The sequence below is a fragment of the Pseudomonas sp. 1 genome, assembly GCF_056626735.1.
In genome coordinates this window covers 110,658-167,345 of record NZ_JBWXMQ010000003.1, presented here as the reverse complement: position 1 = coordinate 167,345, position 56,688 = coordinate 110,658, and the positions used below count along the sequence as shown (strand labels likewise).

General features: G+C 61.3%; 52 protein-coding genes (2 of these 52 running past the window's edge). 23 read left to right on the top strand and 29 right to left on the bottom strand.

Annotated features, from left to right (window positions below; all coding sequences use genetic code 11):
• The 3 genes in view from AC1MDC_RS06270 to AC1MDC_RS06260 are tightly spaced (at most 28 nt apart) and all read right to left on the bottom strand, a layout consistent with a single transcriptional unit that may run on beyond the window.
• Positions 1 to 201 carry the 5' end (the start) of a TPM domain-containing protein gene (locus tag AC1MDC_RS06270; protein WP_085700545.1) on the bottom strand. Its footprint begins 417 nt before the window's first position, so 201 of the gene's 618 nt are visible here — the first part of the coding sequence; its start codon is at positions 199 to 201; its stop codon lies off the left edge, out of view.
• A 28-nt stretch (positions 202 to 229) separates the two neighbouring features.
• On the bottom strand, positions 230 to 982 hold the full coding sequence (locus tag AC1MDC_RS06265) for a TPM domain-containing protein (protein ID WP_480392679.1): 753 nt from the start codon (positions 980 to 982) through the stop codon (positions 230 to 232).
• A 13-nt stretch (positions 983 to 995) separates the two neighbouring features.
• Positions 996 to 1,604, bottom strand: a complete 609-nt coding sequence (locus AC1MDC_RS06260; RefSeq protein ID WP_085702668.1) for a LemA family protein — start codon at positions 1,602 to 1,604, stop codon at positions 996 to 998.
• Between the two features lie 260 nt (positions 1,605 to 1,864).
• On the opposite strand from AC1MDC_RS06260, the gene bglX reads away from it, so the two are divergent.
• The gene (gene bglX / locus AC1MDC_RS06255) at positions 1,865 to 4,156 is read left to right on the top strand and encodes a beta-glucosidase BglX (protein WP_480392678.1); all 2,292 of its coding nucleotides are present in this window, start codon (positions 1,865 to 1,867) and stop codon (positions 4,154 to 4,156) included.
• A 134-nt stretch (positions 4,157 to 4,290) separates the two neighbouring features.
• Here bglX and AC1MDC_RS06250 read toward each other — a convergent pair whose 3' ends face one another.
• From AC1MDC_RS06250 to AC1MDC_RS06230, 5 genes are all read right to left on the bottom strand, one after another.
• Positions 4,291 to 5,448 (bottom strand): phospholipase D-like domain-containing protein, encoded by a 1,158-nt coding sequence (locus tag AC1MDC_RS06250; RefSeq protein WP_085697470.1) that lies wholly within the window; start codon positions 5,446 to 5,448, stop codon positions 4,291 to 4,293.
• Between the two features lies 1 nt (position 5,449).
• Positions 5,450 to 6,040, bottom strand: a complete 591-nt coding sequence (locus AC1MDC_RS06245; RefSeq protein ID WP_085697469.1) for a YceI family protein — start codon at positions 6,038 to 6,040, stop codon at positions 5,450 to 5,452.
• 81 nt (positions 6,041 to 6,121) lie between these two features.
• A complete protein-coding gene (locus AC1MDC_RS06240; protein ID WP_085702667.1) occupies positions 6,122 to 6,424 on the bottom strand; it encodes an amidase in 303 nt (100 codons plus the stop codon).
• Positions 6,421 to 7,500 carry a serine hydrolase domain-containing protein gene (locus AC1MDC_RS06235; protein WP_480392677.1) on the bottom strand — a complete coding sequence of 360 codons (1,080 nt, stop codon included), beginning with the start codon at positions 7,498 to 7,500 and terminating at the stop codon, positions 6,421 to 6,423. Before AC1MDC_RS06235 ends, AC1MDC_RS06240 begins: the two co-directional genes overlap by 4 nt.
• A 180-nt stretch (positions 7,501 to 7,680) precedes the next feature.
• Entirely contained in the window at positions 7,681 to 8,559 is an 879-nt protein-coding gene (locus tag AC1MDC_RS06230; protein WP_480392676.1) for an acyl-CoA dehydrogenase middle domain-containing protein, read from the bottom strand.
• Positions 8,560 to 8,712: 153 nt separating this feature from the next.
• Between AC1MDC_RS06230 and olsB the strand changes: the two genes are divergently transcribed.
• Complete coding sequence (olsB, locus tag AC1MDC_RS06225) at positions 8,713 to 9,468, top strand: L-ornithine N(alpha)-acyltransferase (protein ID WP_227234687.1); 756 nt, start codon at positions 8,713 to 8,715, stop codon at positions 9,466 to 9,468.
• Positions 9,468 to 10,262, top strand: a complete 795-nt coding sequence (locus AC1MDC_RS06220) for a lysophospholipid acyltransferase family protein (RefSeq protein WP_227234685.1) — start codon at positions 9,468 to 9,470, stop codon at positions 10,260 to 10,262. The genes olsB and AC1MDC_RS06220 overlap by 1 nt, the downstream gene beginning before the upstream one ends.
• Before the next feature lie 14 nt (positions 10,263 to 10,276).
• Here the strand turns inward: AC1MDC_RS06220 and AC1MDC_RS06215 are convergent, their stop codons facing one another.
• A complete protein-coding gene (locus AC1MDC_RS06215) occupies positions 10,277 to 10,849 on the bottom strand; it encodes an acyl carrier protein phosphodiesterase (RefSeq protein ID WP_085702663.1) in 573 nt (190 codons plus the stop codon).
• A 171-nt stretch (positions 10,850 to 11,020) separates the two neighbouring features.
• On the opposite strand from AC1MDC_RS06215, the gene AC1MDC_RS06210 reads away from it, so the two are divergent.
• Genes AC1MDC_RS06210 through AC1MDC_RS06200 form a run of 3 tightly spaced genes read left to right on the top strand, consistent with a single transcriptional unit; the run spans position 11,021 to position 13,602 of the window.
• The gene (locus tag AC1MDC_RS06210; protein WP_065257584.1) at positions 11,021 to 11,323 is read left to right on the top strand and encodes an ArsR/SmtB family transcription factor; all 303 of its coding nucleotides are present in this window, start codon (positions 11,021 to 11,023) and stop codon (positions 11,321 to 11,323) included.
• Positions 11,324 to 11,356: 33 nt separating this feature from the next.
• On the top strand, positions 11,357 to 12,520 hold the full coding sequence (locus AC1MDC_RS06205) for an MFS transporter (protein ID WP_085697462.1): 1,164 nt from the start codon (positions 11,357 to 11,359) through the stop codon (positions 12,518 to 12,520).
• Between the two features lie 32 nt (positions 12,521 to 12,552).
• Positions 12,553 to 13,602 carry an alkene reductase gene (locus AC1MDC_RS06200; RefSeq protein WP_480392675.1) on the top strand — a complete coding sequence of 350 codons (1,050 nt, stop codon included), beginning with the start codon at positions 12,553 to 12,555 and terminating at the stop codon, positions 13,600 to 13,602.
• A gap of 248 nt (positions 13,603 to 13,850) precedes the next feature.
• Here the strand turns inward: AC1MDC_RS06200 and emhR are convergent, their stop codons facing one another.
• Positions 13,851 to 14,483: an efflux system transcriptional repressor EmhR gene (gene emhR, locus AC1MDC_RS06195; RefSeq protein WP_085697460.1), complete on the bottom strand. Its 633-nt coding sequence runs from the start codon at positions 14,481 to 14,483 to the stop codon at positions 13,851 to 13,853.
• Positions 14,484 to 14,749: 266 nt separating this feature from the next.
• On the opposite strand from emhR, the gene emhA reads away from it, so the two are divergent.
• From emhA to emhC, 3 genes are read left to right on the top strand one after another with little or no spacing between them, the layout of a single operon-like run.
• On the top strand, positions 14,750 to 15,907 hold the full coding sequence (gene emhA / locus AC1MDC_RS06190) for an efflux RND transporter periplasmic adaptor subunit EmhA (protein ID WP_039771445.1): 1,158 nt from the start codon (positions 14,750 to 14,752) through the stop codon (positions 15,905 to 15,907).
• Between the two features lie 3 nt (positions 15,908 to 15,910).
• Positions 15,911 to 19,075: an efflux RND transporter permease subunit EmhB gene (emhB, locus tag AC1MDC_RS06185; protein WP_480392674.1), complete on the top strand. Its 3,165-nt coding sequence runs from the start codon at positions 15,911 to 15,913 to the stop codon at positions 19,073 to 19,075.
• A complete protein-coding gene (emhC, locus tag AC1MDC_RS06180) occupies positions 19,072 to 20,532 on the top strand; it encodes an efflux RND transporter outer membrane subunit EmhC (RefSeq protein WP_085702660.1) in 1,461 nt (486 codons plus the stop codon). The genes emhB and emhC overlap by 4 nt, the downstream gene beginning before the upstream one ends.
• A gap of 57 nt (positions 20,533 to 20,589) precedes the next feature.
• Here emhC and AC1MDC_RS06175 read toward each other — a convergent pair whose 3' ends face one another.
• Positions 20,590 to 21,018 carry a hypothetical protein gene (locus tag AC1MDC_RS06175; protein ID WP_139832571.1) on the bottom strand — a complete coding sequence of 143 codons (429 nt, stop codon included), beginning with the start codon at positions 21,016 to 21,018 and terminating at the stop codon, positions 20,590 to 20,592.
• Positions 21,019 to 21,411: 393 nt separating this feature from the next.
• Between AC1MDC_RS06175 and AC1MDC_RS06170 the strand changes: the two genes are divergently transcribed.
• On the top strand, positions 21,412 to 22,671 hold the full coding sequence (locus AC1MDC_RS06170) for an OprD family porin (protein ID WP_480392673.1): 1,260 nt from the start codon (positions 21,412 to 21,414) through the stop codon (positions 22,669 to 22,671).
• A gap of 167 nt (positions 22,672 to 22,838) precedes the next feature.
• Positions 22,839 to 23,654 (top strand): methyltransferase domain-containing protein, encoded by an 816-nt coding sequence (locus AC1MDC_RS06165; protein ID WP_480392672.1) that lies wholly within the window; start codon positions 22,839 to 22,841, stop codon positions 23,652 to 23,654.
• 51 nt (positions 23,655 to 23,705) lie between these two features.
• Here the strand turns inward: AC1MDC_RS06165 and pcaC are convergent, their stop codons facing one another.
• The 12 genes from pcaC to AC1MDC_RS06105 all read right to left on the bottom strand — a co-directional run bounded on the left by pcaC (position 23,706) and on the right by AC1MDC_RS06105 (position 35,349).
• Positions 23,706 to 24,098: a 4-carboxymuconolactone decarboxylase gene (gene pcaC, locus AC1MDC_RS06160; protein ID WP_011332825.1), complete on the bottom strand. Its 393-nt coding sequence runs from the start codon at positions 24,096 to 24,098 to the stop codon at positions 23,706 to 23,708.
• 10 nt (positions 24,099 to 24,108) lie between these two features.
• Positions 24,109 to 24,900 carry a 3-oxoadipate enol-lactonase gene (gene pcaD, locus AC1MDC_RS06155; RefSeq protein ID WP_085697455.1) on the bottom strand — a complete coding sequence of 264 codons (792 nt, stop codon included), beginning with the start codon at positions 24,898 to 24,900 and terminating at the stop codon, positions 24,109 to 24,111.
• 12 nt (positions 24,901 to 24,912) lie between these two features.
• Positions 24,913 to 26,277, bottom strand: coding sequence for a 3-carboxy-cis,cis-muconate cycloisomerase (locus tag AC1MDC_RS06150; RefSeq protein WP_480392671.1), 1,365 nt, complete (start codon positions 26,275 to 26,277; stop codon positions 24,913 to 24,915).
• Between the two features lie 47 nt (positions 26,278 to 26,324).
• Positions 26,325 to 27,620 carry an MFS family transporter gene (locus AC1MDC_RS06145; protein ID WP_085697454.1) on the bottom strand — a complete coding sequence of 432 codons (1,296 nt, stop codon included), beginning with the start codon at positions 27,618 to 27,620 and terminating at the stop codon, positions 26,325 to 26,327.
• Between the two features lie 220 nt (positions 27,621 to 27,840).
• Complete coding sequence (gene pcaG, locus AC1MDC_RS06140; protein WP_085697453.1) at positions 27,841 to 28,407, bottom strand: protocatechuate 3,4-dioxygenase subunit alpha; 567 nt, start codon at positions 28,405 to 28,407, stop codon at positions 27,841 to 27,843.
• Between the two features lies 1 nt (position 28,408).
• Positions 28,409 to 29,113: a protocatechuate 3,4-dioxygenase subunit beta gene (gene pcaH, locus AC1MDC_RS06135; protein ID WP_227234670.1), complete on the bottom strand. Its 705-nt coding sequence runs from the start codon at positions 29,111 to 29,113 to the stop codon at positions 28,409 to 28,411.
• Positions 29,114 to 29,149: 36 nt separating this feature from the next.
• Positions 29,150 to 30,355, bottom strand: coding sequence for a 3-oxoadipyl-CoA thiolase (gene pcaF / locus AC1MDC_RS06130; protein ID WP_480392670.1), 1,206 nt, complete (start codon positions 30,353 to 30,355; stop codon positions 29,150 to 29,152).
• On the bottom strand, positions 30,352 to 31,131 hold the full coding sequence (locus AC1MDC_RS06125) for a CoA-transferase subunit beta (protein ID WP_480392669.1): 780 nt from the start codon (positions 31,129 to 31,131) through the stop codon (positions 30,352 to 30,354). The genes pcaF and AC1MDC_RS06125 overlap by 4 nt, the downstream gene beginning before the upstream one ends.
• A complete protein-coding gene (locus AC1MDC_RS06120; RefSeq protein ID WP_003222404.1) occupies positions 31,131 to 31,988 on the bottom strand; it encodes a CoA transferase subunit A in 858 nt (285 codons plus the stop codon). The genes AC1MDC_RS06125 and AC1MDC_RS06120 overlap by 1 nt, the downstream gene beginning before the upstream one ends.
• 282 nt (positions 31,989 to 32,270) lie before the next feature.
• Positions 32,271 to 33,617: a 4-hydroxybenzoate transporter PcaK gene (pcaK, locus tag AC1MDC_RS06115; RefSeq protein WP_085697449.1), complete on the bottom strand. Its 1,347-nt coding sequence runs from the start codon at positions 33,615 to 33,617 to the stop codon at positions 32,271 to 32,273.
• A gap of 294 nt (positions 33,618 to 33,911) precedes the next feature.
• Positions 33,912 to 34,754, bottom strand: coding sequence for a pca regulon transcriptional regulator PcaR (gene pcaR / locus AC1MDC_RS06110; RefSeq protein ID WP_007917109.1), 843 nt, complete (start codon positions 34,752 to 34,754; stop codon positions 33,912 to 33,914).
• Between the two features lie 427 nt (positions 34,755 to 35,181).
• Complete coding sequence (locus tag AC1MDC_RS06105; RefSeq protein WP_170929711.1) at positions 35,182 to 35,349, bottom strand: hypothetical protein; 168 nt, start codon at positions 35,347 to 35,349, stop codon at positions 35,182 to 35,184.
• A gap of 46 nt (positions 35,350 to 35,395) precedes the next feature.
• Here AC1MDC_RS06105 and AC1MDC_RS06100 point away from each other — a divergent pair, with 46 nt between their 5' ends.
• Both AC1MDC_RS06100 and AC1MDC_RS06095 read left to right on the top strand, forming a co-directional pair.
• Entirely contained in the window at positions 35,396 to 35,596 is a 201-nt protein-coding gene (locus AC1MDC_RS06100) for a hypothetical protein (protein ID WP_007957826.1), read from the top strand.
• Between the two features lie 376 nt (positions 35,597 to 35,972).
• Positions 35,973 to 37,448: an inorganic phosphate transporter gene (locus AC1MDC_RS06095; RefSeq protein WP_085697448.1), complete on the top strand. Its 1,476-nt coding sequence runs from the start codon at positions 35,973 to 35,975 to the stop codon at positions 37,446 to 37,448.
• 271 nt (positions 37,449 to 37,719) lie between these two features.
• On the opposite strand, the gene ccoM is transcribed toward AC1MDC_RS06095, so the two are convergent.
• Together ccoM and AC1MDC_RS06085 are read right to left on the bottom strand one after the other, a co-directional pair.
• Complete coding sequence (gene ccoM / locus AC1MDC_RS06090; RefSeq protein WP_305880187.1) at positions 37,720 to 37,836, bottom strand: cytochrome c oxidase subunit CcoM; 117 nt, start codon at positions 37,834 to 37,836, stop codon at positions 37,720 to 37,722.
• A gap of 145 nt (positions 37,837 to 37,981) precedes the next feature.
• Positions 37,982 to 38,143: a hypothetical protein gene (locus tag AC1MDC_RS06085; protein WP_170929710.1), complete on the bottom strand. Its 162-nt coding sequence runs from the start codon at positions 38,141 to 38,143 to the stop codon at positions 37,982 to 37,984.
• Positions 38,144 to 38,328: 185 nt separating this feature from the next.
• On the opposite strand from AC1MDC_RS06085, the gene AC1MDC_RS06080 reads away from it, so the two are divergent.
• From AC1MDC_RS06080 to AC1MDC_RS06070, 3 genes are all read left to right on the top strand, one after another.
• A complete protein-coding gene (locus AC1MDC_RS06080) occupies positions 38,329 to 39,195 on the top strand; it encodes a LysR substrate-binding domain-containing protein (protein WP_085697447.1) in 867 nt (288 codons plus the stop codon).
• Between the two features lie 88 nt (positions 39,196 to 39,283).
• Positions 39,284 to 39,754, top strand: coding sequence for a RidA family protein (locus AC1MDC_RS06075; RefSeq protein WP_266202206.1), 471 nt, complete (start codon positions 39,284 to 39,286; stop codon positions 39,752 to 39,754).
• Positions 39,751 to 40,962 (top strand): aminotransferase class V-fold PLP-dependent enzyme, encoded by a 1,212-nt coding sequence (locus tag AC1MDC_RS06070; RefSeq protein ID WP_480392668.1) that lies wholly within the window; start codon positions 39,751 to 39,753, stop codon positions 40,960 to 40,962. The genes AC1MDC_RS06075 and AC1MDC_RS06070 overlap by 4 nt, the downstream gene beginning before the upstream one ends.
• Here AC1MDC_RS06070 and AC1MDC_RS06065 read toward each other — a convergent pair.
• Positions 40,932 to 41,273, bottom strand: a complete 342-nt coding sequence (locus AC1MDC_RS06065) for a hypothetical protein (protein ID WP_007959194.1) — start codon at positions 41,271 to 41,273, stop codon at positions 40,932 to 40,934. The two genes, AC1MDC_RS06070 and AC1MDC_RS06065, sit on opposite strands and share 31 nt — an antisense overlap.
• A 243-nt stretch (positions 41,274 to 41,516) precedes the next feature.
• Between AC1MDC_RS06065 and rapA the strand changes: the two genes are divergently transcribed.
• Entirely contained in the window at positions 41,517 to 44,363 is a 2,847-nt protein-coding gene (gene rapA, locus AC1MDC_RS06060; RefSeq protein ID WP_085697444.1) for an RNA polymerase-associated protein RapA, read from the top strand.
• A 194-nt stretch (positions 44,364 to 44,557) separates the two neighbouring features.
• Here rapA and AC1MDC_RS06055 read toward each other — a convergent pair whose 3' ends face one another.
• Positions 44,558 to 45,907, bottom strand: a complete 1,350-nt coding sequence (locus tag AC1MDC_RS06055) for a spinster family MFS transporter (RefSeq protein WP_085697443.1) — start codon at positions 45,905 to 45,907, stop codon at positions 44,558 to 44,560.
• Between the two features lie 303 nt (positions 45,908 to 46,210).
• On the opposite strand from AC1MDC_RS06055, the gene AC1MDC_RS06050 reads away from it, so the two are divergent.
• On the top strand, positions 46,211 to 46,564 hold the full coding sequence (locus tag AC1MDC_RS06050) for a YkgJ family cysteine cluster protein (RefSeq protein WP_085697442.1): 354 nt from the start codon (positions 46,211 to 46,213) through the stop codon (positions 46,562 to 46,564).
• Positions 46,565 to 46,727: 163 nt separating this feature from the next.
• The gene (locus AC1MDC_RS06045; protein ID WP_480392667.1) at positions 46,728 to 49,010 is read left to right on the top strand and encodes a putative bifunctional diguanylate cyclase/phosphodiesterase; all 2,283 of its coding nucleotides are present in this window, start codon (positions 46,728 to 46,730) and stop codon (positions 49,008 to 49,010) included.
• Here AC1MDC_RS06045 and AC1MDC_RS06040 read toward each other — a convergent pair.
• Positions 48,901 to 49,797 (bottom strand): NAD(P)-dependent oxidoreductase, encoded by an 897-nt coding sequence (locus AC1MDC_RS06040; protein WP_480392666.1) that lies wholly within the window; start codon positions 49,795 to 49,797, stop codon positions 48,901 to 48,903. The genes AC1MDC_RS06045 and AC1MDC_RS06040 overlap by 110 nt on opposite strands.
• A gap of 197 nt (positions 49,798 to 49,994) precedes the next feature.
• On the opposite strand from AC1MDC_RS06040, the gene AC1MDC_RS06035 reads away from it, so the two are divergent.
• Positions 49,995 to 52,196 (top strand): hypothetical protein, encoded by a 2,202-nt coding sequence (locus AC1MDC_RS06035; RefSeq protein ID WP_085697440.1) that lies wholly within the window; start codon positions 49,995 to 49,997, stop codon positions 52,194 to 52,196.
• A 332-nt stretch (positions 52,197 to 52,528) separates the two neighbouring features.
• Here the strand turns inward: AC1MDC_RS06035 and AC1MDC_RS06030 are convergent, their stop codons facing one another.
• Positions 52,529 to 52,834: a DUF2288 domain-containing protein gene (locus tag AC1MDC_RS06030; RefSeq protein ID WP_085697439.1), complete on the bottom strand. Its 306-nt coding sequence runs from the start codon at positions 52,832 to 52,834 to the stop codon at positions 52,529 to 52,531.
• Positions 52,835 to 53,184: 350 nt separating this feature from the next.
• Here AC1MDC_RS06030 and AC1MDC_RS06025 point away from each other — a divergent pair, with 350 nt between their 5' ends.
• The 3 genes from AC1MDC_RS06025 to AC1MDC_RS06015 form a co-directional block, all read left to right on the top strand.
• Positions 53,185 to 54,312 carry a branched-chain amino acid ABC transporter substrate-binding protein gene (locus AC1MDC_RS06025; protein ID WP_064382946.1) on the top strand — a complete coding sequence of 376 codons (1,128 nt, stop codon included), beginning with the start codon at positions 53,185 to 53,187 and terminating at the stop codon, positions 54,310 to 54,312.
• A gap of 231 nt (positions 54,313 to 54,543) precedes the next feature.
• The gene (livH, locus tag AC1MDC_RS06020; protein ID WP_480392665.1) at positions 54,544 to 55,467 is read left to right on the top strand and encodes a high-affinity branched-chain amino acid ABC transporter permease LivH; all 924 of its coding nucleotides are present in this window, start codon (positions 54,544 to 54,546) and stop codon (positions 55,465 to 55,467) included.
• A protein-coding gene (locus AC1MDC_RS06015) for a high-affinity branched-chain amino acid ABC transporter permease LivM (RefSeq protein WP_085697438.1) crosses the window boundary here: on the top strand, positions 55,464 to 56,688 show its 5' portion. It continues 32 nt past the right edge of the window; the window shows 1,225 of its 1,257 coding nt (coding positions 1-1,225); its start codon is at positions 55,464 to 55,466; its stop codon lies off the right edge, out of view. Before livH ends, AC1MDC_RS06015 begins: the two co-directional genes overlap by 4 nt.

Sequence of the window (56,688 nt, the reverse complement as noted above, 5' to 3'; positions counted from 1 at the left end):
GTGCATCGTCAGCCAGCCGGTCAGGTAATGCACGATCCCCGGCACAATCAGCGCCAGCAGGCTGGCCCAGAGCAGCGGGATGTACGCGTAGTCGTCGGCACGGGCCGCGAGCACCGTCACCAGTTCGGCGTCGGTGTCGCGCTCGACCCGGGCGATGGCCTCGGCGACCTTGCGTTGTTCGTGTTCAGTCAGTAATGCCATGTCGTGAAGTGCCTGCTCATTATTGTTGTCACCAGCCGCCGGAGGACCCGCCCCCGCCGAAACTGCCACCGCCGCCGCTGAAGCCCCCGCCCCCACCGCCGCCGCCAAAACCTCCGCCACCAAAGCCGCCCCCTCCTCCGGAGCCGCCGCGGCCGGCGGGAAGGATACCGAGCATCTGGCAGACAAAAACAGTCAGGATGAACAACATCACCAGAAATACGAACAACGCCGGGTGCCGCGAGACGAAATCATCCGCAGGATCGCCGGCCGACTCATACACCGTGGAAGGTTCGTCCAGTGGATTGCCGCCCAGCACCACCAGCATCGCCGCCACGCCGTCACTGATGCCTTTACTGAAGTTACCGGCCTTGAACGACGGCGTGATCACCTGATGAATGATCACCGAGCTCTGGGCATCGGTCAGCCGGTCCTCCAGCCCGTAGCCGACTTCGATGCGCAACTTGCGCTCGTCCCGGGCGACGATCAACAGCGCGCCGTTGTTCTTGTCCTTCTGGCCGATGCCCCAGTGCCGGCCGAGTTCGACGCCGTAGTTCTCGATGGTCGCGCCTTGCAGGTTCGGCAAGGTCACCACCACCAGTTGCTCGCCGGTCACCTGTTCGTGGGCCTGCAACTGCTGGCTCAGTTGCGCGCGCACCGACGGTTCGATCATCTGCGCGTCGTCCACCACCCGCCCGGTCAGTGCCGGAAAGGTCAACTCGGCCCGGGCGCTGACGGCGAACAGCCACAGCATCAGCACCAGGCCCATCTTCAACACACGCATGGGCATCCCCGGCTCAGAACTTCACTTCCGGGGCCTTGTCCGCGCCGGGGCTGGTGGCTTCGAAGGTCTCGCGGATCGGCAGGTTGCTGTACATCACGCTGTGCCAAAGGCGACCCGGGAAGGTGCGGATTTCGGTGTTGTACTTCTGCACTGCCAGAATGAAATCCCGGCGCGCAACGGCGATACGGTTTTCCGTGCCTTCAAGTTGCGATTGCAGGGCGAGGAAGTTCTGGTTGGCTTTCAGGTCCGGATAACGCTCGGACACCACCATCAACCGGCTCAAGGCGCCAGTCAGTTGATTCTGGGCCTGATCGAACTGCTTGAGCTTTTCCGGGTTGTCGAGCGTGCTGGCATCGACCTGGATCGACGTCGCCTTGGCCCGCGCCTCGATGACTGCCGTCAACGTTTCCTCTTCGTGCTTGGCGTACCCCTTCACGGTTTCCACCAGATTGGGGATCAGGTCGGCACGGCGCTGATACTGGTTCTGCACCTGGCCCCAGGCGGCCTTGGCCTGCTCATCGAGGGTCGGGATGTTGTTGATGCCGCAGGCGGTCAACAATGTGGCCAGCACCAGCAGGGTGGCGACCTTCAATCGCGAGCGGTAGACAGGACTGACATTCATCGTACGGGTGCTCCCTTGCACAGTTCATGAATAATGAATCGCGAAACATTCTCAGCCGACGGTTGCGGCATAATCGCCCGCGCCACTGGATTGCAGCGGGCCGATGGGCTAAAAAGAGGCCCTGCGCGATCACGTCGCCGACACTTTCGACGTACATTCGGCTGTCGTTTTCTGAATCAGCACCCGAACAACAATAGTCGCTCCCTAAATTTTGGCTGGCCGGCATTGCAACGCCGTTTAGGCCCTTGAGAAAACTATTCATGAAGAAGCTGTGTTTGCTGGGCCTGTTCGTCAGCCTGGCCAGTCATCAAGTACTGGCCGCCACGACCCCGGTACCCCTGGAAAACAAGGACGCGTTCATCAGCAACCTGATGAAGCAAATGACCCTCGACGAGAAGATCGGCCAGTTGCGCCTGATCAGCATCGGCCCGGAAATGCCCCGCGAGCTGATCCGCAAAGAGATCGCGGCGGGCAACATCGGCGGTACGTTCAACTCGATCACCCGCCCGGAAAACCGTCCGATGCAGGACGCTGCCATGCGCAGCCGCCTGAAGATTCCGATGTTTTTCGCGTACGACGTGATCCACGGTCACCGTACGATATTCCCGATTCCGCTGGCCCTGGCATCGAGCTGGGACATGGACGCCATCGGCCAGTCCGGGCGCGTTGCCGCCAAAGAGGCCGCCGCCGACAGCCTCGACATCACCTTCGCGCCGATGGTCGACATCTCCCGCGACCCGCGCTGGGGCCGCAGCTCCGAAGGTTTCGGTGAAGACACCTACCTGACTTCGCGTATCGCCAAAGTCATGGTCAAGGCCTATCAGGGCGAGGCCCCGAGCGCGGCCGACAGCATCATGGCCAGCGTCAAGCACTTCGCCCTGTACGGCGCGGTCGAGGGCGGTCGCGACTACAACACCGTCGACATGAGCCCGGTGAAGATGTACCAGGACTATCTGCCACCGTACCGCGCCGCGATTGATGCCGGCGCCGGCGGCGTGATGGTGGCGTTGAACTCGATCAACGGCATCCCGGCCACCGCCAATACCTGGCTGATGAATGACCTGCTGCGCAAGGAGTGGGGCTTCAAGGGCCTGGCGGTCAGCGACCACGGCGCGATCTTCGAACTGATCAAGCACGGCGTGGCCCGCGACGGGCGTGAAGCGGCGAAGCTGGCAATCAAGGCCGGCATCGACATGAGCATGAATGACACCCTGTACGGCAAAGAGCTGCCGGGACTGCTCAAGTCCGGCGAGATCGAACAGAAAGACATCGACAACGCGGTGCGTGAAGTCCTCGCCGCCAAGTACGACATGGGCCTGTTCAAGGACCCGTACCTGCGTATCGGCAAGGCTGAAGACGACCCGGCCGACACCTACGCCGAAAGCCGCCTGCACCGCGCCGACGCCCGCGAAGTGGCGCGTCGCAGCCTGGTGCTGCTGAAGAACCAGAACGAAACCCTGCCGCTGAAGAAAACCGCCAAAATCGCCCTGGTCGGCCCGCTGGCCAAGGCCCCGATCGACATGATGGGCAGCTGGGCCGCCGCCGGTCGTCCGGCGCAGTCGGTGACCCTGTTCGACGGCATGAGCAATGTGATCGGCGACAAGTCGAACCTGATCTACGCCCGCGGTGCCAACATCACCAGTGACAAGAAGATCGTCGACTACCTGAACTTCCTCAACTTCGATGCCCCGGAAGTGGTCGATGACCCGCGTCCGGCCAACGTGCTGATCGACGAAGCGGTGAAAGCTGCCAGGGACGCCGACATTGTGGTTGCCGCCGTGGGTGAGTCCCGTGGCATGTCCCACGAATCGTCGAGCCGTACCGACCTGAACATCCCGGAAAACCAGCGCGAGCTGATCCGAGCCCTGAAAGCGACCGGCAAGCCGTTGGTGCTGGTGCTGATGAACGGCCGTCCGCTGACGATTCTTGAAGAGAAAGAACAGGCCGACGCGATTCTGGAAACCTGGTTCAGCGGCACCGAGGGGGGCAACGCCATCGCTGACGTGCTGTTCGGCGACTACAACCCGTCGGGCAAGCTGCCGGTGACCTTCCCGCGTTCCGTGGGCCAGATCCCGACCTACTACAACCACCTGAGCATTGGCCGGCCGTTCACGCCGGGCAAACCGGGCAACTACACCTCGCAGTATTTCGATGACACCACCGGGCCCCTCTTTCCGTTCGGTTACGGCCTGAGCTACACCAGCTTCAGCCTGAGTGACATGGCGCTGTCCTCGACCACCCTGAACGCTACCGGCAAGCTCGACGCCAGTGTCATGGTCAAGAACACCGGCAAGCGCGATGGCGAAACCGTGGTGCAGCTGTACATCCAGGACGTCACCGGTTCGATGATCCGTCCGGTCAAGGAGCTGAAGAACTTTCAGAAGATCATGCTCAAGGCCGGCGAGCAGAAGGTCGTGCACTTCACCATCACCGAAGATGACCTGAAGTTCTACAACGCCCAGCTCAAGTACGCAGCCGAGCCTGGCAAGTTCAACGTGCAGATCGGTCTGGATTCACAGGACGTGACGCAACAGAGCTTTGAGTTGCTGTAATCCCGCGCCCCGATCGTTCCCACGCTCCGCGTGGGAATGCAGCCCGGGACGCTCCGCGTCCCAAAGCGGACGCAGAGCGTCCATTGAGGCATTCCCACGCGGAGCGTGGGAACGATCAAATCTGAAAACTGCACTTAGCCGCGTCTATCGAGCAGATTGACCACCACCCGATCCACCCAGCCCCAGATCCGCTGCTTCACCCGCCGCCACAACGGCCGGCGCTGCCATTCCTCCAGGCTCACCTGCTGACTCAGGCCGAAGTCCTTCTCGAAACTCGCCACCACCGCTGCCGTCAATGACGGATCCAGCGCTTCCAGGTTCGCTTCAAGGTTGAAGCGCAGATTCCAGTGATCGAAATTGCACGAACCGATGCTCACCCAATCGTCCACCAGCACCATTTTCAAATGCAGGAAACACGGCTGGTATTCGTAGATTTTCACCCCGGCCTTGAGCAGGCGCGGATAGTAGCGATGCCCCGCGTAGCGCACCGACGGGTGATCGGTGCGCGGCCCGGTCAGCAGCAGGCGCACGTCGAGGCCACGGGCGGCGGCCTTGCGCAGGGAACGGCGGATTTTCCAGGTCGGCAGAAAATACGGCGTGGCCAGCCAGATCCGCTGCTGGCCGCTGTTCAGCGCGCGGAACAGCGATTGCAGAATGTCCCGATGCTGACGGGCGTCGGCGTAGGCCACACGGCCCATGCCCTCGCCCGTGTCCGGCACGCGGGGCAGTCGTGGCAGGCCGAAATGCGCGTTGGGCCTCCACGCGCGGCGGTGGCGGTTGGCAATCCATTGGCGGTCGAACAGCAATTGCCAGTCGAGCACCAGCGGGCCGGTGATTTCCACCATGACCTCGTGCCACTCGCTGGTGTCGTGGCCCGGCGTCCAGAACTCATCGGTGACCCCGGTGCCACCGACCACCGCCAGACGCTGGTCGACCAGCAACAGCTTGCGATGGTCGCGATAGAAATTGCCGACCCAGCGCCGCCAGTTCAGCCGATTGTAAAAACGCAGTTCGACCCCGGCACCGGTCAGCCGCCGACGCAACGTGAGGGTGAACGCGAGGCTGCCGTAATCGTCGAACAGGCAACGCACCCGCACGCCCCGCTCTGCCGCCAGCACCAGCGCCTGCACGATGGTTTCGGCACAGGCGCCGGCCTCCACCAGATACAGCTCCAGTTCGATCTGCTCGCGGGCGCGGGCGATCTCGTCGAGCATGCGCGGGAAGAATTGCGGGCCGTCGATCAACAGCTCGAAGCGGTTGCCATCACGCCATGGAAATACCGCGCCGCGCATGTCAGCGCGCCGTGAAGATCAGCACCGCACCCACCGGCACCGACAGACTGATGGCCGACAGGCCGGCCATGTTGCGCAGGCTTTCCAGGCCCGGCAGCAGATCGAAATCCTCGGCGCTGATCACCAGCGGTTCCAGGGTCACCACTTGAAAGCGTCGGTCATCGAGGCGCGTGGCAAGCAATTCGGCAGGATATTCGCGCTGTTTGCCATGCAGATTGACGGTCAGCGGCAGGCGCAATTCAAGCTGCGCGCCAGGGGCCAGATCGTTGATCGGGCGCAGGTCGATCCGGGTGCTGATGGTCGCTTCGGGGAATTGCTCGATCTGGAACAGTTCCTTGCGCATGCGCTCGTCGCGCAGCGGGATGCCGCTGTTGATCGAATCCAGTTCGACTTCGACCACGGCGCGGCCATCGGGATCGACCTTGCCGTGCAGCACCAGAAAGCGCTGCACTTCAGAAATATTGGCGTTTTTCGTGCTGACGAACGACAGCCGCGACGACTCGCCGTCCAGATACCAGTTGGCCTGGGCCGGCAGCGCAGCAGCGCCCAGCAGCAGGCCGGCGAAGGCGTTGCGCAGAGAACGGTTGAACATTGAAGACTCGTGGGGCCGATAAACCTGCACGAACCTTAACTGCCTGGAGCCGGGTTGCAAACCGGCAGTTCATTTTGCTGATCAGGGATTGAGACGACAGCCCTGACGCTCGCCCTGCCATTGGGCGCTGTTGCTACGGCCCATGCCGCTGGCACTGATGAGTTTTTGTGCAGCGTTATCGGTCAGCTCAGCGGGCAACCACTGCTTGACGTAACCCCGGCAATATTCGGCGTCGTTGTTCATCACGTAGCGGCACGAACAATATTCCTTGGCGGTATAGGCGCTGATGATGTCCGGGAAGGCCCACAGGTTTTCCCGTTCGTGCCAGCCCCAGCCCAGCAGCACGACAAACAGCACCAAAAGAATGCGACTGAACAGTTTCATGGCCGCACCGCCGCGAGCACGCGCTTGAGCAATTCGTTGTGGCGATAGCTGCCGTCGCGGTCATCGCCGTAGCGCACGATCACCAGTTTTTCGCTCGGGATCACGTACAGCGCCTGGCCCCAATGGCCGAGGGCGGCAAAGGTGTCGGGCGGTGCGTCGGGCCACGGAGAAGGCGCGCCATCCGCCGGGCGATTGAGCCACCATTGGCCGCCGGGCACGGCTTCGTCCTGATGAGCCTTGTAGCCGGCGAAGGGTTGGCGGTTGAAGGCGACCCAATCCCTGGGCAGCAACTGCCGGTCGTTCCAGCGTCCGTCACGCTCCATCAACAGGCCGATTCGCGCCAGATCCCGGGCCGTCATATAAGCGTAGGAAGAGGCGACGAAGGTGCCTGTGGCGTCGGTTTCCCAGGTGGCGTGGCGGATGCCCAGGGGATCGAAAAGTGCTGTCCACGGATAGTCCGGATAACGCTGTGGGCCGACGATGGTTTTCAGTGCGGCGGCCAACAGATTGCTGTCACCGCTGGAATAACGGAACGCCTGACCCGGTGGAGCGTAGCGGTCGTGATCGGCGGTGAAGGCGGCCATGTCGCGGTGGCCACGGGTGTAGAGCATCGCCACCACCGAGGATTTCAGCGGGGCGTATTCGTAGTCTTCCTGCCAGTCGATGCCCGAGGCCCAGTGCAGCAGATCCTTGAGGGTGATGGCCGGGTGTTTTTCCAGCGCCGGGTAGAACGTTGCGGCCGAGTCCTCGAGCTTGAACAGGCCTTCGCCGTACGCCACGCCGAACACCGTGGCCATCAGGCTTTTGCTGATCGACCAGGTCAGGTGCGGTGTGTCGGCGGTGGTCGCGGCGGCGTAGCGTTCGTAGATGATCTGGCCGTCACGGATCACCAGCAAGGCGTCGGTGCGGATGCCTTTTCGGGTGTTGTCATCGCGGGCGGCAAAGGCGTACGCCTCCAATGCCTCGACGGCCTGGCCGGTGAGTTTCGGGCCGTTCGGCCACTGCTCGCCCGGCCATTGTTCGGCCTGAACCGTGAAGCTGATCAACAGCAGAAACAGGGACAGGCCTTTGAACATGGTGAGGGCTCTTGGGGAGAACCTGCTGAGGGTAGTCAGGGTTGATGACAGATTTGAGAATTTGGCCGCCCATGAAACCGCCATCGCTGGCAAGCCAGCTCCCACAGGGGTAGAGGATTGCCATTGATAGCCTGTACACCAGCGACTGTGTGGGAGCTGGCTCGCCAGCGATGAGGCCGGTCAGTCCACCGCCAACGCCTTGGCCAGACGCTTGGCCCTCGCTCCTGCTGCCAACTGCATGACCGATTGATCGCGCTGCCACATCGCCGCCCACTCGGGATTGCCGTCACGCAGGGCCTGATCGACTTCCGCTTTGAGCCCGTCAAACTGCGCAAACAAGCCACCAAGCAACACATGCCCGGCGGGATTGTTCGGTGGCTGCCGACTGACTTCCGCACACCCGGCCAACAGCGCCAGCAAGCGCAATTGCAACGGCTGTGGCCAGCCGCTGTCCTGACCGACGCCGTACAACCAGGCAGTCATCGCGCTGAGCACATAGATATCTTCAAGGGTGCGGAACGGTTTGACGTAGGCATCCCAACCGTCCCCGGCGAGCAGCTCGCACAACGCCTCATCGAGATGCAGTCGGCCATGGCTGATGTCCGGCATCAGCGGCAGGGCCGGGAGCTTTTCCACCCGCACACCGGGCTCACCGGGATAGACCACCGCCAGGCTCAGGCGCGGTGATTCGCCGGGTTGCTCACTGCGTGCGGCGATCAGCAGCCAGTCCGCCGCATCGCCGGCGGTGACGAAATCCTTTTGCCCGGTGAGGCGCAGGTCCGTGAGCCGGGTCTGCATGTCCGCCGGGCGCAGGCTGCGCTGTTCAGTCGCACACAACGCACCGAGGCTTGGTGGCGCGCTTGGCCAGAGCATCCGCAACGCCGCCTGATAGCCCACCAGAAAAGCCAGCCCCGGCGTCGCCATCCGCCGCCCGCCTGCCACCGCCAGTTCGAACGGCGTCACGCTGCCCAGTTGCTGCAGCAACGTGGCGAAGCCCTCCGCCAGATCGGCATCGGCGGGCAGGCGTTCGCGGCATTCAAGCAGGATCGACCAGGTCATCAGAGGCTCCTTGTGGGCTGTCATATAAGCATCACCAAACATTCATGGCGATGACACCGGGGCTACATAGCCTGACTTTGCACAACACGGCTGCATAAAGAAAGTCGATCGGCTGCAACCCATGACGGGTTCAAGGCCCGTACGGAGATTCACATGACTCAGATCGCACGCATCAGCGACACCGGCAATGAACGCCGCCTGCAAGCCGAACGCCTGATCGGCGCCGAGGCCTTGCAGCAAGCCCAGGCCTTGCGCTTCAACGTGTTCAGCGGCGAGTTCAACGCCAAGCTGAACGGCGCGGAGCTGGGTCTGGACATGGATGACTATGATGTTCACTGCAGCCACATCGGCGTGCGTGACCTGAACACCGGCCGCCTGGTGGCAACCACCCGTTTGCTCGATCACGCTGCCGCCAGCAGCCTGGGCAAGTTCTACAGCGAAGAAGAATTCAGCCTGCACGGCCTCGCCGGCCTGCAAGGCCCGATCCTGGAAATCGGTCGCACCTGCGTCGACCCGGCCTACCGCAACGGCGGCACCATCGCCGTGCTGTGGGGCGAACTGGCCGAAGTCCTGAATCAGGGCGGCTACAGCTATCTGATGGGTTGCGCGAGCATCCCGATGCAGGACGGCGGCGTACAGGCCCACGCGATCATGCAGCGCCTGCGCGAGCGCTACCTGTGCACCGAACACCTGCGCGCCGAACCAAAGAAGCCGCTGCCGAGCCTCGACATTCCATCGAACGTGATCGCCGAAATGCCACCGCTGCTCAAGGCCTACATGCGCCTGGGCGCGAAGATCTGCGGCGAGCCGTGCTGGGACGAGGACTTCCAGGTCGCCGACGTGTTCATCCTGCTCAAGCGCGACGAACTCTGCCCGCGTTACGCCAAACACTTCAAGGCGGCCGTGTGATGAGCCGGCTGCGGGTGTACGCGCGGATCGCGCGAGTGCTGCTGGTGGTGACGCTGGGCCTGAGCATGGCCAGTGTCTTCGGCGTTTTCGAACGCCTGGGGCTGGCCCACTCGATGGAACGTCGGCAGCGCTGGTCGCGGTTTTTCATGGCGCGCCTGAGCAATGCCCTGCCCTTTCGTGTGACCGTTCACGGCGAGCTGCCAAAACAGCCGATGCTGTGGGTCAGCAACCATGTGTCGTGGACTGACATTCCGCTGCTCGGCATGCTCACGCCGCTGTCGTTTCTGTCCAAGGCCGAAGTGCGCACCTGGCCGGTGGCCGGCTGGCTGGCGGCGAAGGCCGGCAGCCTGTTCATCCGTCGCGGTGCGGGCGACAGCCAGTTGATCCGCAAGCAGATGACCCGTCACCTGCAAACCGATCATCCGTTGCTGATGTTCCCGGAAGGCACCACCACCGATGGCCGTTCGCTGCGCACCTTTCATGGTCGCCTGCTGTCGGCGGCGATTGATTCCGAGGTGAAGCTGCAACCGGTGGCGATCCGTTATCTGCGCGAGGGCAAGATCGATTCGCTGGCGCCGTTCATTGGTGACGATGATCTGCTGTCGCACCTGATGCGTCTGTTCAGCAACGACTGCGGCGATGTCGAGATTCACCTGCTCAAGCCGATTGCCTGCCAGGGCCGGGAGCGCGCGGCGCTGGCGTTCGAGGCACAGCAGGCGGTGCAGAAAGCCTTGTTCGGCGATGTACTCAAACCGGTCAAAGCGCAACACGCCCGCGATCTGATCGCAGCCTGATCGGCGACTTCCGCCTACAGCTGCCGGCCGGCAAAGTCCTGCAGCTGTGGGTAGAACAAACGAAAGTCTTCGCTCAACGGTTCATACAACCGCCGCAAGTCCTCCATCGCCCCCGCCAGTTCTTCAGGTCGGGTCAGGCGCCGGGAGATCCCGCGCAACACCTGTTCCAGCACTTCGAATTGCTGATACGAACCCAACCAGTCATTGGCCACCATGTGCGGGACGATCTTCGCCAGGCGCTCGGGCAACTGCCGCTCGCTGGACAGCACACGGTAAACGTCGGAGGTGAACTGGGCGAGCGGGCGGTCGGCGTACAGCGTCCAGTCCCGGGCCAGGCAATGGTCGAAAAACACGTCGAGGACGATGCCCGCGTAACGACGGCGGGTCCTGGAGAACCGCGCCAGTGAGACATCCACCAGCGGGTGGCGATCGGTGAACACGTCGATCTGCCGATGCAGGGCAATCGCCGCTTCGATCTCCGGGTCGAACTGCCCTTGCAGCCGCCCTTTGACGAAATCGCCATACAGACTGCCAAGCAGTTGACCGGGACGCTGGCCACCGAGGTGTAAATGTGCGAGATAGTTCATGGGCGCAGCTTAGCACCGCGCCCGCGTTTGTTTACACCTCACATATCGTTATAACCCGATATACCGATTTATGCGGTCATCAGATCAAATTCATATTGGTATATCGCGAAGTACCGATTTAAAGTTCGCCCCATCGCGATATAGCGCTACACACATCTTGAGCACCCAGCCATGAACATTGACCTCGACGAAATAATAAAAGCCCTGGCACACCCAGTACGGCGAGACATCCTCAACTGGCTGAAAGACCCGAAAGCCGAGTTTCCGGAACAGATCCACAACCACGAGTACGGCATCTGTGCCGGGCAGATCGATCAACGCTGCGGCCTGTCGCAATCGACCGTTTCCGCCCACCTGGCCACCCTGCAACGGGCCGGGCTGATCAGCAGTCAGAAAGCCGGCCAGTGGCACTTTTTCAAACGCAACGAGGACGTGATCCAGGCGTTCCTCAGCACCCTCAGCAAAGAGCTCTGACCCTTAACGTCAGCCAGCCAAAAGGAACAAACGATGCCCCTCTCACTATTCATACTCGCCTTGAGCGCCTTCGCCATCGGCACCACCGAGTTCGTCATCATGGGCCTGCTGCCTGATGTGGCGGCCGACCTCGGTGTGTCGATCCCCGGCGCCGGCTGGCTGGTGACCGGTTACGCTCTGGGCGTGGCCATCGGTGCACCGTTCATGGCAATGGCCACTGCACGACTGCCGCGCAAGGCTGCACTGGTGGCGTTGATGGGCATCTTCATTATCGGCAACCTGCTTTGCGCGATCGCCAGTGACTACAACGTGCTGATGTTCGCCCGAGTGGTTACCGCTCTCTGCCACGGTGCGTTCTTCGGCATCGGTTCGGTGGTCGCGGCCAACCTGGTCGCTCCGAACAAACGCGCCTCGGCCGTGGCCCTGATGTTCACCGGCCTGACCCTGGCCAACGTGCTGGGCGTACCGCTGGGCACCGCCCTCGGTCAGGAAGCCGGCTGGCGCTCGACCTTCTGGGCAGTGACCGTGATCGGTGTGATCGCGCTGATCGGCCTGATCCGCTTCCTGCCCGCCAAGCGTGACGAAGAAAAACTCGACATGCGCGCCGAACTGGCCGCGCTCAAAGGCGCCGGTATCTGGCTGTCGCTGAGCATGACCGCGCTGTTTGCCGCCTCGGTATTCACCCTGTTCACTTACGTCGCACCGCTGCTGGGCGATGTCACCGGCGTCTCGCCCCGTGGCGTGACCTGGACCCTGATGCTCATCGGCCTGGGCCTGACCGTCGGCAACATCATCGGCGGCAAACTGGCCGACAGGGGCCTGGCCGCGACGCTGATCGGCGTGTTCATCGCGATGGCCGTGACCTCCACGGTACTGACCTGGACCAGCATCGCGCTGATCCCGACCGAGATCACCCTGTTCCTCTGGGCCACCGCGTGCTTCGCCGCCGTGCCGGCCCTGCAAGTGAACGTCGTGACCTACGGCCAGGCCGCACCGAACCTGGTGTCGACCCTGAACATCGGCGCCTTCAACGTCGGCAACGCCCTCGGCGCCTGGGTCGGCGGCAGCGTCATCGCCCACGGCTACGGCCTGACCAGCGTGCCTCTCGCCGCTGCAGCGCTGGCGGTCCTCGCGCTGCTGGTGACCCTGATCACATTCCGCCAGAACGGCAATCCCGAACTGGCCACCGCTAACTGATTCACTCACTTACCTCACGAGGGTTGTATCTCATGGCAACGATTTTCGATCCGATCAAACTGGGCGACCTCGAGCTGTCCAACCGCATCATCATGGCGCCGCTGACCCGCTGCCGCGCCGACGAAGGCCGCGTACCCAACGCGCTGATGGCCGAGTACTACGTACAACGCGCTTCGGCCGGCCTGATCATCAGCGAAGCCACCTCGGTGACCCCGATGGGTGTCGGCTACCCGGACACCCCGGGCATCTGGTCCAACGACCAGGTGCGCGGCTGGACCAACGTGACCAAGGCCGTTCACGCAGCCGGCGGCAAGATCGTTCTGCAACTGTGGCACGTCGGCCGGATCTCCCACCCGTCGTACCTGAACGGCGAAGCGCCGGTTGCACCGAGCGCCATCCAGCCAGAAGGCCACGTCAGCCTGGTTCGCCCGTTGGCCGACTATCCAACCCCTCGTGCGCTGGAAACCGCTGAAATCGCCGACATCGTCGACGCCTACCGCGTCGGCGCGGAAAACGCCAAGGCGGCCGGTTTCGACGGTGTGGAAATCCACGGCGCCAACGGCTACCTGCTCGACCAGTTCCTGCAAAGCAGCACCAACCAACGTACCGACCAATACGGCGGCTCCCTGGAAAACCGTGCCCGCCTGCTGCTGGAAGTGACTGACGCGGCAATCGAAGTCTGGGGCGCCGGCCGTGTCGGTGTGCACCTGGCTCCGCGCGCCGACTCCCATGACATGGGCGACGACAACCTGGCCGAAACCTTCACCTACGTCGCTCGCGAACTGGGCAAGCGTGGCATTGCCTTCATCTGCTCCCGCGAGAAAGAAGGCGCCGACAGCCTCGGCCCGCAACTGAAAGAAGCCTTCGGCGGCGCATACATCGCCAACGAACGTTTCACCAAGGAAAGCGCCAACGCCTGGCTGGCAGCGGGCAAGGCTGACGCTGTGGCATTCGGTATCCCGTTCATTGCCAACCCGGACTTGCCGGCTCGCCTGAAGGCCGACGCGCCGCTGAACGAACCGCACACGGAAACGTTCTACGGCAAAGGTGCGGTCGGTTACCTCGACTACCCGACTCTGTAAGCCATACCGCAGAAACGCAAAAGCCCCCGACTCGCGAGAGTCGGGGGCTTTTTATTGGTCGCTGGGTGGGCGGCCGTTCACATTCGTTCACAGGCTCGACACAAAATCCCTACAAAATACGTAGCTCGCTACATATCAACCCGCGCCGCAGAGGTATATAAAAGCATCCCATTGCAGCGGGGCGAGTGAACACGGATCTTCATCCGCGTCCTTCATTGACACAAACTGATCCAATAACGAATTTTGTTTCATTTGCGCAGGCTGGGGCTCAGGCGCAGCATGTCCAGCCCGGTATCGACCCAGCGCTCGGCCTCGGCGTAGAGTTCGAAGCTGTCCGGCGCCAGGAGCCATCCATAGAGAAGGCCGTCGATATAGGCGTGAATGCTGATGGCTGCCCGGGCAGTGTCGAGGTCTGCCGGCAGCTGCCCACGATTGACCGCATTACTCAATGTCAGCGCGATCCGCACATTGCAATCGAGGCTGGCGGTCCGGCGCTGCTGGCGCAGATCGCACATTTCATCGGTGAACTCGCACTTATGAAACAGAATTTCGTTGATGCGCCGGGTTTTTGGGTCCAGCGCAATTTGATGAAACAAATGAATCAGCAACTTGCGCATGCAGCCCAGCGGATCGGGTTCGTCCTCGCTTTCGCTGGCCTTTGCCAGTTCATCCAGCGGTTCCTTCAGCGTATCGAGCATCGCCTGCAACAGATCGGCCTTGTTGCTGAAGTGCCAGTAGATGGCACCGCGCGTTACACCCGCAAGGCTCGCAATGTCGGACAGCGTCGTACGGGCCACGCCCCTTTCATAGAAAGCTTTCTCGGCGGCTTCCAGAATCTGGCTTCGCGTTTCCTGAGCTTCCTCTTTGGTGCGACGAACCATGGCAGTAAAACCTCAAACAGGATGTTTCAGGGATGGCTGAATATCCGCTGAATAAAAAGGGGTGGATCTCTCGCGGATCGACTCCCCGGCCTACAATTTCAGACCTTGCCACGACTTTTGTAACCGGTTGGGTACGCAGCCAAGGTGTTTACAAACAACCATGAACGTAAGTATATTCATTAGCAAGCTACTTATCCACCCGGTAACCTTTTTTTACCCTTCCACACTTCTTGTGCGCTTTTCGCGCGCCTGACCCGAGGATCTTCATGCAATTCAAGCCAGCTGTTACCGCTCTGGTCACTGCCGTCGCCCTGGCATCGCTGCTCAGCGGATGTAAAAAGGAAGAGGCGGCTCCCGCCGCACCACCTCCTCAGGTCGGCGTCGTCACCCTGCAACCACAAGCCTTTACCCTGACTTCCGAACTGCCGGGCCGCACCAGCGCGTTCCGCATCGCCGAGGTTCGCCCGCAGGTCAACGGCATCATTCTCAAGCGTCTGTTCAAGGAAGGCGGCGATGTCAAAGCCGGCCAGCAGCTGTATCAGATCGATCCGTCGGTCTATGAAGCGACCCTGAAAAGCGCCGAAGCCAACCTGCGCTCGACCAAGTCGATCTCCGACCGCTACAAGCAACTGGTCGACGAGCAGGCGGTCAGCCGTCAGGAATACGACACCGCCGTGGCCAACCGCCTGCAATCGGAAGCGTCGTTGCAGAGCGCACAGATCAACGTGCGCTACACCAAGGTCTACGCGCCGATCTCCGGTCGTATTGGCCGCTCTTCGGTGACCGAGGGCGCGCTGGTCAGCAGCGGCCAGACCGACGCGATGGCCGTGATCCAGCAACTGGACCCGATCTATGTCGACGTCACCCAGTCCTCGGTCGAGTTGCTGGAACTGCGCCGCGAGCTGGAAAGCGGCCGTCTGCAGAAAGCCGGCGACAACGCCGCTGCGGTCAAGCTGACCCTGGAAGACGGCAGCCAGTACAAGCTCGACGGTAAGCTGGAATTCTCCGAAGTGTCGGTCGATCAGACCACCGGTTCCGTGACCCTGCGCGCTGTGTTCCCGAACCCGGATCACACCCTGCTGCCGGGCATGTTCGTCCACGCGCAGTTGCAGGCCGGTGTGAACAGCGCCGCGATCCTCGCACCGCAACAAGGCGTGACCCGCGACCTCAAAGGCACTCCGACCGCGCTGGTCGTCGGCCCGGACAACAAGGTCGAACTGCGTCAGCTCAAGGCCAGTCGCACCGTCGGCAGCCAGTGGCTGATCGAAGACGGCCTGAAGGCCGGCGATCGCCTGATCACCGAAGGGCTGCAATTCGTCAAACCGGGTGTTGAGGTCAAACCGACCGAAGCGACCAACGTCGGCAAGAAGAACCCGGCCCCCGCTCAGGCAGCTGACAAAGCCGCCGGCGGCAAAGGGGAGTAATCCATGTCAAAATTTTTCATCGACCGTCCGATTTTCGCCTGGGTAATTGCCCTGGTGATCATGCTGGTCGGGGCACTTTCGATCCTGAAGCTGCCGATCAACCAGTACCCGAGCATTGCGCCACCGGCCATTGCGATCTCCGTGACCTACCCGGGTGCTTCGGCACAGACGGTTCAGGACACCGTGGTCCAGGTGATCGAGCAGCAACTCAACGGTATCGACAACCTGCGTTATGTGTCCTCGGAAAGTAACTCCGACGGCAGCATGACCATCACCGCGACCTTCGAGCAAGGCACCAACTCCGACACCGCGCAGGTCCAGGTCCAGAACAAGCTGAACCTGGCCACCCCGCTGCTGCCGCAGGAAGTGCAGCAACAGGGTATCCGCGTGACCAAGGCAGTGAAGAACTTCCTGCTGGTGATCGGTGTGGTGTCGCGTGACGGCAGCATGACCAAGGACGACCTGTCCAACTACATCGTGTCGAACATGCAGGATCCGATCTCGCGGACCGCCGGTGTCGGTGACTTCCAGGTCTTCGGTGCCCAGTACGCGATGCGCATCTGGCTCGACCCGGCCAAGCTGAACAACTTCAACCTGACCCCGGTCGACGTGAAAACCGCGATTGCGGCGCAGAACGTCCAGGTTTCGTCCGGTCAGCTCGGTGGCTTGCCTGCCGTGCAGGGCCAGCAGCTGAACGCCACGATCATCGGCAAGACCCGTCTGCAGACCGCCGAGCAGTTCAAAGAGATTCTGCTCAAGGTCAACAAGGACGGCTCGCAGGTTCGCCTCAAAGACGTCGCCGACGTAGGCCTGGGTGGCGAGAACTATGCGATCAGCGCCCAGTTCAACGGCAGCCCGGCTTCCGGTCTGGCGGTGAAACTGGCCAACGGCGCCAACGCCCTCGACACTGCAAAAGCACTGCGCAACACCATCGACAGCCTCAAGCCGTTCTTCCCGCAAGGCATGGAAGTCGTGTTCCCGTACGACACCACCCCGGTGGTGACCGAGTCGATCAAGGGCGTGGTTGAAACCCTGGTCGAAGCGATCGTGCTGGTGTTCCTGGTGATGTTCCTGTTCCTGCAGAACTTCCGCGCGACCGTCATCACCACGATGACCGTGCCGGTGGTATTGCTCGGTACATTCGGCATCCTCGCGGCCGCCGGTTTCAGCATCAACACCCTGACCATGTTCGGCATGGTGCTGGCCATCGGTCTGCTGGTGGACGATGCCATCGTCGTGGTGGAAAACGTCGAGCGGGTCATGGCCGAGGAAGGGCTGTCACCCAAGGAAGCGACCAAAAAGTCCATGGGCCAGATCCAGGGCGCCCTGGTCGGTATTGCCCTGGTACTGTCGGCGGTTCTGCTGCCGATGGCGTTCTTCGGTGGTTCCACCGGCGTGATCTACAAACAGTTCTCGATCACCATCGTCTCGGCCATGGCGCTGTCGGTACTGGTTGCGCTGATTTTCACCCCGGCGCTGTGCGCCACCATGCTCAAGGCGATTCCGCACGGCGAACATGGCACCCCGAAAAAAGGTTTCTTCGGCTGGTTCAATCGCAACTTCGACCGCAGCGTCAAAAGCTACGAGCGCGGTGTCGGTAACATTCTGCGTCAGAAAGTGCCGTACCTGCTGGCCTACGCGCTGATTCTGATCGGCATGATCTGGCTGTTCATGCGTATTCCATCGTCCTTCCTGCCGGAAGAAGACCAGGGCGTACTGTTCGCCCAGGTGCAGACCCCGGCCGGTTCCAGTGCCCAGCGCACTCAGGTGGTCGTGGATGAAATGCGTGAGTTCCTGCTGCGTCCGACCAAGGATGGCGGTGAAGGCGACGCCGTAGCGTCGGTGTTCACCGTGACCGGCTTCAACTTCGCCGGCCGTGGCCAGAGCTCGGGCATGGCGTTCATCATGCTCAAGCCGTGGCACGAGCGGAACGCCGACAACAGCGTGTTCAAACTCGCCGCCCGCGCCCAGCAGCACTTCTTCACCTTCCGCGATGCAATGGTGTTCGCCTTTGCCCCGCCGGCCGTACTGGAGTTGGGTAACGCCACCGGTTTCGACGTGTTCCTGCAGGACCGTGCCGGTATCGGTCACGAGCAACTGATGGCCGCGCGTAACCAGTTCCTGGGCATGGCCGCGCAAAGCAAAGTGCTGTCGCAGGTGCGTCCGAACGGTCTGAACGACGAACCACAGTTCCAGTTGGAAATCGACGACGAGAAGGCCAGTGCTCTGGGCATCACCATCTCCGACATCAACAACACCCTGTCGATTGCGCTGGGCAGTAGCTACGTCAACGACTTCATCGACCGTGGTCGGGTGAAGAAGGTGTACGTACAGGGCCAGCCGGACTCGCGCATGAGCCCGGAAGACCTCAAGAAATGGTATGTGCGTAACGCCAGCGGCACCATGGTTCCGTTCTCCGCATTCGCCAAGGGGGAGTGGATCTACGGTTCGCCGAAGCTGTCGCGTTACAACGGTGTGGAAGCGGTCGAGATTCTCGGTGCCCCGGCGCCTGGCTATTCCACCGGTGAAGCCATGGCCGAGGTCGAGGCGATTGCTGCCAAACTGCCGAAGGGTGTCGGTATTTCCTGGACCGGTCTGTCCTATGAAGAGCGTCTGGCAGGTTCGCAGGCGCCGGCACTGTTCGCGCTGTCGCTATTGATGGTGTTCCTGTGTCTGGCGGCTCTCTACGAGAGCTGGTCGATTCCTATCGCCGTCGTGCTCGTCGTACCGCTGGGGATCATCGGGGCATTGCTGGCGACCAGTCTGCGCGGTCTGTCCAACGACGTGTACTTCCTGGTGGGTCTGTTGACGACCATTGGTCTGGCGGCGAAAAACGCCATTCTGATCGTCGAATTCGCCAAGGAACTGCACGAACAGGGCAGCAGTCTGCGCGATGCCGCCATCGAGGCTTGCCGCATGCGTCTGCGTCCGATCATCATGACGTCCCTGGCGTTCATCCTCGGCGTGGTGCCTCTGGCAATTTCCACCGGGGCAGGTTCGGGCAGCCAGCACGCAATCGGCACCGTGGTGATTGGCGGTATGATCACTGCCACCGTTCTGGCGATCTTCTGGGTCCCACTGTTCTTCGTCACTGTGTCGTCCATGGGTCAGCGCAAAAACGCCGACAAGGATGACACCATCGAAACTCCTAAAGAGGCTGGCCAATGAGCAAGTCGCTACTCTCCATCGCAGTCGCCGCGTTCGTGCTGAGCGGTTGCTCGCTGATACCGGATTATCAGCAGCCTGAAGCACCGGTGGCTGCGCAATTCCCGCAGGGCCCGGCGTACTCGCCGGCCGAGGCACCGGCGCAGGCCGCTGCCGAACAGGGCTGGAAGCAGTTTTTCCATGACCCTGCCCTGCAGCAGCTGATCCAGGTCGCCCTGGAAAACAACCGCGACCTGCGTGTCGCGGCGCTGAACATCGACGCCTACGCGGCTCAATACCGCATCCAGCGTGCCGATCTGTTCCCGGCCGTGTCGGCCAATGCCAGCGGCAGCCGTCAGCGGGTTCCGGCCCGTGCGTCGCAGACCGGTGATTCGACGATCACCAGTTCCTACTCCGCTACCGTCGGCATCAGCGCCTACGAACTCGACCTGTTTGGTCGGGTTCGCAGCCTGAGTGAACAAGCGCTGCAACAATACTTCGCCACCGAAGAAGCGCGCCGCAGCACCCAGATCAGTCTGGTGGCCAGCGTGGCCAATGCCTACCTGACCTGGCAGGCCGACAAGGAACTGCTCAAGCTGACTCAGGACACCCTCGGTGCCTTCGAGGAAAGCTACAAGCTGACCAGCCGCAGCAATGAAGTCGGTGTGGCTTCGGCGCTGGACCTGGCACAGTCGCGCACTTCGGTCGAGAACGCCCGGGCTCAACTGGCGCGTTATACCCGCCAGGTCGCCCAGGACGAAAACAGCCTCACTCTGCTGCTCGGCACCGGTGTGCCGGCCAACCTGCAAGCGGCCAAACCGCTGTCGGATGACCTGCTGGCCGACGTGCCGGCCGGCCTGCCGTCGGATCTGCTGCAACGTCGTCCGGACATCCTTCAGGCCGAATACAACCTGAAGGCGGCCAACGCCAACATCGGCGCGGCCCGCGCAGCGTTCTTCCCGAGCATCAGCCTGACCGCCAACGCGGGCAGCCTGAGCCCGGACCTGTCCGGCCTGTTCAAGGGCGGTTCGGGTACGTGGCTGTTCCAGCCGCAGATCAACCTGCCGATCTTCAACGCCGGCAGCCTGCGCGCCAGCCTCGACTACGCCAAGATCCAGAAGGACATTGGCGTGGCGAACTACGAGAAGTCCATTCAAACGGCCTTCCAGGAAGTCGCCGATGGCCTGGCCGCGCGCCAGACCTACACCGAGCAGTTGCAGGCCCAGCGTGATTTCGTCGCTGCCAACCAGGATTACTACCGCCTGGCCGAGCGTCGCTATCGCATTGGCGTCGACAGCAACCTGACCTTCCTCGATGCCCAGCGTCAGCTGTTCAGTGCCCAACAAGCCCTGATCACCGACCGCCTCGCGCAGCTGACCAGTGCGGTCAACCTGTACAAGGCACTGGGCGGTGGCTGGAATGCGCAGACCGCGCAGAACGAGCCGCTGAAAGAAGAAGCGCCGAAGATGAAGTTGTTCTGACTCAAAAAAAGCCCACTAAACAGTGGGCTTTTTATTGCAGCGACAAAACTTCAATAATCATTTTTCCTCTACTTTAAACTCTTCGACTACCACCTTTTGCTCCTCTGGTACTCCACTCTCTTTAATTCGGAACGACAAAGAACCTTCAATCAAGTTAGCTGTTAATGAAGATGAAAATTTTTTCAATTCAATTTCACCTGTACCACGAACGCCGAAGAGTCCCTCCAGCGTTCCCACTCCCCAGGTTGCGGATACCGTCGACTCACTTTCTTTTATTTCGATGGGATACGTTCCAGTAGTTAATTTACTACTGCACTTCAGTTGCAAAACTGGTGCTTCTTCACCATCGTTTCCAAAATAAGCGAGCAAAGCAAATTTTTCCCCTTTAGGGAAAAACCTAAAAGAAGTGGTATGAAGTGTTACCACCTGACCACCTATATGATGTTGCACCGTCATTGAACCAACAGGCTGCTTTGAACTATTCATATCATTCGTCCCATAAAAAATTGAATTTCATATTTACCTTGCACAATAACGTTAGGGAAAATCCGCAATCAGAACAACTGTCATATCTGACAGGTCCAGCAACAATTAAAGATGGTTGGATTTAATATTTAGATCGAAATATTCTAAATGTCAGTCATCTATCTTGCGTTCGATAATCGCCCAAAACCCGCTTTTGCCAATTGAACCCTCCAGTTAATTCCCCGCACCATTTGCCCTACAAAACCAATAACAACAGGTTCGACACCATGCTCCCGCGCCCTGCTCCATCCGGCTGATCGCCGCCGCTCGCCCCCTGATTCCATTGAATTCCTGCGCCTCAGAAACGGCCGCAGCGTCCCCGTTCGCCCAAAAAAACAAGAGAGACCCGAGAACATGACAACGTCCCCTGCGCCCTACGCACTTCCCGGCCTGATCGCCCTCGCCCTGGCCGGCGTCGCGCTGCCCGCCGCGGCTGAAGAAGCCGGTTTCATCGAAGGGGCCAAGGTCAACCTGAACCTGCGCAACTTCTACATCAACCGTAACTTCACCAACCCGACCAAGGCTCAGGGCAAGGCTGAAGAGTGGACGCAGAACTTCATCCTCGACGCCAAGTCCGGCTTCACCCAGGGCACCGTCGGGTTCGGCATGGATGTGCTGGGGTTGTATTCGGTGAAGCTCGATGGCGGCAAAGGCACGGGCGGCACGCAACTGTTGCCGCTCGATCGTGACGGGCGCCCCGCGGACAACTTCGGCCGCACCAACGTCGCGTTCAAGGCAAAGCTGTCGCAGACCGAAGTGAAGGTCGGCGAGTGGATGCCGGTGCTGCCGATCCTGCGTTCGGACGACGGTCGCTCCCTGCCGCAGACCTTTCGCGGCGGCCAGGTCACCTCGAAGGAAATCGACGGCTTGACCCTTTACGGCGGTCAGTTCCGCGCCAACAGCCCCCGTGACGACAGCAGCATGAGCGACATGTCGATGACCGGCAAAGCCGCTTTCACCTCGGATCGCTTCAATTTCCAGGGCGGCGAATACGTGTTCAACGACAAGCGCACCCAGATCGGCCTGTGGAACGCCGAGCTCAAGGACATCTACAGCCAGCAATACGTCAACCTGATTCACAGCCAGCCGGTCGGCGACTGGACCCTGGGCGCCAACCTCGGTTTCTTCTACGGCAAGGACGACGGCAGTGCCCGTGCCGGCGACCTCGACAACAAGACCTGGTCGGGCATGTTCTCGGCGCGATACGGCGGCAACACCTTCTACGTCGGCCTGCAAAAGCTCACCGGCGACAGCGCCTGGATGCGCGTCAACGGCACCAGCGGCGGCACTCTGGCCAACGACAGCTACAACGCAAGCTACGACAACGCGCAGGAACGTTCCTGGCAACTGCGCCACGATTACAACTTCGCCGCCCTCGGCGTGCCCGGCCTGACCCTGATGAACCGCTACATCAGCGGCGACAACGTGCACACCGGCACCATCACTGACGGCAAGGAATGGGGCCGCGAATCGGAACTGGGCTACACCGTACAAAGCGGCGCGCTCAAGAACCTGAACGTCAGATGGCGCAACTCGACCATGCGTCGTGACTTCAGCAACAACGAGTTCGACGAAAACCGTCTGATCGTCAGCTATCCGATCAGCCTGCTCTAGGCCGCCTGTCCGAATGGCTGGCGTTGCACCAGCCATCATCTAGAGTGGAAAAACCTGAAGGACTCAGGTGCTCCACCCTCTTCGCTTCCGTTATCTGTTGATGTAGGTCCTCAAGACTTGGCCAGGTTGTCATCGGAAGACCCTGCTGATCACCGGAGGACCACCTCATGATCACCCGACTCAAACCGGCTCCCGCCGACAAGGACTGGGATGCCAAGGCGTACCAGCAGTTTTCCCGTCTCAGGCAACAACCGGTCGATGAATTGCTCGGTCGTGTCGACCTGGACAATCCTCAACGCATTTATGACCTCGGTTGCGGCACCGGGATTGCCACGAAGGTTCTGGCAGATCGCTGGCCGCTGGCAAACCTCAAAGGCATCGACAGTTCGCAGGACATGCTTCAGGTCGCCCGTTGCCTGCCGATCAAGGCGCGCTGGCAACACGCCGACCTGCAACGCTGGAAACCCCGCAAGCCGGCCGACCTGTTGTTCGCCGCAGCCGTGCTGCACTTCATCGATGACCATCGAACGCTGTTGCCGGGATTGCTCCGCCACCTCAACCCTGGCGGTTGTCTGGCCGCGCACATGCCGGACTGGCGCGATGCGCTGTGGTACCGGCTGATGCTCGACACCCTCGACGATGCCGGCCCCGGTGGCAAACCGTTGGGCAGCCCACAACTGCGCGAGCGCATGGCGGCCCGGCCGTTATTGTCGCTGGAGGATTACTACCGTTTGCTTGCGCCACTGACCCGGTCGCTGGATATCTGGGAAACCGAGCAGTTGCAGGTGGTCGACGGCAAGTCGCCGGTATATGACTGGGTGAAGGTGTCGGCGCTGCGACCGGTGATGCTGGGGCTGACGTCAGAGGAACAGGCGCGCTTCATTTATCACTACCTGATGCGGGTGCATGCGCATTATCCGCAGGAGGAAAACGGCCATACGTTGTTTGCGTTCAAGCGGATTTTCATTGTCGCCAAGGTGTGAGGTTCGAAGGATCGCAGTCTTCAACTGGCTGCGATCCTTTGAATTCAACGATTACTCGCGTGATTCGGTGCCCAGCTCATCCCAAACCGACTCGGCCAGATGAAACGTCGCATTCGCCGCCGGAATCCCGCAGTAAATCGCGCTCTGCATGATCACTTCCTTGATCTCGCCGCGACTCACGCCATTATTGGCCGCCGCGCGCAAGTGCAACTTGAGTTCACCTTCACGGTTCATGCCGATCAGCATCGCGATGGTGATCAGGCTGCGGGTGTGACGCGGCAGGCCCGGGCGAGTCCAGATATCGCCCCAGGCGTGACGGGTGATCATCTCCTGGAATTCCGAGTTGAACTCGGTCAGCGTGGTCAGGCTGCGATCGACATGAGCGTCGCCGAGCACCGCGCGGCGCACTTGCATGCCGTCGTCGTAACGTTGTTTCTCGTCCACGGGAATCCCCTCAATCGGCCAGCAAAAAGGTCAGCACACGGTCGCTGAACGCGTCGCCGGCCTGAACGTTGGAAAGGTGCGCCGCATAAAACTCGGCGTACTCGGCACCGCGCACGTGCTCCTGAATGAAATGCCCGCCGGACGGTGGCGTCACTGCATCTTCGGTACCGGCGATCACCAGCAGCGGCGTCGTGATCGACGACAACTGCTCACGGAAATCCGCATCGCGCACCGCCGCGCAGTTGGCGGCATAACCTTCAGGATGGGTCGCGGCCAGCATGTCGGTGATCTGCTTGGCCGCCGCCGGATGGGCGGCGGAAAAATCCGGAGTAAACCAGCGGGCAATCGACGCATCACGCAGCGCGACCATCGCCGCCGGGCCGTCGCGCAGCACGGTTTCGATGCGCGGATTCCACACCGACGGGTCGCCGATTTTCGCCGCAGTGTTGCACACGATCAGTTTGTTCAGACGTTGGCCGGCGTTGATCCCCAGCCACTGGCCGATCAGGCCGCCCATCGACAGACCGCAGAAATGCGCGCGTTCGATATGCAGCGCATCCAGCAGCGCCAGCACGTCGCGGCCCAGTTGCTCGATGCTGTAAGGGCCCGGAGTCACCAGCGACTGGCCGTGCCCGCGCGTATCAAAACGCAGCACGCGAAAATGTTCGGTGAAGGCCGGCATCTGCACGTCCCACATGTGCAGGTCGGTGCCCAGCGAGTTCGACAGCACCAGCACCGGCGCATCGACCGGGCCTTCCAATGTGTAATGCAGTTCGCCATCGGCGAGTTGAACGAAAGCCACAGCCCTCTCCTTTCAATCAGACAATGCGTTGTGTTCGGCCACTGCCCGCTCGACCCAGACCTGCGCCTGACCAAGGTAGTGGGCGGGATCGAGCAGATGATCCAGTTCGGTAGCACTCAGTTCGGCGGTTACCTGCGGTTCGTCACCGAGTACCGCCCGCAGTTGCCGCTGTTCGGCCACCGCCCGTTTGCAGCATTGCTCGAGCAGATGATGCGCGGTATCGCGGCCGACCCGTTGCGCGAGCACAATGCTCACCGCTTCGGCCAGCACCAGGCCTTGGGTCAGTTCCAGATTACGGGCCATGCGCGCGGCATCGACTTCCAGACCGTCGGCCAGCAGCCGGGCCTGTTTCAGCGCGCCGGACACCAGGCAGCAGATTTCCGGCAGGGTTTCCCATTCGGCGTGCCACAGGCCAAGGCTGCGTTCGTGCTCCTGAGGCATGGCGCTGAACAGCGTCGACACCAGCCCCGGCACCCGCGTCGCCGCGCCGATCAACACCGCCGCGCCCACCGGATTGCGTTTGTGCGGCATGGTCGAGGAACCGCCCTTGCCCGGCGCCGAGGGTTCGAACACTTCCGCCGCTTCGGTCTGCATCAACAGGCTGATGTCGCGGCCGAATTTGCCGAGGCTGCCGGCGATCAGCCCAAGCACAGCGCCAAATTCGACGATGCGATCACGCTGGGTATGCCAAGGCTGTTCCGGCAAAGTCAGTTGCAGTTCTTCGGCCAGCGCCCGGGCAATCGGCAACGCCTGCTCGCCGAGCGCAGCGAGGGTGCCGGACGCGCCGCCAAATTGCAGCACCAGCAGCCGTGGCTTGAGTTCGCGCAGACGCTGCCGGCTGCGGGTCACGGCGCCGAGCCAGCCGGCGATCTTCATGCCGAGCGTCACCGGCGTCGCATGTTGCAGCCAGGTGCGCCCGGCCAGCGGTATCGCGGCGTGGCGCTGCGCCTGAATGGCGAGGGAGTCGGCCAGCTGCGCCAGTTCCCCTTCAATCAACTCCAGCGCCTGACGCAATTGCAGCACCAGCCCGGAATCCATCACATCCTGGCTGGTAGCGCCCAGATGCACGTAGCGCTCGGCTTCGGCATCGGTCGCGGCGATCTGTTTGCCCAACGCCTTGACCAGCGGAATCGCCGAATTGCCGGCCGTGGCAATCGCCTCGCCCAGCGCTGCGAAATCAAACAACCCGGCGCGGCAGGCGTTTTCGATCGACGCCACAGCACCCGCCGGAACCAACCCGACCCGCGCTTCGGCCCGGGCCAGCGCCGCTTCAACGTCGAGCATCGCCTGCACCCGGCCCTGATCACAGAACACGTCGCGCATATCGCGGGCAGTAAAGTAGGCATCGAACAATTGATTGCCCGGTCGCTGAGTCATAAACAGTCCTTGCCGGCGCGGGCCGATGTGGCCCGCGCGCATCGGTTTTAAAGGTCGTGGTGCAAATACTTCGCTTCTTTGGGCAGGCGCAGGCTGAACAGGAACGCCACGGCCATCATGATCGTGACATACCAGTAGAACGCGTTTTCCATCCCTCCAGCCTTGAGGCTCAGGGCGACGTATTCTGCCGAACCGCCGAAGATCGCGTTGGCCACCGCATACGCCAGGCCGACGCCGAGGGCGCGGACTTCCGGCGGGAACATTTCGGCTTTCACCAGGCCGCTGATCGAGGTGTAGAAACTGACGATCGCCAGCGCCAGAGTGATCAACACGAAGGCCAGGAACGGGCTGCCGACACTTTTCAGACTGAGCAGGATCGGCACCGTGAACAGCGTACCGAGGCCGCCGAACCAGAGCATCGAGTTACGTCGGCCGATCTTGTCGGCGAGCATGCCGAACAGCGGCTGCATGCACATGTACAGGAACAGCGCGCCGGTCATGATGTAACTGGCCGTCTTGGCGTGCATGCCGGCGGTGTTCACCAGGTACTTCTGCATATACGTGGTGAAGGTGTAGAAAATCAGCGAGCCGCCGGCGGTGTAACCGAGCACGGTGATGAACGCGGCCTTGTGGTCGCGCAACAGCGCACTGATGCTGCCGGCGTCCTTGTGCTCACGCGTTTCCTTGTTGGTGGTTTCTTTCAGCGTGCGTCGCAGGAACAACGAAATAAGCGCCGCCACCGCCCCGACCACGAACGGAATCCGCCAGCCGTAGGCACGCAATTCCTCTTCGGACAGGAACTGTTGCAGGATCACCACCAGCAGCACCGCCAGCAGTTGCCCGCCGATCAGGGTCACGTACTGGAACGAGGCGAAGAACCCGCGCTGGCCCTTGAGCGCGACTTCGCTCATGTAGGTCGCAGTGGTGCCGTACTCACCGCCCACCGACAGGCCTTGCAGCAGACGCGCGAACAGCAGCAGCAACGGCGCCCAGACGCCGATGTCCTTGTAAGTTGGCAGACAGGCGATCAGCAACGAGCCGAAGCACATCATCAGGATCGAGATCAGCATCGAGTTCTTGCGCCCGTGCTTGTCGGCCACCCGACCGAATATCCAGCCGCCGATCGGTCGCATCAGGAACCCGGCGGCGAATACGCCTGCCGTGTTTACCAGTTGCACCGTGGGGTTGTCGGAGGGGAAGAACGCCGGGGCGAAATAGATCGCGCAGAAGGCGTAGACGTAGAAGTCGAACCATTCGACGAGGTTGCCGGACGACGCGCCGACAATGGCAAAGATGCGCTTGCTGCGCTCTTCACCGGTGTAATGGGAGGTGAGGGTTGTCATTGTTTTTCACTCGATAGGGACAGTGAGAGTCTAGACACACTTCGCAACAGTCCCGTTCCACATTGGATCACCAACACGGACCTCAGATCGTTCCCACGCTCTGCGTGGGAATGCATACCGTGACGCTCCGCGTCACAGTGGACGCAGAGCGTCCATGGCGGCATTCCCACGCGGAGCGTGGGAACGATCACTACTCTGCGCGGGAACGATCGGTGTTCTTTCAATAATCGAAGAACACGGTTTCCGCATCAGTGCCCTGCAGGATCACATTCCACTGATAAACACCCGCTGCATCCGGCTTCGCCAGCAACGTGGCGCGGCGCTCGGCCGGTACGCATTCGAGCAGCGGGTCATTGACGTTCGCCGGATCGCCTTCGAAATAAATCCGCGTCAGCAAGTGCTTCACCAGACCGCGCGCGAACACCAGCACCACCAGGTGCGGCGCCTGGGTCGTGCCCTTCAGGCCTTCGACCGTGCCCGGCTTGATCGTGGTGAAACGAAAGCGCCCTTCGGCATCCACCGGCACCCGGCCGAAGCCTTCGAAATTCGGGTCGAGCGGTTTGGCCTGCTCGTCTTCCGGGTGATCGTATTTGCCGGCGGCGTTGGCCTGCCAGACTTCGAGCATGGCGTCGTTGACGACATCGCCGTTGCCATCCACCACTTGCCCGCTGATCGCCACGCGCTGGCCGAGGGTCAGTTCATTGGCGAGGTGCTCACGGTTCAGCCAGGTCAGGCCGATGTGGTAATACGGCCCGACGGTGTGGGACGTGGTCGCAGTCAGGGTCATCTCATTTCTCCATCGGCGTGGCTTCGCGGCCGCGCAGCACGATGTCCCAGCGATAAGCGAGGGCGTAGGACGGAATGGTTTTTTCCAGATCGAAAGCGGCGATCAGGCGTTCCTTGGCCGAGGTGTCCGGCACGCAGTTGTAGATCGGGTCGTACGCCAGCAGCGGATCGCCCGGGAAATACATCTGCGTGACCAGGCGCGTCAGAATGCTCGGCCCGAACAGCGAAAAATGTACGTGCGCCGGGCGCCAGGCGTTGTGGTGATTGCCCCATGGATAAGCGCCGGGCTTGATGGTCTGGAACTGATACCAGCCGTCCGCATCCGTCACGGTGCGGCCGGTGCCGGTGAAGTTCGGGTCCAGCGGTGCGTCGTGCAGGTCGCGGGCGTGGTTGTAGCGACCGGCGGCGTTGGCCTGCCAGATCTCCACCAGAATTCCCGGTACCGGCAGACCGTCTTCGTCGAGCACACGCCCGTGAATGATGATCCGCTCGCCCAATGGCTCACCTGGATGCTGGGCGGTCAGATCGTTGTCAGTGTCGGCCACACGCTCGGCACCGATGGTCGGGCCGGTGATTTCCGACAGCGAATGCGGCAGAAACACCAACGGCTTGGACGGCGAGCGCAGATTGGTGGATTGATAGGTCGGGTGCAGGTACGGCGGCTGGGTGCCTTCCTGCGGGCGGCGGTAACCAGGCTTGTCAGTCATTTCGCTTTCCTCTGTTCTTTTTCGTCACGGCTTGCGTCAGACGCGCTCGATGGCCAGGGCCAGACCCTGGCCGACACCGACGCACATGGTCGCCAGACCTTTCTTGCCACCGGTCTTTTCCAGCTGATGCAGCGCGGTCAGCACCAGACGCGCGCCGCTCATGCCCAACGGATGACCCAAGGCAATCGCGCCGCCGTTCGGGTTGACCTGGGCCGCGTCGTCCGCCAGCCCCAGTTCGCGCAGCACCGCCAGACCCTGGCTGGCAAAAGCTTCGTTGAGTTCGATCACATCGAAGTCGCTGACCGCCACGCCGAGACGCTCGGTGAGCTTGCGCACCGCCGGCACCGGGCCGATGCCCATCACCCGTGGAGCGACCCCGGCGCTGGCCATGCCCAGCACTTTGGCGCGAGCGGTCAGGCCGTGTTTTTTCACCGCCTCGGCCGAGGCCAGAATCAGCGCGGCGGCACCGTCATTCACGCCCGAAGCGTTGCCGGCGGTGACAGTCTTGTCCGGGCCGTTGACCGGTTTGAGTTTGCTCAACGCTTCAAGCGTGGTGTCGGCGCGAGGGTGTTCGTCCTGGCTGACCACGGTTTCGCCCTTCTTGTGGGCGATGCGCACTTCGACGATTTCCTCGGCGAAGTAGCCGGCAGCCTGGGCAGCGGCAGTACGTTGCTGGCTGCGCAGCGCGAAAGCGTCCTGGTCCTCGCGGGAAATTTCGTAATCGTCGGCGACGTTGTCGGCGGTCTGCGGCATCGCATCGACGCCGTACTGCGCCTTCATCAACGGGTTGATGAAACGCCAGCCGATGGTGGTGTCTTCCAGTTTCATGTTGCGCGAAAACGCCGCGTCGGCCTTGCCCATAACGAACGGTGCGCGGGACATCGACTCGACGCCGCCAGCAATCGCCAGCTCCATTTCGCCACTGGCGATGGCGCGGAATGCGGTGCCAATGGCGTCCATGCCGGACGCGCAAAGACGGTTGAGGGTGACGCCCGGAACGCTTTCCGGCAGACCGGCCAGCAGCAGCGCCATGCGCGCGACGTTGCGGTTGTCTTCGCCGGCCTGGTTGGCGCAGCCGAGGAATACTTCGTCGATGGCGCTCCAGTCCACCGACGGATTGCGCTCCATCAGGGCCTTGATCGGCACGGCGGCCAGGTCGTCAGCGCGAACCGCCGCCAGACCGCCACCGAAACGACCGATGGGCGTACGAATCGCATCGCAGATATAAACGTCACGCATCATGCTTCTCCCGGTGCCTGGCCGTGGGCCGCTGCGGTACGGGCTTCGAGATCGCGCAGGGCGGCCAGCTCGACTTCGGTCGGTTCAGTAGTGGTGGCCACACTGTCGGCAAAACGAATGGCCCAACCGGTGGCGGCGACCACTTGCTCACGGGTCACGCCCGGGTGCAGCGCGGTGACTACGAACTCGTTGGTGCCCTCTTCCGGCTCCATGATGCACAGGTCGGTGATGATCCCGACCGGGCCGGCGCCCGGCAGCCCCAGACGTTTGCGCGAATCGCCGCCCTCGCCATGGCCGACCGAGGTGATGAAATCGAGCTTGTCGACAAACGAACGCGCCGACTGCTTGAGGATGATCAACACGCTTTTGGCGGAGCCGGCAATTTCCGGCGCGCCACCGGCACCCGGCAAACGGACCTTCGGCTGGTGATAGTCGCCGACCACGGTGGTGTTGATGTTGCCGAAACGGTCGACCTGCGCTGCGCCGAGAAAACCGACGTCGATGCGCCCGCCCTGCAGCCAGTAGCGAAAAATCTCTCCGGTGGGCACGACGGTGTCAGCAGTTTCCGCCAGTTCGCCGTCACCGATCGACAGTGGCAATACGCTGGGTTTGGCGCCGATCGGGCCCGACTCATAGATCAGCACCACGTCCGGCGACGAGGTCAGGCGCGCCAGGTTGGCGGCTTTCGACGGCAGGCCGATGCCGACGAAGCACACCGAGCCGTTCTTCAGGCGACGGGCCGCGGCGACGGTCATCATTTCATTGGTGGTGTAAGTCATTACTTGGCCTCCGAAGCAGCGGCCAACTTGGCCTGGAACTCGCTGAAATCAGCGCAGCCATGGATGTATTCGTTGATCCACGCAGTAAACGTCTCACGGTCGCGGGCGATCGGGTCCCACGCCTGATAGAAACGGTTGTCACGCTCGGTGTAACCGTGGGCGTAGGACGGATGCGCGCCACCGGGTACATGACAGACCGCGCTCAAGGCCCAGGTCGGCAGCACGCAGGCGTTCATCGGCGCGTTGAGGTTGTCGACGATTTCTTCGACGGTGACGATGCAACGCTTGGCGGCCAGTGCGGCTTCTTTCTGCACACCGAGAATGCCCCACAGCAGCACGTTGCCCTGACGGTCGGCCTTCTGGGCGTGGATCACGGTCACGTCCGGACGCACCGACGGCACCGCCGCCAGCACTTCGCCGGTGAACGGGCAAGTCACGGATTTGATCAGCGGGTTGACCTTCGGCAGGTCGGAACCGGCGTAGGCCCGCAGCACTGCGAACGGTAGGCCGGAGGCGCCAGCGACGTAGGCGTTGGCCAGGTCGGCGTGGCTGTGCTCTTCGATTTCCAGCGCATGCGGCCATTGTTTCTCGACCGCGTCGCGCAGACGGTGCAGCGAACCTACGCCAGGGTTGCCGCCCCAGGAGAAGATCAGCTTGCGTGCACAGCCGGCGCCGATCAGTTGGTCGTAGATCAGGTCAGGCGTCATCCGCACCAGGGTCAGATCTTTCTTGCCCTGACGAATGATTTCATGACCCGCCGCCGTAGGGATCAGGTGAGTGAAGCCTTCGAGCGCGACGGTGTCGCCGTCGTTGACGAATTGCTTCACCGCGTCGTGCAGCGAAAGGATCTCAGCCATGGAGCGGGCTCCCGTTTTTGTAATGAATCGCCAGTGAATAAAAAGGCGCGAGGTTCTGCGCCGGAGTCACTGAAGATTAAGCCGCTGATTTTCGCCAAACAATCCGATAATCGACTGAGTGTTCGTTTATCGAACAGATTGTTATCAACCTATCTTTCCGTCACTGATCGTTCCCACGCTCTGGGTGGGAATGCAGCCCGGGACGCTCCGCGTTCCTTCGGGAGCCCAATGTGGAACAACCGCTGAGGCCGGTTCGACGTGGGAACGATCCTGCAATAAAACTCAAGTCGCGTCCGCGTGACTGACCAGGCCCTTGATCACGACCGCTGCCGTAGCCAGGCCCGCCGGAATCACCAGCGCTGTCAGCACTTGCTCGAAATTCCAGCCCAGGCCCAACAGGGTGGCGCCCATCCACGCCCCGAGAATCGCGCCGAAGCGGCCGATCCCGAGCATCCACGAGACACCGGTCGCGCGGCCCTGAGTCGGATAAAACCGCGCCGCCAGTGAGGGCATCGCCGATTGCGCGCCGTTGACGCACATGCCCGCCACCAGTACCAGCGTCGCCAGCAACGTGATGTTGCCCAGACTCTGCCCCACGGCGTAGGCAAACACCCCGGCCAGCAGGTAGAAAATGCCGATCACCTTGTGCGGATTGAACCGGTCCATCGCCCAGCCTACGCCGACCGCGCTCAACACCCCGCCGAACTGGAACAGCGCGCCGATAAACGCCGCCTGCTCCATGCTCGCGCCGCTGTCACGCATCAAGGTCGGCAGCCAGCTGGTCAACAGATAAACGATCACCAGACCCATGAAGTAGGTCAGCCACAGCAGCAACGTACCGACGCTGTAAGTGCCGGAGAAAATCACCGCGAACACGTTGCGTGCTTTGACGGTTTTCTGTTCCGGCACACTGAAACTCGCGGCCTGAGCGACGGTGGCAGGATCAATGGGTGCGAGAGTCTTGCGTACCTTGTCGGTGCCACGATTACGCACCACCAGATAACGCGCCGATTCCGGCAACCAGAGCAGCAACACCACAGCGAGGATCAGAGGCAGAATCCCACCGATCAGCAATAGACTGTGCCAGCCAAATGCCGGGATCAGCTTGGCCGAAATAAATCCGCCGCCGGCCATGCCGAGGTTGAAGCCGCAGAACATGCTGGTCACCAGCAACGACTTCTTGCGCTCCGGGGTGTATTCCGACAGCAGCGTGGTAGCGTTCGGCATGCCGGCCCCCAGCCCCAGACCGGTGAGGAAGCGCAGCACCAGCAACTGATCGACGTTGGTCGCGTAGGCCGAGGCCAGGCTGAAACCACCGAACAGAAAAACCGCGCCGACCAGTACGACTTTTCGCCCGAAGCGGTCAGCCAGCGGACCGGAGCCCAGCGCACCGAAGACCATGCCGATCAGCGCGGCGCTCATCACCGGGCCGAGGCTGGCGCGGTCGATGCCCCAGTCCTGGGAAAGCGCCGGAGCAATAAAACCCATGGCCGCGGTGTCGAGGCCATCGAGGAACACAATCAGGAAACACAGGATCACGACGCGCCACTGATAGCGCGAGATCGGTTGGGCATTGATGAAGGACTGCACATCGAGGCAGTGACCTACAGCGGACTGAGGCTGGTTCATTATTTTTATTCCACGCAAAAAACGCAGTCGAACGGCGGCCGGCCAGAGAGCGGCACGGTCACAACTATATAAGGAAGAAATCGGGCGTTGCGCTAATACCGGCAACAGGAACAGGAGCGGCGACAGTCGGGGAACGTGCGCATGGGAAGTTGCCTCTTGTCATTATTATGGGAGTCGACAATCCGGCGAGCTCATTCACATTCGCGCCGGATGACGCTGCCGCGACATTAATGATCCGAGGGTTTTAGCGTCAATTCGATAAACGCAACTCTGTGCGTTTATCGAACAGGTTCATCAGGCGAACAACTGCGCACTGAGGTCACGACTGGCGCTCAACAGGCCGGGCAGAAAGCGCTGCTCAAGTTCGGTGCGGCTGACGCGACCGGCATGGGTGCTGACATTGAGCGCGGCCACCACCTGGCCGGAAGCATCGTAGACCGGCACGGCAATCGAACGCAGGCCTTGCTCCAGTTCCTGATCGACGATGCACCAGCCCTGCTGCCGGACTTCCTGCAAACATTCGAGCAAGGCGTCGGGGGTGTGAATCGTGCGGCTGGTCTTGGCCACTAGTTCGGCGTGGTCGAGGTATTCGCGCAGCGAGGTGTCGTCCAGCGCTGCCAGCAGAATCCGTCCCATGGACGTGCAATACGCCGGCAAACGCCCGCCCACCGAGAGGTCAACCGAAATCAGACGCTGAGTGGTTGCCGAACGGGCGATGTAGAGGATGTCGTCGCCCTCCAGTGTGGCCATGTTGCAGGCTTCGTGCAGTTGCTCGCTCATGCGGTCGAGGTACGGCTGGGCCGAGACCGCCAGCGGTGTCGAGGACAGATAGGCGTGTCCGAGGGTCAGCACTTTGGGCAGAAGTGAATAAGTGCGCCCGTCGGTGGTGGCGTAGCCGAGTTTGATCAGTGTGTGCAGGCAACGGCGCACGGCGGCGCGGGGAATTTCCGTGCGGTGGCTGATCTGGGCGATGGTCAGGTGGCGCTTGCGCTCCTGAAACGCCTGCACCACCGCCAGGCCACGGGCCAGTGAGGTCATGAAATCCGGATCGCCGGTCAGGGCCTGGATACGCTTGGCCGGCGAAGCGACGATCGGCGGCGCTACCGAGGTGAAGGAATTGCGCATTTGATCGTTCATGTGGTTCCTTTTTTTCTTGTTCGGATCAACGGCTATACAAGCGGCTCGCCGGCAGATACACAAGCGACAGACCGCCAACATCGGGCGATTATCGAACCGTCGACCGATAATCGCAATCGCCCTGACCTCCTCCGGCGCGCTGCTCCGAGCAGTTTTGAACCTGGAACGCCTGCATAGTTAACGAGCCTTAGTTGTCCGACTAAATGGCGCCAGAAATCAAACACTGCGCAACAAAGATGCAACTATTGCCGGAAGTTGCACGTCACAAAACAATCACACATGCGCAAACGTTTTTAACTTGGCAAAGATAGTCAATCCCGAATCGGCCGCTATAATGCACCTCAGTGACACCGCGCTTTTTATTTGCCGACGGTGCCACCCGCTGGCGCGATGTCCATCGCCGCCAGCCCCGGCCAGCGCCTGATGCTCATTGCTCATGCACCGCCAGCGCGCTCGCTGAAACAGGAAACTGATGCTGCGTCAGTTTTAATCTGGTGCCGTAGCCGCCTGCAACATGGAAGTCCCGGCCGTCTTCCCGATAACACCGCTGCCTGTCCAGGCAAGCGTTGGTCGACGAACCGGTTAAATGCTTCATGCAGTGCGTTCACCGGATATTTATCTCAACTCATACAGGTAGCACTGTGACGAAAGACGAACTGCGCGCGGAACTTGAGCGCCAGGAACAACGTTACAAGGAAGTTTACGGCGGGGAAGTCACCACCTACGCCGCCCAGCCCGAACCGGAACGCAAAGCCTGGCGTAAACGCCCTACCGTTCAGGATCAGGTCTTCCAGCAAGAACTGAAAAAAATGGAAGAGGAACTCAAAGCCGAAGAGCCTTGAAACCGTTCTTTGCATCTTTCGAGGGTAAGCGTACTCACCGGGTTACAAGCACGGTGGACTGACGATGCCTTACGCGCCCGCTACCCGCGGGCAGCGGCCAATTCCCCCTGTATTGCGCAGGTCTGGAGTATGTCAGACGCGTTTCTGAGATATTTCATACAAGTTTCAGCCTCCTCCCGACAACCGGCCAATTCGTCTACGCCTCGCATTTTTATCAATTGAATCAATGGCTTGCAAAACCCTGCAGAAAGCTCGGGTAATGCACCTTGATACAAATTAATTTGGCGAAGTCGGTAACCGATGAGCAGGTAGGGGATCGATTTCCAGTCTTTTCTGGCATAATCGCGCCCCCTTATGACCGGGTCAGAAAACCTTCATGATCGATTTATTCAGCGGACTGGATGCCTGGGTGCTTGTGAGCCTCCTGCTCGCCCTGACATTTGTCCTCGCCTTCGAGTTCATCAATGGATTTCATGACACCGCTAACGCGGTAGCCACTGTTATCTACACCAAAGCGATGCCGCCTCACCTGGCGGTGTTCTTCTCGGGCGTGTTCAACTTCCTCGGCGTATTGCTGGGCGGCGTTGGCGTGGCGTATGCCATCGTGCACCTGCTGCCCGTAGAACTGTTGATCAACGTAAACACCGGCCATGGTCTGGCAATGGTGTTCTCGCTGCTCGCCGCCGCGATCGCCTGGAACCTGGGCACCTGGTACTTCGGTATCCCGGCCTCCAGTTCGCACACGCTGATCGGTTCGATCCTCGGTGTCGGCCTGGCCAACGCCCTGATCAACGAAATTCCACTGGCCGACGGCGTCAACTGGCAGAAAGCGATCGATATCGGCGCCTCGCTGGTGTTCTCGCCGATGGCGGGCTTCCTGATCGCCGCGCTGGTGCTGATCGGCCTGAAATGGTGGCGCCCGCTGTCGAAGATGCACAAGACGCCGGAACAGCGCCGCAAGATCGACGACAAGAAGCACCCACCGTTCTGGAACCGTCTGGTCCTGGTGATCTCGGCCATGGCCGTAAGCTTCGTGCACGGTTCCAACGACGGTCAGAAAGGTATCGGCCTGATCATGCTGGTACTGATCGGTATCGTGCCTGCGCAGTTCGTCCTCGACCTGAACAGCACCACCTACCAGATCGAGCGTACTCGTGACGCGACCCTGCACCTGAGCCAGTTCTACAAGCGCAACGCCGACACCCTGGGCGAGTTCCTGGCGCTGGGCAAAAGCGTGGAAGGCGACCTGCCGGAGAAATTCCGTTGCAACCCGCAACAGACCGAACCGACCATCGCCGCCCTGCTCGACACCCTTAAAGGTGTAGCGGACTACCACTCGCTGTCCTCGGAAAGCCGCATCGAAGTGCGTCGCTACCTGCTCTGCCTGGACGACACTGCGAAGAAGGTCAGCAAACTGCCAGGCCTGGCCCCGCGTGAGAAATCCGACCTGGACAAGCTGCGCAAAGACCTGACCACCACCACCGAATACGCCCCGTTCTGGGTGATTCTGGCGGTCGCCCTGGCCTTGGGCCTGGGCACCATGGTCGGCTGGAAACGCGTGGTACTGACCATCGGCGAGAAGATCGGCAAGCAAGGCATGACCTACTCGCAAGGCATGTCGGCCCAGATCACCACCGCCAGCCTGATCGGCCTGGCCAACATCTTCAGCCTGCCGGTATCCACCACCCACGTCCTTTCCTCGGGCGTGGCCGGCACCATGGTCGCCAACAAAAGCGGCCTGCAAGGCGGCACGGTGAAAACCATCCTGCTGGCCTGGGTCCTGACCCTGCCGGCCACCGTCGCCCTGTCGGCCGGCCTGTTCTGGCTGGCGTCGAAAGCGCTGGGTAGCTGATAGACAGCTGTAATGAAAAAGGCGTGATTCGCAAGGATCACGCCTTTTTTATTGCTTCCAGAAATGGGACGCGGAGCGTACCGGGCGGCATTCCCACGCAGAGCGTGGGGAACGATCAAAGCAAAAGCAGTCCGCCAGCCGCAACACCCGAAAAACCGATATTCACAAAAAACACTCAAAGCATGGTCGGCCAAAAGGCCGCCAGGAAGACAAAAAAAAGGGCAACCGAAGTTGCCCAAAATGCCTTGCGTGCTCATCAAATCCAGAAGAATCAACGCTTCTTGCGCTTGTTCGCATCCTTCCAGATAAAAAATCCAAACCCTGCAAAAAACAGAACCATCAGGCCCACAGTCAGGACCCCGGCAAACACCACGTTATCGAAAAACATGACTGGCCTCCTGGCCCCTGCTCTGCTGCGATGGAACCAAGTTAACCAATCAGGCAGGCGCAGGAATTGACCGGGATCAATGCCGGTCACCGCACGGAGGAAAGGAAGGGAAATAACTGACCTGCATCAAAGGATGCAGGGGAGATCAACGCTTTTTCGGTTTGTTTTTTGGCTTTTTCTTCGGCTTGCCCAACGGCATGGCCTGCTCGAAAGCCTGGCGTACCTCATTCAGGCGCTTCTCGTTGAGGTCATGGATCCGCTTGGCGCGTTCAGTGTTGAGGTCGATCAGCTTGTCGTCTTGGCTCATGGCGTTCGGTGCATCGCTTGGACTGAATCACAACTGCCGGTTCACCGACAGGACTGCGCCAATAATGCGGCCTGACGCAGGCGCTGACCAGCCACTGACCTAAACGCTGTACAACAATTCATGTACCGCCCACCGGATTTGCCCGCACAATCGGCGCTTTGCCGTTAATAAGAAGGATCTGCGTCGTGCCCCTGCATCAGGATCTGCCCCCGCTGATGGCCTTGCGCGCTTTTGAAGCCGTGGCCCGTCATTTGAGTTTCATCAAGGCTGCCGATGAGCTGTCGGTGACCCAAAGCGCGATCAGCCATCAGGTGCACAAACTCGAAGAATTCCTCGATCAGCGATTGTTCGTGCGCCGCACCCGGGCGATCGATCTGACACCTGCCGGCGAACAGTATTACCGGCAAATCCAACCGGCCCTGGCCGCGATTGCCGCCGCCACCCACGAACTGCGCGGCGAGCGCCCCACCACTCTGCGCATCGGTCTGCTCGCTTCCTTCGCCACTTTATGGCTGGCACCACGTCTGGCGGACTTCCACGCGAAATACCCGAACATCCATGTCGAGCTGCTGCCCGCCGTGCAACTGGCCGACGTCGACGCCGGCGAGGTGGATCTGGCGATCCGCTATGGCAAGGGCGGCTGGGCGAGAGTCGAGGCCCGCCGGTTCATGGGCGAAACCCTGACACCGGTGTGCAGCCCGGACTTCAAGGCCAAAGGCGTGAACAACGGGCCCTTGCTGATGGCCAAATCGCACCAGCCGTTCGAATGGATCGACTGGCAGCAACACAGCGGCATCGATCTGGCTCATGTGCCCAGCGTCATGCTCCACGACTACAACATCGTCGTCGAAGCGGCCGTGGCCGGTCAGGGCATTGCCATGGGTCGCCAGCGAATGATCGAACGACGAATCAAGGAAGGCGCCCTGGTGCCGGCCTTCGACACGCCGCCGATGCTCGGCGATATCGGCTATTGGCTGGTCACCCCGCAACGCCCGCCCACACCGGCGGCGCAAAGCTTCTGCCAGTGGCTGGAGGAAACCGCGAACGCGTGAATTTTTTGGATACGTCGGATTAAATCTATCCGTTTGTCGCCCTTCCCTCGGGACAACATGCTGAAGCCTTCACTCAGGAGGACTTCCCATGACCGATTCCCTCAGCCAACGTGTTCAACAACTCGGCCTGCGCCTGCCCGAACCGAGCCAGCCGATCGCCAATTACGTCAACCACGTGGTCAGCCAGAACAATTTGTTCATCTCCGGACAGATTCCGTTGCTCGACGGCAAACCTGCGTTCATCGGGCGACTGGGCGAAGCGATCTCCGAGGAAGAAGGTGCCAACGCCGCCGAATTGGCGGCCCTGGGGCTGCTCGCCCAATTGAGCCATTCGCTGGGTGACGACCTGTCGAAACTGGTGCGCATCCTGCGCCTCGGGGTTTTCGTCGCCGCCGCACCGGACTTCAAGGCTCAGGGCGTCGTTGCCAACGGCGCCTCGAATCTGCTGGTCAACGCTCTCGGCGACAAGGGCCGTCACGTGCGCACCGCAGTCGGCGTGTCGAGCCTGCCGGCCGGCGTGGCGGTGGAAATCGACGCGATTTTCGAGATCAAGCCGTGAACATCGACGACCTCACGCACCTGCGCGCCGCCACACCCGGCTGCGCTCAGGTGATCCACTTCAACCACGCCGGCGCCTCGCTGCCAAGCCAGGCTACCCTCGACGCAGTGATCGAACAGTTGCAACGCGAAGCGCTCGGCGGGCCAATGGAATCGGCAGACAACCGGGTACAGGAACGCGCGCGCAATGCGGCCGCCGCCCTGCTCAACGCCGAACCCGAGGACATCGCCTTCGCCAGCAGCGGCTCGGCAGCCTGGAGTCAGGCGTTCAACGCACTGGGGCCGTGGCAGCCCGGGGAGCGAATTCTGGTGGGCCGCCATGAATGGGCCGGCAATCTGGCATGCATGGCCGAAGCGGTGAAGGCCGGCGCGCGGCTTGAAGTGATTCCTTGTGACGCCCATGGTGCGGTCGACCCGCAAGCTCTGGCGCAGATGATCGACGGCCAGGTACGGCTGATCGCACTCACCTGGCTTCCGGCCAACGGCGGCCTGATCAATCCCGCCGCGCAGATCGGCCGCGTGGCACGGCGCCACGGCATCCCTTATTTCATCGACGCCGGTCAGGCGCTGGGGCAGTTGCCCTGTGACGTTCAGGCGTTGCAGTGCGACATGCTCAAGGGTGCCGGACGCAAGTTTCTGCGCGGCCCGCGCGGCACGGCGCTGATGTACATCCGGCCGGCATTTTTGCAACGGCTGCTCCCCGTGCAACGCGATGTATTGTCGGCGCCGTGGGACGGCAGACGATTCACCCTGCGCGACGACGCGCGCCGCTTTGAAACCAGTGAAGTATCGCTGGCCCTGCTGGCCGGGCTGGCCAATGCGCTGGAAGAGTACAATCGCCTCGGCGCAATCCCGGTTCGCCAGCGGATCGAACAACTGAGCAGCGAATTGCGCCAACGCCTGAAGGCGATTCCCGGCCTGACGCTGCGGGATCTCGGAGCGACCCACCAACAATCCGGGTTGATCGCCTTCACGCTGGAAGGCTGGGACAGCGTGGCGCTGAAGCAGACATTGGCCGAACGGCGAATCAACATCGGTGCCAATGGCGTGGCCTACACGCCGCTGGACATGCAGGCGCGCGGGCTGACAAATATCGCGCGGGTGGCGGTGAGCTATTTGAACACGCAGGAAGAGATCGACGTGTTGCTGGAAAACCTGACGGAATTGGCCGCCCGGCCTCAGATTTCGATGTCGACCCAAAGCCCCTGACGCGGCTGATCTTCCATCAGCGGTGCCACCGGCACGGTGTTGTCGGCATTCAGTTCGGTACCGGGCACGGCGAGATGCGCTTCGGGGTCATCGTCGGCTTCGCGGCGCCGGCGATCGCGCTCCTGCTGGCGGCGCTGCTCTTCGCGCAGCAGATAGCCGTCCTCTTCCGGATCGCGCTTTTGCAAGTCGATGGTGCTTTCGTTGGAGCTTTCCTGCACCGGCACCACAGGGGGAATATCCGGTCGCTGGCGGATCGGATCCTGCTGGGAGGTGATCGGCACGGCGCTCAGGGGGAGCATCGGTGGCAGCATATGAAGGGTCTCCTGTCAGCAGGTTATCGGCGGCGCCCAGGGTGCCTTGAGCCATCGGTCGCAAACTTGTGACCGGTTTGGCACTCAGGGGTGCCGCAACATCCCGTAAAACCGATGCATGACCTAATCTTCCCTGCAATTGGCCGATTGCGTTTAAAAGCCGGGCCGAGGCTCCTTATCCTTTGGCCTCGGGCCCTCATTCCGTTAAGATAGCCCGCTTTTTCAAGGTGGGAGTCAGGCAGCATGGCGCAGCAGTATCAACCGGGGCAACGCTGGATCAGTGACAGCGAAGCAGAGCTTGGTTTAGGCACCGTTCTGGCACAGGATGGCCGCTTGTTGACCGTGCTTTACCCGGCCACTGGCGAGACTCGCCAGTACGCGCTACGGAATGCGCCCCTCACCCGCGTGCGGTTCTCGCCCGGCGATTCGATCACGCACTTCGAAGGCTGGAAAATGACTGTCCAGCAAGTCGACGACGTCGACGGCCTGATGGTCTACCACGGCCTCAACGCGCAGAACGAAGCCGTCACCCTGCCGGAAACCCAGCTGTCGAACTTCATTCAGTTCCGTCTGGCCAGCGACCGCCTGTTCGCCGGCCAGATCGACCCGCTGGCGTGGTTCTCCCTGCGCTATCACACCCTGGAACACACCAGCCGCCAGTTGCAGTCTGCGCTCTGGGGCCTGGGTGGCGTGCGTGCACAACCGATCGCCCACCAGTTGCACATTGCCCGTGAAGTCGCCGACCGCATCGCGCCGCGCGTATTGCTGGCGGACGAAGTGGGTCTGGGCAAGACCATCGAAGCCGGTCTGGTGATCCATCGCCAGTTGCTGTCGGGCCGCGCCAACCGCGTGCTGATCCTCGTTCCGGAAAACCTCCAGCACCAATGGCTGGTGGAAATGCGCCGGCGTTTCAACCTGCAGGTCGCGCTGTTCGACGAAGAGCGCTTTATCGAAAGCGATGCCACCAACCCGTTCGAAGACACCCAACTGGCGCTGGTGGCGCTGGAGTGGCTGGTCGACGATGAAAAGGCGCAGGACGCCCTGTTCGCTGCCGGCTGGGACCTGATGGTGGTCGACGAAGCCCACCATCTGGTGTGGCATGAAGACAAAGTCAGCCCGGAATACTCGCTGGTCGAACAACTGGCCGAAGTCATTCCCGGCGTGCTGCTGCTCACCGCGACGCCGGAACAACTCGGCCAGGACAGCCACTTCGCCCGTCTGCGCCTGCTCGATCCGAACCGTTTCCATGACCTGGCCGCCTTCCGCGCCGAGAGCGAAAACTATCGCCCGGTGGCCGAAGCCGTTCAGGAGCTGCTGGACAAGGGGCGCCTGTCGCCGGCCGCGCACAAGACCATCCACGGCTTCCTCGGCAACGAAGGTGAAGCCCTGCTCACCGCCGTCAACGATGGCGACAGCGAAGCCAGCGCCCGACTCGTGCGTGAACTGCTCGACCGCCACGGCACCGGCCGCGTGCTGTTCCGTAACACCCGCGCCGCCGTGCAGGGTTTCCCGGAGCGCAAACTGCACCCGTACCCGCTGCCGTGCCCGGACGAATACCTGGAACTGCCGCTGGGCGAACACGCCGAGCTGTACCCGGAAGTCAGTTTCCAGGCCCAGCCGGACGCCAGCGAAGAAGAACGCTGGTGGAAATTCGACCCGCGCGTCGAGTGGCTGATTGACCAGCTGAAAATGCTCAAGCGCACCAAAGTGCTGGTGATCTGCGCCCACGCCGAGACCGCGATGGACCTGGAAGACGCCCTGCGCGTGCGCTCCGGCATCCCGGCCACGGTGTTCCACGAAGGCATGAACATCCTCGAGCGTGACCGCGCCGCCGCCTACTTCGCCGACGAAGAGTTCGGCGCGCAGGTGCTGATCTGCTCGGAAATCGGCAGCGAAGGTCGCAACTTCCAGTTCGCCCACCACCTGGTGCTGTTCGATCTGCCGTCGCACCCGGACCTGCTGGAGCAGCGGATCGGTCGTCTGGACCGGATCGGCCAGAAGCACATCATCGAACTGCACGTGCCGTACCTGGAAACCAGCCCGCAAGAGCGCCTGTTCCAGTGGTACCACGAAGCGCTGAACGCGTTCCTCAACACCTGCCCGACCGGCAACGCCTTGCAGCATCAGTTCGGCCCGCGCCTGCTGCCGCTGCTCGAAGAAGCCGACGATGGCCAGTGGCAAGCGCTGATCGACGAAGCGCGTACCGAGCGCGAGCGGCTGGAAGCCGAGCTGCACACCGGTCGCGACCGCCTGCTGGAACTCAACTCCGGCGGCGCCGGCGAAGGTGAAGCGCTGGTCGAGGCCATCCTCGAACAGGACGATCAGTTCGCCCTGCCGATCTACATGGAAACCCTGTTCGACGCCTTCGGTATCGACAGCGAAGACCATTCGGAAAACGCTCTGATCCTCAAGCCGAGCGAGAAGATGCTCGACGCCAGCTTCCCGCTGGGCGACGACGAAGGCGTGACCATCACCTACGACCGCAACCAGGCGCTGTCGCGCGAAGACATGCAGTTCATCACCTGGGAACATCCGATGGTACAGGGCGGCATGGATCTGGTGCTGTCCGGTTCGATGGGCAACACCGCCGTCGCGCTGATCAAGAACAAGGCGCTCAAACCAGGCACCGTACTGCTGGAACTGCTCTACGTCAGCGAAGTGGTTGCCCCGCGCTCGCTGCAACTGGGTCGCTACCTGCCGCCGGCCGCCCTGCGCTGCCTGCTCGACGCCAACGGCAACGACCTGTCGTCGCGTGTGGCCTTCGAAACCCTGAACGATCAACTGGAAAGCGTGCCGCGCGCCAGCGCGAACAAGTTCATCCAGGCCCAGCGCGACCAGCTGACGCCACGGATCAACGCCGGTGAAAGCAAGGTCGCCCCACGCCACGCCGAGCGCGTCGCCGAAGCCCGCCGTCGTCTGGCAGCCGACACCGACGAAGAACTGGCGCGCCTGACCGCGTTGCAAGCAGTCAACCCGACCGTGCGCGACAGCGAACTGGACGCCCTGCGCAAGCAGCGTGAACAAGGTCTGGCGATGCTCGACAAAGCGGCGCTGCGACTGGAAGCGATCCGGGTGCTGGTAGCGGGCTGAACCGCCCTGCTCCATCGCCAAAAATGAAAAGGCCCGCAGTGATGCGGGCCTTTTTTGTACACCGCAGATCGTTCCCACGCTCCGCGCGGGAATGCCTCAAGGGACGCTCCGCGTTCCAGCTCTCGAATGGGACGCAGAGCGTCCCGGGCTGCATTCCAACGCAGAGCGTGGGAACGATCAGGCGATGCAGGTCATCAAGCGGTAACGGCCTGACTCTGCGGCTCAACCACTGCCACCAGCCCTTCCTTCATCCGCTTCGCATCCCGCACAAAACACCGCGACGCGAGGAACAGGAACACCATGGTCAGGAACAGCGCCGCCGGAATCAGGTACATCGCATCATGCAGGCCGACAGCCTTGAACGCTTCGGTCATCTGCTCGGCACCCGCCGAGACCATCGCCGACTTGGCGAAGTGATCCGACAAACCGCCCACCACTACCGGCCCCAGGCCGCCGCCGAGCAGATACAACCCGGCGAAGAACAGCGCCATCGCCGTAGCCCGCAGACGTGGCTCGACCACATCCTGAATCGCCGTATACACGCAGGTATAGAAGTTGTAGGCGAACAGCCAGCCAACGCTGAACACCGCGACAAACACCCCGATCTCGATACGCCCGGCATGCAGCGCCCACGCCGTGCAAAGGGTCGAGATGATCAGGCTGAACGCGGCAAACAGCAGTCGCCCGTTGGCCACCCGCTGGTGAATCTTGTCGGCGATCCAGCCGCCGAGGGTCAACCCGACAAGCCCGGTCACACCGACGATCACGCCGGTCGCCACCGCCGCTTCCTGCAACGGCATCAGGAAATAACGCTGGAGCATCGGCACCAGGAACGAGTTGCAGGCGTAGGTCGCGAAGTTGAAGCACAGCCCGGCCATCACCAGCCACAGGAAGGTCGGCACGGCGAGAACGCGGCGGATCGGCTTGTCGACTTTCTCCTGGGACACCTGCACGGTTTCCGCCGCGCCGCGCTTGGGTTCCTTGATGAAGAACATGAACACCGCCAGCACCAACCCTGGCACGGCGGCAATAAAGAACGGCGCGCGCCAGCTGTCGAACGCCTTGACCATCCAGCCGATGGTGAAGAAAGCCAGCAGCAGCCCCAGCGGCAGGCCGAGCATGAAAATGCCCATGGCCCGAGCGCGGCGATGGGCCGGGAACAGGTCGCCGATCAGTGAGTTGGCGGCGGGTGCGTAACTCGCTTCCCCGATGCCGATCCCCATGCGCACCAGCAGGAAACTCCAGAAACTGCCGACCAGACCGTTAACGGCAGTCAGCGCGCTCCAGGTCGCCAGGCCCCAGCCCATCAGTTTGCTGCGCGAACCGGTATCGGCCAGGCGCCCCAGTGGTAATCCGGCAATCGCGTAGACCAGCGTGAACGCGGTGCCGACGATCCCGAGCTGGAAGTCGCTGAGGTGCCATTCCATGCGGATCGGTTCGATGATGATCGCCGGAATGGTGCGGTCGAAGAAATTGAACAGGTTGGCGAGGAACAGCAGGAACAGAATGCGCCAGGCATTCGCCGCTTGGGTCGAGTTCTGCATGGGTCCGTCTCTTTATTGTTATTGGGGCTTCACTGCCAACGCATCCGAGCCCTGAACCTGCAATCTAGTCACGCTCGTCGGGGCTGTCTGTCATCATTCGTCAGCCTGATGACAAGCCATGGCCGTGTAACGAAACGTAAGCCCTTGAAATGCTTCGAATCCCCCTGAAACCGGGGGGTTTGCGGAAAAATCCGGCAATGAAAAAATACTTTCGCGCCCCCCTTCCCAACGCCGTGGCAAAGCCTAGAATGGCCGCCGGATCCGTCCGGATCCTGCCGATCAATCCCTTTGATACCCCCGCCCATGTCCGAAGCCAGTCCGTGTCTGAATTGCGGTGCCTGCTGTTCCCATTTTCGTGTTTCTTTTTTCTGGGGTGAATGCGCATCCTCCGGCGGGACAGTCCCCGATGAACTGGTCACTCAGATCACGCCCAGCCGGGTCGCGATGATCGGCACCGACCGCAAGGCGCCGCGCTGCACCGCGCTGGAAGGCGAAGTCGGAAAGTCAGTGGCCTGCACGATCTACGACAAGCGTTCCAGCCCCTGCCGCGAGTTCGAAGCATCGTGGGAAAACGGCGCGCAGAACATCGACTGTGACAAGGCACGTGCCCGTTTCGGCCTGCCGCCACTGCAACCGCACTGGAACGAAGTCGCCTGAACTCCGGCATCCGGGCACTTAGCGCCAATCGCTATGACGCTAATGCCGAAATCATTAGCGCCAATGTGCCACTATCGCTTGCACGGCAAAAACCGCCTCTATACTCCAGACATTCGCCTGCGTTGATGACGCAGTAAGGACGTATTCAGAGACGGGGCATGCTATGGAATGGCTTGGTTTGCAATTTGTTGCCGAGCAGCCGGAGAGCGGGCAGGTCATCCTCAATTGCACACACAATCCCCTGTTGGTGCTGGTGGCCTACCTGGTCGCCTGCGCCGCGAGTTTCGCCACCCTCGACATGGCCGAACGGGTCGCCCACGCTGAAGAACCCGGTTCGCAGCGACTGTGGCGCTGGATCGGCGCAACCTGCCTGGCCGGCGGCATCTGGGCCATGCATTTCATCAGCATGCTGGCGTTCCAGGCGCCGATCGACATTCAGTACGATCTGCCCGTGACCCTGTTTTCGCTGTTAATTGCGTTACTCGCATCCTGGCTGGCGATGCACACCCTGAGCACGCCCCAACCAAGCCTGCTGGAATACCTCAAGACCGCCATCGTCATCGGCCTTGGCATCGCCGGCATGCACTACGTCGGCATGGCGGCCATCGAATCCGCCGCCACGACTTACTACCAACCCACTCTGTTCATCTCATCGATCGTGATCGCCATCGGCGCCAGCTTCGCCGCGCTGTGGGTGGCCGGTCATTTGCGCGAAGGCAACGGCCTGCACATCCAGATGCTCAAATACGTGGCGGCGTTGATTCTCGGTGCGGGCATCCTCAGCATGCACTTCACCGGCATGGCCGCACTGCAACTGGTGCTGCCCGAGGGGCAATTGCCGACTCAGGCGTCGCAAACCAGTCACTTGCAGTTGGGCCTCACCGTCGCGTTGATCACATTGCTGATCCTCGGCAGCGCCATCAGCGCCGCATTGGCCGACAAGAAGCTGCAGAACAAGGAACACGACCTGCGCCGGGTCAACGCCCTCCTCAGCCAGCTCGATCAGGCACGCATGTCGCTGCAGCACGTGGCCAACTACGACGCCCTGACCAACCTGATCAACCGGCGCGGTTTCAATCAGATCTTCGCGGAAAAACTCAGCCAGAAATCCAGCGAAGGCGGCATGCTGGCCGTGATGTTTCTCGACATCGACCACTTCAAACGCATCAACGACAGCCTCGGCCATGACGCCGGCGATCAACTGCTCAAGGTTATCGCCCAGCACATCAAGGGCTCGGTCCGTAGCCATGAAGACGTGGTGGCGCGGTTTGGCGGCGACGAGTTCTGCATCCTGATCGGCCTGCGCGACCGCGAAGAAGCGCGCAATCTGGCCCAGCGCATCATGCTCAAGATGAAAGAGCCGATCGAACTGGCCGGACGGCGCATGGTGATGACGACCAGCATCGGCATCAGCCTGTTTCCCGAAGACGGCACGACCTGCGATGAACTGCTCAAGCACGCAGATCTTGCGCTGTACCAGTCCAAGGGCGCCGGGCGCAACGGCGTGCACTTCTTCGATTCCAACCTGAAAAACCGCGCCAGCCTCGAGTTGCAACTGGAGGAAGAACTGCGCCATGCGCTGCGTGAAGAGAACGGCCTGCTGCTGTATTACCAGCCGATCTTCGAACTCAAGACCGGCAAGGTCACCAAGCTCGAAGCGCTGATCCGCTGGCAGCATCCGGTGCACGGCCTGCTCACCCCGGATCGCTTCATTGCCATCGCCGAAAACAACGGCCTGATCGCCGAGCTCGACAACTGGGTCCTGCGCAAGGCCTGTGAAGACCTCGGCGAGTTGTCGCGCCATGGTTGCGAAGACTTGAAGATCGCCTGGAACTGCTCACCACTGAATCTGGCCCGGGAAGAACTGGCCAATGAAATCGAGCATGCCTTGCGCAGCGCCGGCGTCGCCCCGGAACGGCTGGAACTGGAAGTCACCGAAAACGCCTTGATGGGCAACATCGCTAACACCCTGGTGCTGTTGCGGCAGATCCGCGCCCTCGGCGTGTCACTGTCGATCGACGACTTCGGCACCGGCTATTCGTCGCTGGCCTACCTCAAGCGCCTGCCGCTCAACACCTTGAAGGTTGATCGCTCGTTCATCCTCGACATTCCCAAGGCCACCGCCGACATGGAGATCGTCCAGGCGATCATCGTCATGGCGCACACTCTGCATTTACAGGTGGTCACCGAAGGCGTCGAGAGCCTGGAGCAATACGAGTTCCTCGAGCGCTCGGGCTGCGACTTCATTCAGGGTTACCTGCTCAGTCGCCCGGTTCCGCTGGCCGAACTGCGTCCGGTGCTCGAAGAAATCAATCAACGCAAACACACGCACACGGTCAATCCGCTGAGTCTGGCGCGCGGTACATTTGCACCAGTGTCGCTGGATCCTTCTGCAAAAAGCCTTGTGCCCCATGCAGGCGCATCAGTTGTGCGGCCAATCCGCTGATCGGCGTGGCCGAGCCGGTTTCCCGGGAAAACTTCACTGCGGTATCCAGATCCTTGAGCAGCGTGCGCACGTGCCATTTCACCGGTTCAAAACGGCTTTCGGCCATTTGCGGGGCGAGGATCTGCAGCGGCTTCGAATCGGCGAAACCACCGGCCAGCGCCTCGGCGATCAGGCTGGCATCGACCCCGGCCTGTTCGGCCAGCGCCACCACTTCGGCGATCACCAAGGCATTGCAGGCGACGATCATCTGATTGCAGGCCTTGGTCACCTGGCCGGCGCCGACGCCGCCCATGTGCGTGACGCGCTGCCCGAGTTCGAGCAACACCGGGCGTACCCGATCAAGGTCCGCTGCATCACCGCCGACCATGATCGCCAGACTGCCCGCCTCGGCCCCGACCACTCCGCCGGACACCGGCGAATCGAGCCAGGCCATGCCCGTCTTGCCGGCAAGCTCAGCCGCCATTTCTCGGGTGGCCGTCGGTTCGAGGCTGGAAAAGTCCACCAGCAACTGACCGGGTTTCGCCCCTTCGGCCACACCGGCCGGGCCGAACACCACCTCGCGCACCACCGCCGTGTCCGCCAGGCACAACATCACCACACCAGCCTGTTCACAGAGTTCGGAGGGTGTTGCCACCTGCCGGGCGCCGGCCTCGACCAGCGGCGCGCACTTGGCCGGGTTGCGGTTCCACACGGTCAACGGATAACCGGCGGCCAGCAGACGGCGGCACATCGGCAGGCCCATCAGGCCGATTCCGGCAAACCCCAACGAAGGTCGCGTTGACATCATTTAGCCTCCTTTTGATTAAAGATCGCCGAATAATGGCCGATCCATCATCAATCAGGAAAGGATTCCCCCGCGCGGCACTCAGGCCATCACCCTGACGCACGGGCCAAACACGCGCAGAAAAAAGACGCGAGATTCCCATTCCGTGAGGCTCGACGACAGCGGTCGCCGATCCAACCAGTCCAGGTAAATGGCGCACAATGACTTCTAAAAACAATCCGGCCACTGCGGTATCCGATCTGACTCTGAGCCCTGCGGCGAACAGCCCTGCCCCAATGAAGCCATTGCCACCTTCGCGTCCGCTGGGCACCCAGCAATACCTGTATTTCACCGAAACCAATACCGACCGCATCCTCGACAATCTCGATGGCCTGCGTGACCTGGTGTTCCCGCGCCCGCCGCATCTGGAAGGCGACAACGAACAGCACAACGACCAGGAATTCCCCTCGGTGTGCCTGATCGGCCTCGGTCGCTGCGGCTCCAACATCGCCCTCGACGTGGCGGAGCTGGTGTACAACGCGCGCAAGTTCTACCTCAACGAATTCAACAACGAAGATCGTCCTTCGAGCGAGCGTCGCCTGGCCGACAAAGGCTACAGCCCGGCCCAGTGGATCAAGACCAACCTGCGAATCGGCCCGAACAAGGGCAGCAAACCGGTGTTTCTGGTGGAACCGCTGGTGATGCTCGGCGACCTCGACAAGGACATTGCCGGGCGCATCCGTTTCTCGCGCAAGGGCGAAAAAAGCGGTTTCCTGCGCGATTACAGCAAGATGAAGATCATGGACTTGTCGGAAGTCCACGCCGGTGGCGCCGGTAACGCGCCGATCCTCGGCCAGTATCTGGCGAAGATCATCCTCAACAAGGACACCCAGCGCTTCTCCAGCCCTGACTGGAAAATGATCCACTCGTACCTGATCGACAGCTGCGGGATCAAGGCCAACCAGTCGCGCCTGTATTTCTCGATCTTCAGTGCCGGCGGCGGTACCGGTTCGGGCATGGCCTCGGAATTCGGCCTGGCCCAGCAGCACTCGTACATGAACAAGACGTTCGACACCAAGCCGATGGACGAGCATGACGGCAAGAGCGGTCATTCGTTCGTGTTCGAACCGATCTTCACCAGCGGCATCTGCGTGCTGCCGAACATTTCCGACCACCGCAGCGAAATGTCCGAGGCGCTGCACATCAACGCCGGTCGCCTGCTGTGCAAATACCTGTCGGAAGAATGGGATTTCTCGTACAACTTCGCCAACGAAGACAGCAGCGAAGCCAGCGTCATGGGCCGTATCCGCCCATGGAACGCGATGATGCTGATCTCCAACGACATCATGCGTTACGCCGAAGAGAGCGATGACGGCAACATCCAGAACATTGATGTCAATGCGATGGAGAAACACGCCAACCAATATATCTCGCAGCAGATCTTCAACATTCTGACGGCCCAGGCGGTTACGACCGACTACGACCAGAACTATTTCCGTCGCGCCGGCATCGACATCGGCGAGACCATTCGCCTGGATGCCAACGACCTGTTCATGAGCCTGGCCGGCCCGGTGGCGATTGCCTACGCCGAGTCCGTGGTGCCGGAAACGCCGCCGCCGAGCAGCGACAAATTCAAGGTGTTCGACAAAGAGCCGCAGCGCCTGAACATCGACGACCTGTTCTTCCGCTCGATCGACCTGCCGCACTTCAACAAAGTGACCCAGGCCATCGAAGGCATCAGCCTGTTGCCGATCGAGTCCAAGCGCTATCGCGCGTCGCTGGAGCAGTACAAGAATTCCGGCTACGACGCGGCCGCGCTGCACGACCTGCACTTCTTCAAGAACTGCTCGTCGGTGGTCTCGATCGTTTCGCTGCCAAAAGACTACAAGCTGTCGTACATGGACCTGAACCGGTTGAAGACCCACCTCAACAGCCTGTTCCCCAACACCACGCTCAAGCGCTACGCGCTGGTGATAGGCGCCTCGGCCAACCTGTCGCTGACCACCCTGATCGCCAAGAGCCCGTGCCTGTCGGACGACTTCCTGACGCTGATCGTGGCGTTCATCAAGCGTTGCTTCGCTAAGACCCCGTACCGTTTCGATGACACCCTGGACAATTCGATCCTCGATTTCATCATCAGCGAAGCATTCGACGAAGACCGCATCGACGACCTGCTGAACGAGTTCGAGAACCCGGCGAAAATCCTGGATACCAACTGGTATGCGATCAAGCCGATGTACGAGAAGAAGTACCGCGAGCTGATCAACGACAAAGAGAAGTTTGTCTCGATCAACGACATTCGCCTGTCGCGCGATTGCGTGAAGAAGTCGATCAAGTACCTGCGCGAGATCTACCGTCACCGGATCGGCAAGACCAAGGTTATTTCCCTCAATAACCATACTGGCAAGTCTTACTCGGTCTGATCGAAGACCGGGTCGCCCCCATCGCTGGCAAGCCAGCTCCCACAGTTTTCGTGGTGTCCACAATATTGTGTTCACTCGGCCCCTGTGGGAGCTGCGGTGCGACGACTCGACTTGCCAGCGATGAGGCCCCGAAATTCCCTGGAAATTTCAGTCTTTCCAACATCCCGAAACAATTAAGCAGCCGTTAGGCTGCTTACTGAACTGTGCCCGTTACGTTTACGTCACCGTTATGCCACCCACGCTTGTGGCATTTCTCTACGGCAACGTGCCATCACGCTACTCGGCTACACACTTTTTCCCGGCAGTGACACGCACCACAAAAGGGCATCGATTCAGCGCGACGCCCTTTCCTGGATCAGAATCCACGGTCGCACCACAACCGACCACAACTCGGGATCGCGCTCAAGAATGTCTTGCGCCCGCGGCGCAGAGAGCTTGGCGACCTTATCTTCGCCCAGCCAGGCAGCCACTTTCGCGCTCTGATTCGATGCCATTGCCTCTGCCACGGCGATCAAATCCAGCTCGGCGCTGACCCATAACAGGTCACCCTTGGCAAAGAAGGGCTCCAGCTCCTTCCACGTAATAGTTGCGGTTTCACCAAGCAGCTTGGCATAGAGGGTGCTAGGTTCTTGATTCATGGGACTGTCCGGAAAAGAAATCGGCGCGAATGATAACGTCGGTGGTCCGGCAGAAAAACCCGGTTGCAAAAGGCCGTACCGAACGAAAAGAGCAGGAACGCCAGGGAATGCTGATGATTGGGTATAAACCCTCTGAACGCCCCGCCGCAATTCTGTCTTTTTCTTTCATTTAAGCGACACCCTCAGGTTTTGCCCCCTGGCGCCAGCTTCCCAGGCCAACAACCGGCGCTCTACACTGTACCGGTACAGTTGCCGGGGGCTTTTCCGGAGGGTATCGCCTAGATATCTGTCCCGGTTCTGCTGCTACGGCGTCAGGACTCTAAAAAATACAACAGTAAGAGTGGAGCACTATGACTAAGGCTACTAAGCAGATTTCCAAACTGTTTGCCGCTATGGTTCTGGCCGGGGTTGCCAGCCATTCGTTCGCGGCTGACACCATCAAGATCGGTATCGCCGGCCCCAAAACCGGTCCAGTAGCCCAGTACGGCGACATGCAGTTCAGTGGCGCGAAAATGGCCATCGAACAGATCAACGCCAAAGGCGGCGTCGACGGCAAGAAGCTCGAAGCCGTTGAATACGATGACGCTTGCGATCCTAAACAAGCGGTAGCGGTTGCGAACAAGGTCGTCAACGACGGCGTCAAGTTCGTGGTCGGTCACCTGTGCTCCAGCTCCACTCAGCCTGCTTCGGACATCTACGAAGACGAAGGCGTGATCATGATCACCCCGGCTGCCACCAGCCCGGACATTACCAACCGTGGTTACAAAATGGTCTTCCGCACCATCGGTCTGGACAGCGCCCAGGGCCCTGCCGCCGGTAACTACATTGCCGATCACGTGAAGCCGAAAATCGTCGGCGTGCTGCACGACAAGCAGCAGTACGGTGAAGGCATCGCCACCGCCGTCAAATCCACCCTCGAGAAGAAAGGCACCAAGGTTGCCGTGTTCGAAGGCGTCAACGCCGGCGACAAGGACTTCTCCGCGATCATCGCCAAACTCAAGCAAGCCAACGTCGACTTCGTCTACTACGGCGGCTACCACCCGGAGCTGGGCCTGATCCTGCGTCAAGCCCAGGAAAAAGGCCTGAAAGCCAAGTTCATGGGTCCGGAAGGCGTGGGTAACGACTCGATCACCCAGATCGCCAAGGACGCGTCCGAAGGCCTGCTGGTGACCCTGCCGAAATCCTTCGACCAGGATCCGGCCAACGTGGCCCTGGCCGATGCATTCAAGGCCAAGAAAGAAGACCCGAGCGGTCCGTTCGTGTTCCCGTCCTACTCGGCAGTTGAAGTGATTGTCGGCGGTATCGCTGCGGCCAAGTCCGAAGACCCTGCCAAAGTGGCTGAAGCCATCCACGCCGGTACTTTCAAGACCCCGACCGGCGATCTGAGCTTCGACGCCAAGGGCGACCTGAAGGACTTCAAATTCGTGGTTTACGAGTGGCACAACGGCAAACCTAAAACCGAAGTGTCGCCTCAGTAAGGCGCTGCCTGACTGACTGCCAATAAAGCCCACGGCGTGCCGTGGGCTTTGTTTTACGAATGTATTGGGCCGCGCTGGCGTGATCCGCCAGTCTCCCCACCTGAAAATCTCAAAACCGTCATCAGCGGTTCGCTGGCAAAACCCGGATTCGAAGTGGATAAAGATCCACGGGACCGGGCGGGAAAATGACTCCACCAGTGAAATGCGTATCAGGTTTTTAGGAGCGCTGTAATGCCTGACATCTATCACTTCTTCCAACAGCTGGTTAACGGCTTGAACGTTGGCAGCATGTATGCCCTGATCGCCATCGGCTACACGATGGTCTACGGCATCATTGGAATGATCAACTTCGCCCACGGCGAGGTGTACATGATCGGTTCCTACGTGGCGTTCATCGCCATCGCCGGGCTGACCATGATGGGACTCGAAAGCGTCCCGCTGTTGATGACCGTGGCGTTCATCGCCAGCATCGTCGTCACCAGCTCCTACGGTTACAGCATCGAACGCATTGCCTACCGCCCGTTGCGCGGCAGCAACCGTCTGATCCCGCTGATTTCCGCGATCGGTATGTCGATCTTCCTGCAGAACACCGTTCTGCTGGCGCAAGACTCCAAGGACAAAGCTATCCCCAACCTGATTCCGGGCAATTTTGCCTTCGGCCCAGGTGGCGCACAGGAAGTGCTGATTTCCTACATGCAAATCGTGGTGTTCGTGGTGACCCTGATCGCCATGCTCGGCCTCACGCTGTTCATCTCCCGCTCTCGCCTGGGCCGCGCCTGCCGCGCCTGCGCCGAAGACATCAAGATGGCCAACCTGCTGGGCATCAACACCAACAACATCATCGCCCTGACCTTCGTCATCGGTGCTGCGCTGGCGGCCGTCGCGGCCGTGCTGCTGAGCATGCAATACGGCGTGATCAACCCGAACGCCGGTTTCCTCGTCGGCCTCAAGGCCTTCACCGCTGCGGTACTGGGCGGGATCGGCAGCATCCCCGGCGCCATGCTCGGCGGGCTGGTGCTCGGGGTGGCGGAAGCCTTTGGTGCCGATATCTTCGGCGACCAGTACAAGGATGTCGTGGCTTTCGGCTTGTTGGTTCTGGTGCTGTTGTTCCGTCCGACCGGCATTCTGGGCCGTCCGGAGGTTGAGAAAGTATGAACAGGAATCTTAAACAGGCGCTGTTCAGCGCCTTGCTGGTCTGGGCCGTGGCCTATCCGGTACTGGGTCTGAAACTGACCATCGTCGGCATCAACCTGGAAGTGCACAACACCAGCCCGGCCATTCTGGCGACCATCGCCATCTGCTCGGTGCTGATGTTCCTGCGGGTGCTGTTCAACCAGCAGATCAGCAAGGCGTGGCGTTCGTCGCCGGGCATGCCGCTGATCCCGGCCAAGGCCAGCAACTTCCTGACCCTGCCGACCACCCAGCGCTACTTCATCATCGCGCTGATCATCGGTGCGCTGGTGTGGCCGTTCTTTGGCTCCCGTGGCGCGGTGGACATCGCGACGCTGATCCTGATCTACGTGATGCTCGGCCTGGGCCTGAACATCGTGGTCGGTCTGGCCGGTCTGCTCGACCTGGGTTACGTCGGCTTCTACGCCGTCGGCGCCTACAGCTACGCGCTGCTGTCGCACTACTACGGCCTGAGCTTCTGGATCTGCCTGCCGATTGCCGGCCTGATGGCGGCGACGTTCGGCTTCCTGCTCGGTTTCCCGGTATTGCGTCTGCGCGGCGACTATCTGGCGATCGTGACCCTGGGTTTCGGGGAAATCATCCGCCTGTTCCTGCGTAACCTGACCGACATCACCGGCGGCCCGAACGGCATCAGCAACATCGAGAAACCGACGTTCTTCGGCCTGACCTTCGAACGCAAGGCCGCGGAAGGCCTGCAAACCTTCCACGAGTACTTCGGCCTGGAATACAACTCGATCAACAAGGTGATCTTCCTCTACCTGGTTGCCCTGCTGCTGGCGCTGGCGGCGCTGTTCATCATCAACCGCCTGCTGCGCATGCCGATCGGCCGTGCGTGGGAAGCACTGCGTGAAGATGAGATTGCCTGCCGTGCGCTGGGTCTCAACCCGACCGTGATCAAGCTGTCGGCGTTCACCCTGGGCGCGAGCTTCGCCGGTTTTGCCGGCAGCTTCTTCGCCGCCCGTCAGGGTCTGGTGACGCCGGAATCGTTCACCTTCATCGAGTCGGCGATCATCCTCGCCATCGTGGTGCTGGGTGGCATGGGCTCGCAGCTGGGCGTGATTCTCGCGGCTGTGGTGATGATCCTGCTGCCGGAAATGATGCGTGAGTTCAGTGAGTACCGCATGTTGATGTTCGGCGCCCTGATGGTGCTGATGATGATCTGGCGACCTCAAGGTCTGCTGCCCA

Coding starts and splice junctions, on each gene's coding strand:
- AC1MDC_RS06095 (WP_085697448.1), top strand. CDS start 35,973: ATGATCGATTTATTCAGCGGACTGGATGCCTGGGTGCTTGTGAGCCTC.
- AC1MDC_RS06085 (WP_170929710.1), bottom strand. CDS start 38,143: ATGAGCCAAGACGACAAGCTGATCGACCTCAACACTGAACGCGCCAAG.
- pcaR (WP_007917109.1), bottom strand. CDS start 34,754: ATGAACGATCAAATGCGCAATTCCTTCACCTCGGTAGCGCCGCCGATC.
- emhR (WP_085697460.1), bottom strand. CDS start 14,483: ATGGTTCGTCGCACCAAAGAGGAAGCTCAGGAAACGCGAAGCCAGATT.
- AC1MDC_RS06215 (WP_085702663.1), bottom strand. CDS start 10,849: ATGAACTATCTCGCACATTTACACCTCGGTGGCCAGCGTCCCGGTCAA.
- AC1MDC_RS06245 (WP_085697469.1), bottom strand. CDS start 6,040: ATGTTCAACCGTTCTCTGCGCAACGCCTTCGCCGGCCTGCTGCTGGGC.
- AC1MDC_RS06170 (WP_480392673.1), top strand. CDS start 21,412: ATGACAACGTCCCCTGCGCCCTACGCACTTCCCGGCCTGATCGCCCTC.
- livH (WP_480392665.1), top strand. CDS start 54,544: ATGCCTGACATCTATCACTTCTTCCAACAGCTGGTTAACGGCTTGAAC.
- AC1MDC_RS06045 (WP_480392667.1), top strand. CDS start 46,728: ATGGAATGGCTTGGTTTGCAATTTGTTGCCGAGCAGCCGGAGAGCGGG.
- ccoM (WP_305880187.1), bottom strand. CDS start 37,836: ATGTTTTTCGATAACGTGGTGTTTGCCGGGGTCCTGACTGTGGGCCTG.
- AC1MDC_RS06055 (WP_085697443.1), bottom strand. CDS start 45,907: ATGCAGAACTCGACCCAAGCGGCGAATGCCTGGCGCATTCTGTTCCTG.
- emhB (WP_480392674.1), top strand. CDS start 15,911: ATGTCAAAATTTTTCATCGACCGTCCGATTTTCGCCTGGGTAATTGCC.
- AC1MDC_RS06150 (WP_480392671.1), bottom strand. CDS start 26,277: ATGACTCAGCGACCGGGCAATCAATTGTTCGATGCCTACTTTACTGCC.
- AC1MDC_RS06105 (WP_170929711.1), bottom strand. CDS start 35,349: ATGAAGCATTTAACCGGTTCGTCGACCAACGCTTGCCTGGACAGGCAG.
- AC1MDC_RS06220 (WP_227234685.1), top strand. CDS start 9,468: ATGAGCCGGCTGCGGGTGTACGCGCGGATCGCGCGAGTGCTGCTGGTG.
- AC1MDC_RS06145 (WP_085697454.1), bottom strand. CDS start 27,620: ATGACAACCCTCACCTCCCATTACACCGGTGAAGAGCGCAGCAAGCGC.
- AC1MDC_RS06260 (WP_085702668.1), bottom strand. CDS start 1,604: ATGAATGTCAGTCCTGTCTACCGCTCGCGATTGAAGGTCGCCACCCTG.
- pcaG (WP_085697453.1), bottom strand. CDS start 28,407: ATGACCCTGACTGCGACCACGTCCCACACCGTCGGGCCGTATTACCAC.
- pcaF (WP_480392670.1), bottom strand. CDS start 30,355: ATGATGCGTGACGTTTATATCTGCGATGCGATTCGTACGCCCATCGGT.
- AC1MDC_RS06030 (WP_085697439.1), bottom strand. CDS start 52,834: ATGAATCAAGAACCTAGCACCCTCTATGCCAAGCTGCTTGGTGAAACC.
- AC1MDC_RS06250 (WP_085697470.1), bottom strand. CDS start 5,448: ATGCGCGGCGCGGTATTTCCATGGCGTGATGGCAACCGCTTCGAGCTG.
- AC1MDC_RS06205 (WP_085697462.1), top strand. CDS start 11,357: ATGCCCCTCTCACTATTCATACTCGCCTTGAGCGCCTTCGCCATCGGC.
- AC1MDC_RS06240 (WP_085702667.1), bottom strand. CDS start 6,424: ATGAAACTGTTCAGTCGCATTCTTTTGGTGCTGTTTGTCGTGCTGCTG.
- olsB (WP_227234687.1), top strand. CDS start 8,713: ATGACTCAGATCGCACGCATCAGCGACACCGGCAATGAACGCCGCCTG.
- AC1MDC_RS06125 (WP_480392669.1), bottom strand. CDS start 31,131: ATGACTTACACCACCAATGAAATGATGACCGTCGCCGCGGCCCGTCGC.
- pcaH (WP_227234670.1), bottom strand. CDS start 29,113: ATGACTGACAAGCCTGGTTACCGCCGCCCGCAGGAAGGCACCCAGCCG.
- AC1MDC_RS06075 (WP_266202206.1), top strand. CDS start 39,284: ATGACCGATTCCCTCAGCCAACGTGTTCAACAACTCGGCCTGCGCCTG.
- AC1MDC_RS06120 (WP_003222404.1), bottom strand. CDS start 31,988: ATGGCTGAGATCCTTTCGCTGCACGACGCGGTGAAGCAATTCGTCAAC.
- pcaK (WP_085697449.1), bottom strand. CDS start 33,617: ATGAACCAGCCTCAGTCCGCTGTAGGTCACTGCCTCGATGTGCAGTCC.
- AC1MDC_RS06050 (WP_085697442.1), top strand. CDS start 46,211: ATGTCCGAAGCCAGTCCGTGTCTGAATTGCGGTGCCTGCTGTTCCCAT.
- AC1MDC_RS06200 (WP_480392675.1), top strand. CDS start 12,553: ATGGCAACGATTTTCGATCCGATCAAACTGGGCGACCTCGAGCTGTCC.
- AC1MDC_RS06035 (WP_085697440.1), top strand. CDS start 49,995: ATGACTTCTAAAAACAATCCGGCCACTGCGGTATCCGATCTGACTCTG.
- emhA (WP_039771445.1), top strand. CDS start 14,750: ATGCAATTCAAGCCAGCTGTTACCGCTCTGGTCACTGCCGTCGCCCTG.
- AC1MDC_RS06210 (WP_065257584.1), top strand. CDS start 11,021: ATGAACATTGACCTCGACGAAATAATAAAAGCCCTGGCACACCCAGTA.
- AC1MDC_RS06025 (WP_064382946.1), top strand. CDS start 53,185: ATGACTAAGGCTACTAAGCAGATTTCCAAACTGTTTGCCGCTATGGTT.
- bglX (WP_480392678.1), top strand. CDS start 1,865: ATGAAGAAGCTGTGTTTGCTGGGCCTGTTCGTCAGCCTGGCCAGTCAT.
- AC1MDC_RS06065 (WP_007959194.1), bottom strand. CDS start 41,273: ATGCTGCCACCGATGCTCCCCCTGAGCGCCGTGCCGATCACCTCCCAG.
- AC1MDC_RS06040 (WP_480392666.1), bottom strand. CDS start 49,797: ATGATGTCAACGCGACCTTCGTTGGGGTTTGCCGGAATCGGCCTGATG.
- AC1MDC_RS06265 (WP_480392679.1), bottom strand. CDS start 982: ATGCGTGTGTTGAAGATGGGCCTGGTGCTGATGCTGTGGCTGTTCGCC.
- AC1MDC_RS06165 (WP_480392672.1), top strand. CDS start 22,839: ATGATCACCCGACTCAAACCGGCTCCCGCCGACAAGGACTGGGATGCC.
- AC1MDC_RS06175 (WP_139832571.1), bottom strand. CDS start 21,018: ATGAATAGTTCAAAGCAGCCTGTTGGTTCAATGACGGTGCAACATCAT.
- AC1MDC_RS06230 (WP_480392676.1), bottom strand. CDS start 8,559: ATGACCTGGTCGATCCTGCTTGAATGCCGCGAACGCCTGCCCGCCGAT.
- rapA (WP_085697444.1), top strand. CDS start 41,517: ATGGCGCAGCAGTATCAACCGGGGCAACGCTGGATCAGTGACAGCGAA.
- emhC (WP_085702660.1), top strand. CDS start 19,072: ATGAGCAAGTCGCTACTCTCCATCGCAGTCGCCGCGTTCGTGCTGAGC.
- AC1MDC_RS06235 (WP_480392677.1), bottom strand. CDS start 7,500: ATGTTCAAAGGCCTGTCCCTGTTTCTGCTGTTGATCAGCTTCACGGTT.